Consider the following 57,671-nt stretch of genomic DNA (forward strand, 5'->3'; position numbering starts at 1 on the left):
ACCCTAAGAGCAAACCACCCCTTTTAGGGGTGGTTTTGATTCTCCTGGCCTGCTGCTGCCCCAGCTTCCCACCTAGCTTTCCAGCTTTCCACCTTAGGTGGTAAGTTAAGTGGAAAGCTGGAAAGCTAGGTGGAAAGCTGGAAAGTAAGTGGAAAGTTGACATGTAGGTGCGGGCTGAAGAGGGGTTAATAATTACACAAACCATACCAGCCAAACAAAAAGATACCAATCTGGTTGGTAAAACACCGTCAATGAGCCGCGAGCTAACTAGCTGCGTAAATAAAACCTAAAGAACTGTTGCAAATTAATGGCAAATGCCCAGATGCCGCCGTGCGATTTTCAATTAACTGTTACGCGCAAACAGCAAAATGCTACTATCTAACATGCACGTAAGAAAGCAGATTAACGGTTAAGGCTAAGAAGTGGCAGGTATGTCGGAAGCAACAAGGACTCGCACGCATGCGCCCGAGGTTAGGCAGCGCGCCGTCGAGGTCCTCCAAGAGGGGGTCGGTCATCGCGTCCTCGCCGCGGAGCTCGGCATTCCCCAGGCCACGGCTCGTCAGTGGGCCCGCGCATATGCCGTGGGCGGTGCCGACGCCGTTCTCAACGCCGGTTCGCATCATCACACCTATTCGTACGAAGTTAAGCTCGCCGTGGTCAAGGACCGCTTGGAAAACGGCTTAACGGTTCGCGAGGCCATGATCAAGCACAAGATTCCCAGTGAGTCTTCGGTCAAGGCTTGGTGCCGCCAGTATCGCGAGAGCGGTGAGTCCGCGCTGGTTGATAAGCCGCGCGGTCGCAAGCCGCGCGTTAAAAAGGCGGAATAGCGAACGGGATGGTGCGCCCACAGGGGCGCATTTTTCTTGCCGCGCCAACTTTTTGGACCGTCGTGAGCCTACTGGAACATCCTCCAAAGTGGTTAATAAACCGCGCGCAGTGGCCCGTGCGCCCGCCGCCGCGATAGGGGGAGCGTCGCCTCTCTGCTCCAAAGCGGACAGACTCGTTACCCCGTACGCCTAAAACTCCCCAGTTGACCGAAAACCCGCCGCCGCTACTCCTCAACTGAGCTATAACGTTAAACAATTGCAGCGTTTTTGCATGGGGGAGTGATGGTATGACGCTACTGTATTTCCTTACCCTGTTTCCGCTGGTACCGGCGCTGGGCATGCTGCTCGCGCGCGGTGACCGCGCCCGCGATGCGGTAGGGCTTGTAGGCTCTGGCATCATTATGGCGGTGACGGTTGTAGTCGCCGTCATGTTTTTTGGCACGGGCCCGCAGAGCTTCGAGGTTGCCCCCGGCACCTCGCATGTGCTCTCGATCGTCAGCTCCGTCATCGACGTGATCCTGTGCGCCGTCATCCTGTACAACGCGCGTAAATATAAGAGCACGCTCACCACGGTGCTCGGCGTGGTGCAGCTGGTGGGTTCGGTTGCCTTCGCTGCCATGACGCTGCCCGCGGCCGAGGTTGTCACCGCCACGCCGCTCTACCTGGATTACATGAGTGTGATCATGGTGCTTGCCGTCGGCATTGTCGGCAGCCTTATCTGCGTGTACGCCCTGGGCTACATGAAGGACTTCCAGGCCCACGACGAGCACGAGGCAGCGCTGCGCGGGCAGGCGGCGCCCGACCGACGCCCGCAGTTCCTGGCGCTTATGTTCCTGTTCCTCTCGGCCATGTTCGTCATCGTGACAAGCGACAACCTTGAGTGGCTGTTCTGTGGCTGGGAAATCACCACCGTGTGCTCGTTCCTCATGATTGGCTACACGCGCACGCCCGAGGCCATAAAAAACGCTTTCACCCAGATCATCCTCAACATGCTGGGCGGCATCGCGTTTTTGGCCGGACTCATGTACCTGCACGTTAACGGCATGCCGCTGACCATCTCGGGCATGATCGAGCTTTCCGGCGCCGGAACCGCGCAATCCGCGCTGCTGGTGATGCCGGTCCTGTTGCTGTCGCTTGCCGCGCTCACCAAGGCCGCACAGATGCCGTTCCACACTTGGCTATTGGGTGCCATGGTTGCCCCCACGCCCACGAGTGCCCTGCTGCACTCGTCAACCATGGTCAAAGCCGGCGTGTTCCTGATGGTCAAGCTGAGCCCGCTCTATGCCATCTATCCCGTGACCGGCTTTATGGTCACGAGTGTGGGTGCCATCACGTTTTTGCTCGCTGCCCTCATGGCCATCTCGCAGAGCAACGCCAAACGCGTGCTCGCGTACTCCACCATCTCCAACTTGGGCCTTATCAGCGCCTGCCTGGGCGTCGGCGCGCCCGAGGCCGTGTGGGCCGCGATCTTCCTGATCCTGTTCCACACGGTGGCCAAGTCGCTGCTGTTCCTGTGCGTGGGCACCGCCGAGCATCATATCGGTAGCCGCAATATCGAGGACATGGACGGCATGTTCAGCCGCATGCCGCACCTGACGCGCCTGATGATGCTGGGCATTATGGGCATGTTCGTGGCCCCGTTTGGCATGCTCGTGTCCAAGTGGGGCGCCCTGGTGGCGTTTGCCCAGACCGGCAACGTGCTCATGATCATGGTGCTTGCCTTTGGCTCGGCCGCGACGTTCTTCTTCTGGGGCAAGTGGCTTGCCAAGCTTTCGGGCGTCGACCCCACGGCTCAAAACGTTGAAGTCAATGTCCATAAGACCGAATGGATGGCGCTCAACACCATCGCCGCGCTGCTGATTCTGTGCTGCGTGGCGTTCCCGGTTATCTCGAGCGGTCTGGTATCGCCTTACTTGGCCATGGTGTTTGGTCGCGTGCCGTACGTTATTGGCAAGGACTCCATGTATCTGATGGTGGTTATCGTGGCGTTTATCGCCGTGGTGCTGCTGACTTCATTCCGCGTGAGCAACAAACCGCACGTAAACGTATATCTTTCGGGTGTGGGAACCGACAATTACCGCCATTTCCGCGGCTCGATGGGACGCGAGGTGAAGGCCGAAAAGCGCAATTGGTACTCGGTGGACGCCCTTGGCGAGAAGCGTATTGGCCCCGCGGGTAGCGTCGTGTGCTGCAGCATTATCTTGTTTGCGCTGCTGTGTTGCGCGTGGATTGGGCCCGAGCGGCTTGCCATGAGCGCGCCCTCGGTGTTGCGCGGCAAGTATTTTGAAGGTTCGGGTGTCGTGGGCATATTTATTGGCACCGTGGCGTTTGCCCTGCTGGCGCCGCTTGTGGGCGGTTTGATCGACGGCCTTGACCGCAAGCTTTCGGCCCGCATGCAGGGCCGTGTGGGTCCGCGCCTGCTGCAACCGTTCTACGACGTTGCCAAGCTGCTGCGCAAGGCCCCCGCCAGCGTAAACACCATGGACGATACCTACATGGCGTGCGCGCTCATCTTCACCGTCGTGGGCGGCGGCATCTTTGTGTCGGGCTCCAACACGCTGCTGTGCGCTTTTATGGTTACGCTCGCCGCGATCTTTGTGGTGCTGGCGTCCGCCTCGACGCAAAGCCCGTTTGCCCAGGTCGGTGCCGACCGCGAGTTGCTGCAGGTCATGAGCTACGAGCCCGCCGTTCTGCTGATGAGCGTGGGCCTGTACCTTGCCACCGATAGCTTTGATTCCATCGCCGTGACCGGACAGTCGGCGCCCATCATCGTGTACAGCGCGCCCATTTTCTTGGCGCTGCTTGCGGTGCTCACCATCAAGCTACGCAAGTCGCCGTTCGACCTTTCGTACTCGCATCACGCGCATCAGGAGATTGTCCAGGGCGTCGCCACCGAGATGAGCGGCGGCACACTGGCCAAGATGACCCTTATGCACTGGTGTGAGACCGTGCTGTTTTTGATGTGGGTGGGCATGTTCTTTGTTTGGGACAACCCGGTGAGCTGGGTCGTAGCCCTGGTCGTGATGGCCGCGACGTATTTTGTCGAGGTGCTGATCGACAACACCTTCGCACGCAGCACCTGGCGCAGCTGCTTTAAGCTCGGCTGGGGCGTGGCGCTGGTGTTTGGCCTGCTCAACCTTATGCCCATCCTCGTCGACGTGTTTATTTAGGAGGCGGCATCCATGGATCATAAAATGTCGCGCTCGCCGTGGGTTATTCATTACGACGGCTCGAGCTGCAACGGATGCGATATCGAGGTGCTGGCCTCGCTCACGCCGCTGTTCGATGCGGAGCGCTTTGGCGTGGTCAACACCGGCAACCCCAAGCATGCGGATATCTTTTTGGTGACGGGGTCGGTCAATGCCCAGAACCTGCCCGTCGTGCGTCAGATTTACAACCAGATGCTCGAGCCCAAGTGCGTGGTGGCCTGCGGTATCTGCGCATGCTCGGGCGGCGTATTCCGCGATGCCTATAACGTGATCGGTGGCGTGGACCGCGCGATTCCCGTGGACGTGTACGCGCCCGGATGCGCCATTCGCCCCGAGACCGTGATCGATGCCATCGTGGAGGCGTGCGGCATCCTGGACCAGAAGGAGGCCGTGATGCGTGCCGGCGGCGACCCGCTTACCGTAGGCGGCGCTGCTACCTGGGATGGTGGCGTTGAGCTGGGCGAGGACGGGTTTGTGGCTGCTGCGGGTGCCGGGGCCGGTGTCGACGCAGGCACGGCTGACGGTGCGCCCGCCGCTGCAAAGGAGGCCGAGTAATGCAAAAGGCTATCTATACCACCGTTGGGATCGACGAGCTCCTGTCGCATGTCCAGGCGCTCAAGGGCGTCGGCGCGCGCTTTGTGCAGATGCACGCCGAGCGCAACGTCGACGACGGCACGTATCGTCTGGTCTATACGTTTATCAACGTTCATGCTGCTCAGGAGCATATTGCGCAGGACGGCAGCTATGCGATTGAGAACCTGGTAGTCGAGGGAATCGACCGGTACCAGGAGATTCCGTCCATCAGCTCGTATTATCCGGCGGTATTCCCGTTTGAAAATGAGGTCCACGACCTATTCGGTCTTGCCATCACCGATATGCAGATCGACTTTAAGGGCTTTTTCTACCAGGTCTCGACCGCTGAACCCATGAGCGTTATCACGCCCGAGGTGAAGGCCGCGCGCGAGAAGGCCATGAAGGTCCGCGCGGCCGCCGAGGCCAAGGCGCGCAAGGCCGCGGCCGAAAAGGCCGCCGCTGCTGCGGCTGCTGCAGGGGAGGGTGCTGCGAGCGCTGCTGCCGCCCAGCCCGCAGCGGCTGCCGGCTCCGATGCTCAGCATGACGATGCCGCTGCGAAGGCCGCGCTCAAGGCCGCCGAGATGGAGGCAAAGCTCGCCGCCATGGATCCCGAGAAAGCGGCCAAAGTCCGCGCGGCGCTTGCCGCCAAGGCCGCCCGCGACAAGCAGAAAGAGGAGGCGTAAGGTCCATGGCACATCGCTCCGTTATTCCGTTTGGCCCGCAGCACCCGGTGCTGCCCGAGCCGCTTCATCTGGATCTGGTGATCGAGGACGACCGCGTTATCGAGGCAATTCCGCAGATCGGCTTTGTGCACCGCGGGCTCGAGAAGCTCACCGAAAAGCGCGACATGCATCAGTTTGGCTACATCGCCGAGCGCATCTGCGGCATCTGCGCCGTGGGCCACAGCTGCGGCTATGCCGGCGCCTGCGAGCGCATGCTCGACATCGAGGTGCCCGGCCGCGTGCGGTATATCCGCACCATTTTGCACGAGCTTTCGCGCATCCACTCGCACCTGCTGTGGCTGGGCCTGCTCGCCGATGCCTTTGGCTTCGAGGCGCTGTTCTATCGGTCGTGGACCCTGCGCGAGCAGATTCTCAAGATCTTCGAGAGCACCTGCGGCGGCCGCGTGATCCTTTCGATTAACGAGATCGGCGGCCTTAAGCACGACATCGAGGACTCCGAGCTGGCGGGTATTGTCCAGACGCTCGATGCCATGCGTCCCGACTACGAGGCCCTGGTGCATACGTTTTTGGACGACGACAGCTGCGGCGAGCGCCTGCATGGCGTGGGCGTGATTAGCAAGAAGGACGCGCTGGACCTATCGATGGTCGGTCCGTTCGGCCGCGCCTCGGGCGTGGATTACGACGTGCGCATGCTCGGCGACGGCGCCTATGCGGATCTGGCCGCGTTTGAGCCCATCGTGGCGACCGACGGCGACTGCTATGCCCGCTGCCAGGTGCGTTGTGCCGAGGTCACCCAGGCCATGGACATTATCAAGGAGCTTGTGGGCAAGATTCCGCACGATGGCATCGGTGGACGCACCAAGCTCACGCCGACCGACGGCGCGCGTGGCGAGGTTGTGATTGAGCAGCCGCGCGGCGAGGCGTACTACTATGTACGCGGCAACGGCACTAAGAACCTGGACCGCTTCCGCGTGCGCACGCCGACGTCGCAGAACCTGGCAGGTCTGACGCATGCGCTGCAGGGTGTGCTCCTTGCCAACGTGCCCATGATTATCCTGACCATCGACCCCTGCATTAGCTGCACGGAAAGGTAGGCGCGGCATGAGTTTACTGACATTTGCCAAGACGGCCTTGGGTTCTATGGTCAAGCAGCCGGTAACGGTGTGCTATCCGCAGGAGAAGCTGACGGCGCCCGAGCGCTTGCGCGGGCATATCGTCAACGACATGGACGTGTGCATCTGCTGCGGCATGTGCGCGCGGCGTTGCCCGGCGGGCGCGCTCGCGGTCGATCGCAAGGGCGGTACCTGGTCGATTGACCCGTACGCCTGCGTGGTGTGCGGCGAGTGCATCGAAAGCTGCCCCAAACATTGCCTGAGCATGGACACCGCCCGTACTCCGGTTGCGGCGGACAAGACTCCCACGGTAGAAACTAAGCCGGAGTAGCGCAGGAGTAGAACTGGAATAGGGGCCGGCGGGGCAAAAATGCCCCGCCGGCCCCGCGTGCAAACGCGCGGTTGAGCCGCCGCGAACAAAACTATGCCGTATTACGGGACTGGATAGCGAACCTCCGACCATACAGAAAATCGCAAAAACAAACCCGCAGGTAGATAGCCTGTTGTTTTTCAAAAATAGGGGGTATGGATGAGGGCTCCGACTTTAGCTCCGTAATCCGGCGTAGTTTTGGAATGGCAGCATATCCGTAACAGCCCTTTAACTCCCGTGGACGGAGGAAAACGGACTATTTTGGCCTCGCGAGGGCTATCGCGTGACTCGTCTGCCACGAAATGGGCCCATCTACTACGTTTAGGCGGCAGCCCTCGACCACGGCAAGCAATGCGAAATGAAAACCGCAGGTAGAACGCCTGCGGTTTTTCATGAAACGCGGCTATGGTCAGGGGTATCGGGTCAAACGTAGTAGATGGGCCGATTTCGTGATGGGCGCCGTCAGCCGATCTCCGTGGGCGGAAGAAAACGGATCATTTTGGTCTCGCGAGGTTTGCGGAGGCACTCGTGCAGGGCCGTCGCGAATAAAACTATGTCGGTTTACTACGATGAATTCGGCATTCCCGACCATGACTGCATTTTTCTAAATATTGCAAGCGTTCTACCTGCGGTTTTGGAAGCGCGCAATTTGCCGTGGTCGAAGGTGGTCGATTCATCGTAGTAAACCGACATAGTTTTGAAATGGCATTAAATCGGTGGCAGCCATTTTACTTTGCCGGGGTGGTCGGTTGTTGGGTAATTACCCTCGCAGGTAGGCGATGGCGATTTGCGTACGGTTGCGCAGGCCCATTTTGGCCAGGATCGAGCTGATGTGGTTGCGCACCGTGCCTTCTCCCATATAAGCCGTGGCGGCAATCTCCTTGTTATCGAGGCCGCGGGCGATGAGCTCGGCGACTTCGAACTCGCGGTCGGTCAGACCGGCAAAGGCCGCGGGCCGGCGAGTCGCACCGGCCTCAGCGTTCGCCCCATCAAAATCGACATCTTCGATCGCCTTGCCCTCGAGCACGCGTTTGCCATCCATGACCTGCGCCAACGCTGGCGGAATGGCGGCGACATCGGTCTTGATCAGGTAACCGCGGGCGCCCAGCTTGAGCGCCGACACAATGTACTCGTCATCCGAGAATGTCGTCAGAAACACCACGCGTGCCGCGGGGTCGTGCTCAAGGATCTCGCGCGCCGCCGAAAGGCCGTCGCGCCCCGGCATCTGAATGTCGAGCAGCGCGATATCGGGTGCGAGTTCGGCGTAGAGTGCCACCGCGTCGTTGCCGTCGGCTCCGGTGCCCACTACCTCGATCTGCGTTTGGGCGCCCAGGATAATCTTGAGCGAATCGACCACTAGGCGGTCGTCGTCGACAACGATGAGCCTCATCGGCCCTCATCTCCTTGCTGTTTGGGAACGGTGGCGAACACACGCCAGCCGCCGGCACCGGCGCGCGGACCGGCGGTGAAGGTGCCGCCAAGCGCCTCGACGCGCTCGCGCATGGAGCCGAGCCCCATGCCTTCTGCGACGTTGCTGCTGCTCGCCGGGGTCGCGTCCGCGCCATTATCGGTAACGATGAGCTGGTAAAACGACGGATGCTCCATGCACCGCACGGTAACGGCATTGGCATGGGCGTGGCGCATGGCGTTGGAAAGCGCCTCGCGAAGGACCGCCGCAAAGCAGTTGGCGACATTTGCGGGCGCATGTTCGGTCATAACTTCAAGCTCAATCTGCGGGCCGCCGTCCGAGCGCGCGCCTTCAACAATGCGTTCGAGCTGCACGGAAAGGTCGACAGCGTTGTCGTTGAGCGCATGGACGCTAGTACGCACAAGTTGGAGCGCCTCGTCAACCGTGCGTTTGACGTCGGCGAAATCGGCGGCGACGCCGGGCTCGTCGGCGTGGATCACGCGCAGGGCTTCGGCTTGTAGCGAGGCACGCGTGAGCTGGTGTCCGACGTTATCGTGGATCTCGCGCGCGATGCGGGCGCGTTCGGCGAGCGTCGCGAGCTCGACTTCGTAGTCCTGGCGGTCGGCAAGATCGCGGTTGCGCGCTTCGAGCGCGAGGGCTCGTTCCTGCAGCTCGTCGCGGGTACGGCGCATGCGTTCCTGTTCGCGCTCCAGCTGCGCGGTGCGCAGTGACAGCAACGTGGCGGCGACCGAAAGAATGGCGGTTAGCAGCAGCGTTCGGGTGGTGAGCGCGCCGCAGCGAAGGTCCGTGGCAAGTGCGCAGGCAAACACGGAGCCAATTGCCAGCGCGGGCCAGATGCGTTCACGGCGCACGCGTCGCGCGATGTCATAGAGGGCGAGAGGTGCGAACGGCACAAACGGCGGCACGAAGACAGCCGCGATGACGTAGGCGTAGCTGCCGGCCTCGCTGGCGCGACGGGCGCGTTCTCCCTGCGCGACCTCGGCCAGCGCGGCGATGACAACGCCAAGGCAAAACGCCGCGACCAGGCGAGCATCCACAGCAAGGCCCGTGGCGGCTGCGATGCAGCACGCCAGCACGATCGATTTGTCGAATAGCCTGTTCATACGGGTATTGTACGCGATGCCGCGCACGGGGGAGGCGCCACTCAAAGCAAGCGTGACATTCCTCCCACGCGGCGGGGCGGTCACGTCAGCAGGCTACGCGACCGCCCCGCACTCGTGACAAAGCTCACTGGTGCGCGCCGTCAGCTCCTGCGATGATGCAATCGTACCGGGCCGCAAGCAACAGAAGGGCCGCCTCATGACAGACATCGTCCACGTCGAAAACCTCGTCAAGCGCTACGACGATCTTATTGCGCTCGACCACTTTAACCTGAACATCGCCCCCGGCGAGATTTTTGGCCTGCTGGGCCCCAACGGCTCGGGCAAGACCACGTCCATCAACTGCATCCTGCAGCTGCTCGCCTACGACAAGGGCACCATCGAGCTGTTCGGCGAGCGCATGACGCCCGCCCGCTACGACCTCAAGCGCCGCATCGGTGTGGTGCCGCAGCAGGTGGCGGTGTTCGACGAGCTCACCGTGCGCGAGAACATCGACTATTTCTGCAGTCTCTACGTCAACGACCGCAAGCGCCGCCGCGCGCTGGTGGACGAGGCGATCGACTTTGTCGGCCTGGGCGACTTTACCAAGTTCCGCCCCGGCAAGCTCTCGGGCGGCCTGACGCGTCGTCTCAACATTGCCTGCGGCATCGCGCACAAGCCCGAGCTCATCTTTTTTGACGAACCCACGGTGGCGGTCGACCCGCAAAGCCGCAACGCCATCCTGGAGGGCATCTGCCGCCTGCGCGACGAGGGCGCCACGGTGGTGTATACCAGCCATTACATGGAGGAAGTCGAGCAGATCTGCAGCCGCATTATGATCATGGACGGCGGCCGCGTGCTGGCGCAGGGCACTAACGACGAGCTCAAGCGCATGATTCAGATGGGCGAGAAGATTGTAATCGAGGTCGGCGAGGTTCCGAGTGCGGCGCTCGGTGCCGTCGCAAGCCTGCCGCACGTTCTGGACCTTTCGGCAACGGCGGGACAGCTCACGTTTTCGTGCGAAGCGAGCCCGCACAACCTGACGGACATTCTCGATGCGCTGCGCTCGCATGACGTGCCGCTCGGCCGCATCTATTCCGAACCGCCGACCCTCAACGACGTGTTCCTCGAGATCACCGGCCGCGAGCTGCGCGACTAGGGGGCGGCCATGTTCAACACCATCATCACCACGGTCAAGACGCTGCTGCGCCGGCCGAGCACGTGGGTCTGGGGCGCTCTCTTTCCTATCGCGCTTTCCACGATGTTCATGTTTATGTTTGCGAACCTCAGCTCCGACGGCACGGTCGACCCGGTGCCGGTTGCCGTCGTGGCGGACGAGGCCTGGGATGCCTCGACCTTTAAGGATGTGGCAGCTTCGCTTGCCAAGGCAGGCGACGACCAGCTGCTCGATGTGAGCGAGTACGAAGACTTGGCTGCCGCGCGCAAAGCGCTCAAGGCCGGCGAGGTCGCGGGCATCTATACGGTTGATGCCGCGGGCACGCCCAGGCTCACGCTGCTATCGAGTTACGACAGCTCGCGCGCCTCGTCGGTGCTTACCGACCGCAGCATCCTTGAAACGGTGGCAAGCTCGTATACGCAAAATGCCGAGCTCATGTCCCAGATTGCCCAGGACAACCCGGCGGCGCTCGCCGATCCGGCGGCGGTTGCGCGCGCCCTGTCGCTCGAGGGCGGAACCCGCCGCGTGAGCCTGACTCGTGCCACGCCCGATGGCACGGTCATCTACTATTACGCGCTTTTTGGCCTGGTCGCGATGATGTCTGCCGAGTTTGCCGCCTTGAGCGTCGTCGATTTGCAGCCCAATCTGTCCGGCCTCGGCGCGCGCCGCTGCGTGGGCGGTCTTTCCAAGACGGCGTCGCTGGCCGGCATTTTTGTCGGCTCGTGGCTGGTTTCCTTTGCATCGATGGCGGTTGCGATCGGCTACGTGCGCCTGGTCGTGGGCGTCGACTTTGGCGGGCGAGAGGGGTTGTGCCTGCTGGGCGGGGCTGCATCCGCGCTTGCCGCCACGGGCCTGGGGCTTTTTGTGGGCACGCTTCCCGTTAAGGGCGGCAAGGCATCCAAGTCGGGCATCCTCACGGGCTTTGCCACCACGTGCGCCCTGTTCGCCGGCCTCTACGGCGAGCCGGCGATGGCGCTTGCCGACGACGTCGCCCGCGCTTGTCCGGTCGAGTGCTGGCTCAACCCCGTCAAGCTCATCTGCGACATGTTCAATCGCCTGTATTTCTTTGAGGACCTGGGGCCCTTCGCTGTTCGCGCCGGCGCGCTCGTCCTGATGGCCCTGGTGTTTGTCGCCGCCGCTACGCTGATCTTTGGAAGGAGCCGCTATGAGCACCTTTAAGACCGCGCTTCGCATGGCGCTGGCGCACCCGTTCTACCTGCTCATCTATACGGTGTTCATCTCGCTCATGGGCGTATTCATCGCGGCTTCGGTGAGCTGGAACTCGTCGCAGCTTACCGAGTACAAGCCCTACGACACCAACGTGATCGTGGTCGACCGCGACGATAGCGACCTTTCGCGGGCGCTTACCAAGCACCTGGGCTCACGCTTTGACCTGGTCACGGGCGTCGGCGACGACACATACGACCTTGCTGACGCGCTCTCCAAGAGCAACAGCGCCAAAGGCAGCGCCGACTGCGTGTTCTTTATCCCGGAGGGGTTTGAGGACGATCTTGTTGCAGCCGCCCGCGCGGGGGAGTCCCTGCCCAAGCTCGATGTGACCTACGGTGCCGGCACCATGGCGGCGGCGCTTTCGTCTGCCGAGGCCTCGCGATGGATCTCGCTCGCGGGCGCTGCGGCCGCACTAGAGCCCGCTGCCTCCAACGGCGACGTCGCAAGGGCCGCCGAGCACGCGGCCGCAAAGCGCGCGGAGGTCCAGATCGAGCAGGTCAAGGTCGACTCGACTGCTGCTACCACGCTCGAGTCGTACTTCAACTTTGGCGCGTACGCGATCATCTCGTCGGTCATCGTGTCGGTGGGACTGGTGTTCTCGGGCATGAACGAGCCCGAGCGCGTGCGCCGCATGGATGCCAGCCCGGTCTCTGAGCGCCAGCGTTCGCTCGCTGTGTTCGCGGCCGCCGCCGTGCTCACCGTCTGCATCTGGCTCGTGTCGAGCATGATGGGCGTCGTGGGCTTTGCCAGCGCGGTTGCCGAGGTCGGCGTGGGTCGCGTGTGCCTGGCGCTGGCGGCAACGTTTGCCCTGGCGTGCACGCCGCTGGCCGTTGGCTTTACGCTGTCGAGCCTGGGCGCGCGCGAGGAGCTGCTCAACGGTGTGGGCAACCTGCTCGGCATGCTCATGACGTTTTTGGGCGGCGCCTGGATGCCACTGTCGCTCATGGGCTCGGCCGTGCAGACGGTGGCGCACTTTGTGCCGACGTATTGGGTGAACGACGCGATCGGCAAGGCGCTCGCCGCGGACCTGACGTCCACCGTGCTGGGCGACATCGCCTGCGATCTGGGCGTCACGGTGCTCTTTGCCGCGGCCATCGCCGCCGTAGGCCTAGCCCTCGCGCACAACAAATCCCACGCCTAGCCACCTAGTCATTGGGGACAGTCTTTGCCGATTCGCCGGCAGGGCTGGCAGGGACTGTCCCAATATGTCGGCACTTGGGGACGCTCCTTTCCTGCCGGCACTCATTGGGGACAGACTTAAATGAGCGATTTCACTCATTTAAGTCTGTCCCCAATGAGTAGGTTGGAAAAAAGTCGCGCACGTCGCTTAAAAATAGTTCGCCCAGGTTTACTATTACCCTAGAAAAGTAGCAGAAGGCTAACAACGGGGGATAACATGGCGACAAAGCAAGCCTATGTCCAGGTCAAAGGGCTCAAGAAACACTATGGCGACGGTGATGCGCGCCTGACGGTGCTCGATGGCATCGACACGTCCATCAACCGCGGCGAGATCTGCGTCATGCTGGGACCCTCGGGCTCGGGCAAGTCGACCTTTCTCAACCTCATTGGCGGCCTGGAGGATGCCGACGGCGGCTCCATCATGGTGGACGGCTGCGACCTCACCGCGCTCAAGCCTGCCGATCTGGGCGAGTACCGCCGCCGCGAGCTGGGCTTTGTCTTCCAGTTCTACAACCTGGTGCCCGACCTTACCATCAAGGAAAACATCGAGGTCACGGCGCACCTGTCCAAAAACCCGCTCAATGTCGACGACCTGCTGCGTTCGCTGGGCCTCTACGAGCACCGCAACAAGTTCCCACGCCAGGTCTCGGGCGGCCAGCAGCAGCGCTGCGCCATCGGCCGTGCACTCGTCAAAAACCCAGGCCTGCTGCTGTGCGACGAGCCCACGGGCGCGCTTGACTACAAGACGTCCAAGGAAATCTTGCAGCTCATGGAGGATGTCAACCGCACCTACGACTGCACCATCATCATTGTCACCCACAATGCCGCCATCGCGCGCATGGCAAATCGCGTGCTGCGCCTGCGCGACGGGCGCATCGTCGAGGATGAGCTCAATGAGTCACCCGTCGCGGCCGCCGAGCTCGATTGGTAGGCGGCGCCATGACACCTCTCGCAAAACGTCTCCCGCGCGAGCTGCGTCGCAATATCGGCAAGTACCTGGGCATCTTTTTGCTTATGTGCGGAAGCATCGCCCTTACCTCGGGCTTTTTGCTCGCGGCGCATTCCATCGGCTGCCTCATTGACGACATGCGCGATGCATACACGATCGAGGACGGCCGCGTGACTACCTCCTTCGAGGCTACCAAAGACCAGCTCAAGGCCGCCGAGGATGCAGCCGGCGACGTCGGCGGCGTTACGTTCTACAAGAACTTCTCTATCGACGTCATCATCAAAAAGGCGGCTGGCGACGACGGCACCAAGCGCACCCTGCGCACCTACGCGCATCGCACCAAGGTTGACATTGCGTCCTACTGCGAAGGCAGGCAGCCCAAGACGGACGATGAAGTGGCAATCGACCGTGTCTTCGCCACCAACAACGACCTCGCCGTGGGCGATAAGGTCGAGCTTGAGGGCCGCACCTACACCATCTGCGGCATCATGACCCAGCCCGATAGCCAGGCGTTGTTCCTCGACAATTCGGACTTTACGGTGAACACCATCACGTACGGCGTGGCCGAGGTCACCGACGCCGGCTTTGCCGCGCTTGAGGACGCCGGCGGCGCGCCTGCCTACACCTACTCCTTTACCTTTACCGATCGCGACCTCCCCACCGCGGACCGCATCGATGCGGAGCAGGATATGGTCGAGGCGCTGACCGATGCCGATGCGCGCGTGGACGATCTGATCGATGCCGATTCCAACCAGGGCATTGGCTATGCGCGCGACGACGTGGACGGCGACTCCATGATGTGGATGACGTTGCTCGACATCATCATCGTGATCATGGCGTTTGTCTTTGTGGTGCTCACCGACGCCACCATCGAGGAGGAGAGCGCCATTATCGGCACGCTGCTCGCCAGCGGCTATCGCCGCCGCGAGATCGTGCTGCACTACCTGGCACTTCCCGCCATCGTGGGCGTGGTCGCGGCGCTTTTGGGCACCGCACTCGGCGTTGCGTTCTTTACCGAGCCCATGCGCGGTCTCTACTACGGCTCGTACAGCCTGCCGCCCTTCCAGGTGTACTGGAGCTGGGAGATCTTCGTGAAGTGTGCCGTGGTTCCCGCCGCCGCGCTCATTCTCATCACGCTGGTGGGCCTGCTTCGCAAGATGGGCAAGACGCCGTTGCAGTTCCTTCGTCACGAGGCGAGCGGCAAATCGGGCACCAAGCGCGGTCTGCGGCTGCCGGAGCGCATGGGCTTTGTCTCGCGCTTCCGCCTGCGCGTCTTCCTGCGCAACCTGGGCAACTTCGCCACGCTCTTCGTGGGCATTGCGTTTGCCTCGCTGCTGCTGCTCTTTGGCCTGGCGATTCTGCCCACGATGACGCACTACGCGGACAACCTCGAGACGAGCCTGGTCGCCGAGCACCAGTACACGCTTAAGGCTCCGCTGGAGCTCGAGGGCACTGCCGAGGAGCGCGAGCAGTGGTCGGCACTCGAGCGCTTGCAGTCGGTTGACGGCGCGCTGCTTTCCGCCGCCCAGGATGCCGATGACGAGCTTGACGACGCGGCCGATGCGGCGCAGGCGGCGACCGATGCCGCGACTGCATCTCCGTCTGCCGAGAGCTTGGCCGCGGCGCAGGATGCGCTTGCCAAGGTCCAGGACAAGAAGGATGCGCTCTACGCGCGCCTTGACGATCTTGCCGATGCCCTCGGCTGCAACCGCGACGAGGCTATCGACCTGATCGACAAGGCCTCTAAGATCGACACCGACAACGATGACATTCACCCGGTTAACACGACCGACAACGGTGCGACCAAGATTGCACAGGCCGAGAAATACGCTGTCTACCAGCTGCAGTACGATCGCGGCGACGGAAACGGCGAGGAGACAATTTCTGTCTACGGCATCTCGGCAAGCTCGCGCTACTGGAAGGGTCTCAACATCGGCGACGGACACGTCGTCTTTGGCGGCGGCCTGCTCGATAAGTTTGGCTGGAGCGAGGGCCAGAAGGTCACACTCAGCGATAAGTACGAGGGCGAGCATTATTCCCTTGAGTACGCGGGCAAGGACTATGCCTGGGGCTCCAAGTCGGACATGAATATCTATATGAGTATCGATGACTTTAACGAGCTGTTCGACAACGATGCCGCCTACTTTAACGGCTATGTGAGCGACGAGAAGCTCGACCTCGACGCGCGCTACTTTGCCGGCGACACCACGCCCGACGACATGCGCGCCGTGGGCGACCAGTTCATCGGCATGATGAGCAAAATGATCGGCATGATGGTCGGGCTCGCGGTGTTTATCTTCCTGCTGTTTATGTACCTGCTGACCAAGGCCGTGATCGACCACAGCGCCCGTTCGATCAGCTATATGAAAGTCTTTGGCTATCGAGATAGCGAGATCTCGCATCTGTACATCCGCTCGATCACGCTGTGCGTGGCGGCGTCGCTCGTGCTGAGCCTGCCGGTGATCATCGGCTCGCTCACGGCCATCTTCCGCTCTATGCTGCTCGCCTATAACGGCAATATCGAGATTTACGTGCCGACCTGGTCCATGGCGGCATGCGTCGGCATTGGCTTTGCGACCTACCTGGTCGTGGCGTTGCTACACACGCGCTCTATCAAGCGCGTCAGCCTGGCCGAGGCCCTCAAAGTCCAAGAGTAGTCATCGGGGACGTTCTTAAACGACTAGCCATTGGGGACAGTCTTTGCCGATTCGCCGGCTCGCCGGCCGGGCTGGCAAGGACTGTCCCCAACTGCCGGAAGGGAGGCACTCATTTAAGTCCGTCCCCAATGAGTGGTTTCAGTCATTTAAGTCTGTCCCCAATGAGTGCCTAACGACTCGGTGTTGCGCTTGACTTCGACCCTACTTCAACGGGTACCATCCTCTTATGTCTGTAACGCCATATAGACCGAGGGGATATATCTATGACCGCAACTGCACCCGCAGCACCAGCAAAGGTGTACTTCACCAACCTGCGCACGCATGCTCGCGAGAGCCAGCTCGACAAACTCAAGCGCCTCATCCGTCGCGCCGGTATTGAGCAGATCGACTTTGAGAACAAGTTCGTCGCCATTAAGATTCACTTTGGCGAGCTGGGCAATCTGAGCTTTTTGCGCCCCAACTACGCCCGCGCCGTCGCGGATGTCGTGAAGGAGCTGGGCGGCAAGCCCTTCCTCACCGACTGCAACACGCTCTATGTCGGCAGTCGCAAAAACGCGCTCGAGCACATCGACACCGCCTACCAGAACGGCTTTACCCCGTATGCCACGGGTTGCCAGATCATCATCGCCGACGGCCTCAAGGGTACCGACGAGGCGCTCGTCCCGGTCGAGGGTGGTGAGTATGTGCGCGAGGCAAAGATCGGCCAGGCACTCATGGATGCCGACATTGTGATCAGCCTTACGCACTTTAAGGGCCATGAGCAGGCGGGCTTTGGCGGCGCCATGAAGAACCTGGGCATGGGCGGCGGCAGCCGTGCCGGCAAGATGGAGCAGCATGCCGCCGGCAAGCCGAGCGTCGATACTACCAACTGCGTGGGTTGCCGTGCCTGCGAGAAGATTTGCGCGCACAGCGCCATCACGTTTGACGGTACGCGTGAGCGCGAGCTTGCCAACGGCAGCACCCGCACGGTTCACGTGGCTGCCATCGACCACGATCGCTGCGTGGGCTGCGGACGCTGCATTGCGGCGTGCAACCAGGACTGCATCAAGCCCGACTATGATGCCGCGGCCGACGTACTCAACTACAAGATCGCCGAGTATACGAAGGCCATTGTCCAGGATCGCCCCAGCTTCCATATTTCGCTCGCAATGGACATCAGCCCCAACTGCGACTGCCATCCCGAGAATGACGCGCCTATCGTCAACGATATCGGCATGTTCGCGAGCTTCGACCCGGTCGCCATCGATCAGGCCTGCGCCGACGCTGTCCTGGCGTCCGAGCCGCTGCCTAACACCGAGCTTACCGACAGCGCGGCCAAGATGGAGCATAACCACGAGCATTTGGAGGGCGAGCAGGCGCGCGACCCCTTCTGCATCACGCATCCCGACACCGACTGGCGCGCGTGCATCGCGCATGCCGAGAAGATCGGCCTGGGCACGAGCAAGTACGAGCTCATCGAGGTCAAATAGCGCCTAGCTATTGGACAAAACAAGCGCCTTTGTGGCGCAAGTCGAGCAAAAGCCGCCCGTGAGCACAGCGCCCACGGGCGGCTTTTCGGAAGTATGCGGCAAATTTCGAGACCGCCGAGCACACGACGTTTTTTGGCAACAAAACCCCTGATAAATTGTTGATAAAACTGCGGTCTGGTCGGCAGTTCCAGATTTCGCCGCATACTTCCGAAAATAGGGGGTCAGATAAAGCCCCGGACGTTGCTTTTTGCCTAAAAATTCTTTCCGAGGAAGTCGTCGACCGTGTTCCAGTAGAGCTCGGGGTTAACTTGCGCGCTCTTGGCGTGGGTGGCGCCATGGATGGTGAGCTTTTGCTTGACCTTGCTGGCGCACGCGTCGTAGTTTTGGTCGAGCATGTCGTACGGCACAAAGGTGTCCTGGTCGCCGTGGATAAACAGCATGGGAACCGTCGCGTGTTTGAGTTGCTCCACACTGCTCGCCTTATGAAAGTCGTAGCCCGCGCGCACGTTGCACACCAGGTTGGCCACATCGAGCAAAGGAAAACTGGGCAGCCCAAATACATCCTTGAGCTGCAGAGAAAACTCGTCCCAAACACTCGTATAACCACAGTCCTCGATAATGCATTTCACGTTTGCGGGCAGAGATTCCCCCGCGACGTCCATGGCGGTTGCCGCACCCATCGACTCGCCAAAGACCAGGATGCGCGCCTCGGGGTCAGCCTGAACGATTCGCTCGATCCATGCGACGACATCGAGCCGCTCGGGCCAGCCCATGCCGATATAGTCGCCGCCGGAGCGCTCGTGGGCACGGGCGGCAGGCGCGAGCACGTTCATGCCGCGGTCATGGAATCGTTTGGCGTATCGGGCCATACCGATGGGCTCATCGGTGTATCCGTGTAGGCAGATAGCGTAATTGTGCGTGCTCTCTGGGGCGGCAAAATACCAAGCGGCAAGTTCGGTTCCGTCATCTGCGGTGAGGCTGCTGCTCTCGCGGTTCTCTTTAAACCATGCCCGCGCCTCGGTTCCCTCGGCATCCGGCTGCTCACTTTCTTTGTCGTCCTTGCCGTCCTGCATCATCTTCATGGTGTATGGCGCGCGGGGATTCAGCGCGAAGTCAAACAGAAAGTTGCCGGCAAATCCGAGCAGTGCAATGACAACCACCAGTGCAACGATGCCGGCTATCTTGAGCTTTCGATGGGAATGTGCGTTTTGAGCCATGCGGTATTCTCCTATAACATGTTAATACATCAACATTTAAAACAAGCGCATTATGGATGTTCGCCGTTGACGCGTCAACAGGCAAAGAATGGGTAAACAAAGGGTCACGTATGGTGCAAATTTCGCATGTACCCAGACGCTTTGATATAGTGTTGAGAACTCTTTACATTGGAGGATGTAACCGGCATGTCCGATTCGAGCGACAGTTCTAAGCCGCGACCCAAGACCGCGGCCGTTCCACACTACACGGTGGGCGAGGAGATCATGAACTCCGTCACCCATGGTGTCGGCTGCCTGCTGGGTATCGCGGGCCTGGTGCTCCTGATCGTATTCGCTGCCCTGCGCGGCGGAGGCCCGGCCCACATGGCCGCGGCGATTGTCTATGGTGTCAGTATCATCCTCGAATACCTAGCCTCCACGCTCTACCACGCGATTCAGCCCGCGCGCGCCAAGCGCGTGTTTCGCATCATCGACCACAGCTGCATCTACCTGCTCATAGCCGGCAGCTATACCCCGTTTTGCCTCATCACGCTCGCAAACGACGGCGGCCCTGCGCTGTTCTTTGCCGTGTGGGCCATCGCCATCGTCGGGATCGCCCTCGAGTGCTTTTTGCGCGAACGTCAGCCGCATTGGGTAAGCGGCCTGGTCTATCTGCTGATGGGCTGGCTCGTCGTCTTTAAGCTGCCCGAGCTCGTGGCGCTGCTGAACCCCGTGGCACTCGCCCTGCTCGCCGTCGGCGGCGTGTGCTATACCGTGGGCGTGCCGTTCTATATCGCCAAAAACGTGCGCTATCTGCACAGTGTTTTCCACTTGTGGGTGCTCGCCGGCAGCATCTTCCAGTTCATGGCGGTGATCCTCTTCGTAATCTAGCGACCACGCCCACGGCCCCGCTCGCACGGGCAACCGGCGCAATTGCCCTATCCGTCACCTACGCTTACTACCCAACGTCCCGAATCTTGGAGGTTCGAGAAACTCCCGATGGACATAACCATCTCCCTTATTACCACGCTCGTTTTAACGCTTATCAACGGCTACTTCTCCATGTCCGAGATGGCTCTCACCACGGCTAAGCGCGCCGTGTTGGAACACGATGCCGAGGAGGGCGATAAGCGCGCCGAGCGCGCCGTCCAGCTTGCCGCCGATTCCGACCAGCTGCTCGCCACCATTCAGGTCGCCATCACGCTCGTGGGCTTCGCCTCGTCCGCCGTCGCCTCGACGAGCCTGTCCGACCCGCTCGCCACATGGCTCATGAGCTTTGGCATCGCGCCGCTTTCCGCCATCGCGCGTGGCCTGGCGCCGGTCATCATCACCGTCGCGGTCGCCTTTGTGTCCATCGTGATCGGCGAGCTCGTGCCCAAGCGCATCGGCCTTGCTAACGCCGAGGGCGTATCCAAACAGGTCGTGGGACCGCTCTCCGTGTTCCAAAAGATCGCCCGCCCGCTCGTGTGGCTGACCGGTGCCTGCTCCGACGGCCTGGCCCGCATCCTGCGCATCAAGAGCGCCGATGACCGCCAGAACGTCTCGGAGGAAGAAATCAAGTACATGGTCTCGGAGCAGGACGACCTGCTCGACGAGGAAAAGCGCATGATCCACGAGATCTTTGACCTGGGCGACACCGTTGCCCGCGAGGTCATGGTGCCGCGCGTGGACACCACCATGTGCGAGGACGACGAGACGGTCGCCGACGTGTTGTCCACCATGCGCCAGACCGGCTTCAGCCGCATCCCCGTCTATCACGAGGATCCCGACAACGTCGCGGGCATCGCGCACATCAAGGACCTGATCCAGCCCGCGCTCGACGGCAAGGGCGACCAGCCCATCGCCGGCTTTTTGCGCGACGCCACCTTTGTGCCCGACACCAAGGACATCCTGCCGCTGCTGTCCGAGATGCAGACCTCGCACGACCAGATCGTGGTCGTCGTGGATGAGTACGGCGGCACGGCCGGCATCATCACCATCGAGGACATCGTCGAGGAGATCGTGGGCGAGATCGAGGACGAGTTCGACCCCGACAACAAGTACCTCACGCGCCTTTCGCGCCGCGAGTGGCTCGTTGATGGGCGTTTTTCGTGCGATGACGCGATTGAGCTTGGTTGGCCGCTTGAGGAAAGCGATGATTATGAGACCATCGCCGGCTGGATTTTGGAGCTTTGCGACTCGGTGCCCGACATCGGAGAGGTGTTTGAGGTCGCGGGGTACAAGTTTAAAGTGCAGTCGATGCGTGGCCAGCGCATCTCGCTCATTCGCGTGATCGCTCCGGCCGAAACCGATAAGAAGGATTCCGAGTCTTCGGTAGACGAGCCGACGACGTCGGGTGCGGGTTCCGCGAATCCGCACGACGGCGACGAGTAGGACAAGGAAGAGTAGGGGAGAGTTATGGCAGGCCTGTTCAACATCCTTAAGGTCACCGTCAGCGAGGACAAGATCTGCGCGCACGTGCTGGTGAACCCCGGCATGCCGCTCATGACCTCGGAGGATATCGAGGCCACGGCGCGCGTGTACTACCTGGTGCCGGCGATTGCCAAGCACCTGTGCCTGGGCGATTCCGGCCGCGAGTTCCAGGACTGCATGGGTCAGACCGAGCTCTGCCACCTGCTGGAGCACGTGACGGTCGAGCTCATGAACGAGACCGGTCTTGCCGGTAGCATCTCGTGCGGCCGCACGCGCGTAAGCGAGCATGACGAGCGTGTCTTTGAGGTCGAGCTTTCGTGCCCCGACGACGCACTGGCCATCGGTGCGCTGTCGTCGGCCACCTTTATGATGGACTGGGCGTACCTGCACGCCGACCAGCCTGCCCCCGACGTGGAAGGCACGGTCGCGGGCCTGCGCAACCTGGTGCTGGGCATGCGCGCCGAGGCCGAGGGCAAGGATCCTCACGAGGCCGTCGCCGCTGCGAACGGCGAAGATGCTGCCGAGGACGAGGGCGCTGACGAGGGCGATGTGCCGGTCGACGCCGAGCCCGTTGCCGATGCGACCGCCGAGCCCGTTCCCACCGAGCCCCAGGGCGTCCCCAACTTTGACGACGAGCCCCAGGTGGCGATTGATACCGAGGGCGCGGTTGCCGAGAACCACGAGGCCTCCGCTGCCGTCTTTGGCGGTGCGGCGACGGTTCCGGTAGGACCTGCGCATGAGGGCGGCCTGCCGCTCGTGGACGGCGCCGGCGAGGACCCGGGTGCCACGGTGGCCATGCCGGCTATGCCCCAGGAGTAGGCCTACGCGTTTATCACCATCACGTACCTGCGCCTTTGCCGTACGCAGATGAGCGGAGCGGCAAGCGATGCGCTGCGGGTATAATGGACAGCATTCAAACGGTGGGCACCGACGTGCCCGCAGGAGAGGAATGATCATGGGTAAGACTTTCAGCTTTGTCTCCGGCGCACTTTTTGGTGCCGCTGCCGGCGCTATTGTCGGCGTTGCTCTGGCCCCGCGCTCGGGCGCCGAGACCCGCGCCATGGCTGCCGATATCGCCAATGACGCCTGGGACAATATGCGCGACACCTACGAGCACAGCGCCGAGGAGGCCCGTGCTGCGGTGAATGACTTTGGCCCGATGGTCGACGCCAAGACCGACGACCTGCGCGCCAAGGTCGACCTGGCCCGCGAGCGCATGGACCAGCTGCGCGAGCAACTCAACGACGCCATTTCGGGCGGCAACGTGACGCCTGCCGCCGACGTCGTGGTCGAGAACGCCGTCGAGGCTGATGCCGAGGCTGCGGAGCCCTCGACCGAGGCATAATGCGCGCCGGGGATTTTGTCGGCGCCAAGATCTATCGCAAGCCTACCGAGGACAAGCGCACCAAAAAGGACGGCACGCCGCGCAGCCCTAAAAAGCTCGGAAAGATTCACTTTCCGGTCTTTACCCCGGGCGGTACGCGCGTGGTCGGCTTTATGGTCCGCCAGTCCGATATCGCGGGCATGATCGAGCGTCCCGATCGATTCGTAGCGCTCGACGCCATTGGCGTCTACGAGGGCGCCATTGCGGTCGATGACGTCAAGGACACGTACGATGCCGCCGCCGCCAAGCGCCTCGACATCAACCTGGACGATTGCATCATCTGGGTCGGTATGGACGTGCGCACGGAATCGGGCGACGTCGTGGGCTATTGCTCGGACGTTGAGTTCAAGCCACGTTCGGGCATCGTGCAGTCATTCTATGTGACCGCCGGTGCTGCTTCGAGTGTTTTGGTTGGTGACACGCAGGTGCCGCCGACGATGCTACGCGGCTACGAGAACGGCGCGATGGTCGTCTCGGACGAGGTCAAGTCGCTTGGGTATTCGGGCGGTGCGGCCGCCAAGGCCGCCGAGGCCAGCGTCGTGGTGGGCGACAAGGTCAAAAAGGGCGCCAAGGTGCTCGACGACAAGGGATCGGTCGCCGTGGACAAAGGCAGTCGCGCACTGGGCAAGCAGCTCGGCAAGACGCGCGGCATGTTCAAGGCCTTTAAGGACGAATACCAAAAGGCGAGCGGAGGCTCGTCAAAAGCTACAAAATAGCGACGTACCAAATGATGGGAGGCAAGCCGGAGACCTGTTGCTCCGGCTTGCTGTGTTTATGGGGGAGGGCACATGCGCCAAAACGGATCCAACTTAAACGGGCGTTCGGGTGCGCGTCCGACGGCGCGCCGCGACCTGGGGCAGCTGCCCAGCGGTCAGCGCCGTCGCCGCCGTAAGCCCGGCGCGATGTACCTCAACCATAGCCGCGGGTTTAGCGACCGCAGCGCGCGCATCGGCAACGGGCGCTCGCCGCGCCGACCGTCCCGTCTGCCCTATGCGCTCATTGCCGTGGGCTGTGCGCTCGTGCTGTTTATCGCTGCCGTCGTGGGCTACGTCAACCGCAGCGTGGACGTGGAACTTAACGGGCAAAAGACCGCGGTGCGCGTGGGCTCTACGCTGCAGAATCTCATCGACGACCAGGAGTTGACCGATACCTACGACGCAGGCGACCTGCTGGCCGTCGATGACAGCGTGCTCAAGCGCCATGGCGGCGAAAAGCTGTCGGTTAAGGTGGACGGCAAGCGCATAAAACAGGGCAAATGGGATAGCCGCGAACTTGAGGGCGGCGAGAAGGTGACGGTCAAGGATGGCCGTAACACCTACGAGAAGCACGAGGTTCAGGCTACGGTTATCGAGCCCAAGCTCAAGGTCGAGGGCACGGGCGCTATCGAGTATGTGCAGACATGGGGTGTCCAGGGCCGCTCCGAGGTGTGGGTTGGTGAGCAGTCGGGCAAGACGCAGGACCGCGGCGAGGTTGTGCCCGCCACCGATTGCGTCGTTGCGTGCGCCAGCGTGGCGCCCAAGGGCAACAAAAAGTACGTGGCGCTGACGTTTGACGAGGGTCCGAGCGGCGCCACCAAACAGATCTTGCAGGTGCTCAAGGAAAAGGGCGTTACCGCGACGTTCTTCCTTTCGGGCGATGCGGCCGAGGCCTCGCCTGCCACGGCCAAGGCGATTGTCGATGCCGGGTGCGAGATCGGATCCAACAGCTACAGCGACGATTCGCTCAAGGGTCAGGACCGTGAGACGGTACGCGAACAGATCACGAAAGGCACCGATGCGATTAAGTCGGCGACCGGCGTGAAGACGATGCTGCTGCGTGCTCCCTACGCTGCCTTTGACGAGCAAAACTGGATTGATGCGATGGACCTGGTCTCCGCCGTGGTCTCGTGGAATATTGACTCGGGCGACTGGCTGCTCAACGGTGCCGACGAGCAGGTCTCAACGGTGCTCGATTCGGTGACGCCGGGCAATATCGTGCTGCTCACCGATAGAGACGAATGCGCCGAGCAGACGCTCGAGGCGCTGCCGCAGATTATCGACGGTCTTGTCGCCGACGGATACAAGATCGTGACGCTCAGCGACCTGGTCAAGACGGACACATCGCTCAGCAAAAAGCTCACCTCGCTGACGAAGGTCACCATGCCCAAGGACGCCGTGTTCCCCCAACTTGCCGAGGACGATGACACCACAGAGTAGTCATTGGGTAGTCGTTTAAGAACGTCCCCAAGGGCTATGTCACGGATACGTCAGCGTTTGGTATGCCTGCAATGTGCAGCGCATAAATTCGATGCCGCAGGGCGATGCTGATGCTATAGTTACTGCGGTTAATGAGGGTCAAGAGAAAGGTTACAGGTGAAATCCAAACCTCGACCATACAGTCGATGACCCCATGCAGGTGCTTTTTGCGCATGCACGGGGTGTAAGCGTCGAGCGGCGTGCCGCCCGCGCATGCGTATACATATCCAGAAGCCCCCGGACGCCGCACGCGCGGCCGCGTCCGGAGGAATAATGATGGGGAGCACCATTGAATTATCTGAGTGAGATGCTCAAATTGCCGGTCTTGGACGTCGACGGCGAAAAGCTCGGCGTGGTCAACGATTTTGGCATTGCTACCGGCGAAGTTTTTCCGCACGTGACGTCGCTCGCGTTCCGCGGCCCCGGCAAGACGCCGTTTATGATCAGCTGGCGCAAATGGGTCGACCGTATCGACGAGACGGGCGTGTATCTCAACACGTCTGCCACCAATATTCGCTTCTCGTACCTGCAGCCGACCGAGCTCCTGCTGGCGCGCGACGTGCTCAATAAGCAGATCGTCGACACGCAGGGCATGAAGGTCGTGCGCGTCAACGACATCAAGTTTTCCATGTCGGGCGAAAACCAGCTGCGCCTGTTGGGTGCCGAGGTCGGTGCCCGCGGTCTGCTGCGCGCGATCAGCCCCGCACTCGAGCACGTCGTCGAGGGCTTTATGAAGCACCTGGGCAAGCCGCTCAGCGAGGACATCATCGCTTGGTCCTACATGGACCTGCTCGACCGCTCGACTAAAAACATCCAACTCTCGGTGTCGCACAAGACGCTCGGCGAGCTGCACCCTGCCGACATCGCCGACATTATCGAGCAGCTCGACCCGCGCCTGCGTGCGCAGGTGTTTGCGCAGCTCGATACTGCCCAGGCCGCCGAGGCCATCTCGGAGTTCGATGACGACGAGCTTATGACCGAGATGCTCGAGGGCCTGTCCGACACCGACGCATCGTCGATGCTGGCCATGATGGACCCGGACGACGCTGCCGACCTGATCGACGAGCTTGATTACGAGAAGGCCGAGAAGCTCCTGCGCCTGATGGGCGTCAAGGAGGAGAAGGCGATTCGTAACCTGCTGGGGTATGAGGACAACACCGCCGGCCGCATCATGACCTCGGAGTTTGTCTCCCTGCCCGCAACGGCAACGGTCGGTGATGCCATCGAGGCGATTCGCGAGCTCGACGAGGACTTCGAGAGCGTCTACTACGTCTATACCGAGGATCCGAGCGGCATGCTGACTGGCGTGCTTTCGCTGCGCACGCTGATCGTGGCCGATCGCGACGCCACGCTGGGCCAGCTGGCCTATCGCGATCTGGTTTATGTGTCGCCCGACGATGACCAGGAAGACGTAACGGACGAGATGACCAAGTATGACCTGGTCGCCATCCCCGTCTGCGACGAGAACCGCCACATCCTGGGTATCGTGACCTTCGACGACGCCATGGACGTTATCGCCGAGGAGCATCAGGAGGACCTGCAGATCGCCGGTGTCGGCTCGGGCGACAGCGCGTCCGATGACTCGACGAATGTGCTCAGCTGGTTCGTGCATCGCCAGTACTGGGTTGTTGTATGGGGCATCGCGTCGTGCATTATAGCGACCGTGCTGGGAACGGCGCTCGGCTCCGCGCATCTGGTGGTGTTCCCCATGTGCGCCATGCCGCTCGTGCTGCTGGCGGCCTCGCGCATGGTGTCGTTCGTCAAGAACTACTTCCTGGAGTATGACGGTCACGACGACGAGCCCAAGCCGTATCTGGGGTTTTTCTTCCAGAGCACGGGCATGGGCCTGATTCTGTCACTCGTGACCTACCTGTGCGCCCAGCTGGTGCGCACCGCTGCGTTCCTCGATGCGCCCATGTTTGAGGAGCAACTCTTTACCGGGTGTTTTAATATCGCTGCCATCATTTGCCTGGTTGGCAACATGAGCGCCGTGATTTACCTGATGGTGCTGTTCTGGCGTGACGAGCATGACCTCAACACGTCGGGCACCGCCATGAACGTCATTGCCGTCATGATTTCGTGTGTGGCGTATTGCATCGCCGCGGTGCTGCTCGCCATGTCAGTCATGGGTTAGGTGGTCGCGTGCAAAATACCAAGCAAAAGTCGGGTACCAAGCAAAAGCTGACCATCGCGGCCATCTTTGGCGCTATGGGCCCCGGTCTGCTGGCGGCGCTTTCGGGCAATGACGCCGGCGGCATTGCAACGTATTCCAGTGCGGGCGCCAGCTATGGCTACAAGATGCTCTGGATGCTTCCCGTCATGACTGTGCTGCTCATCGTGACGCAGGAGACCGCGGCGCGTTGCGGCTGCGTGACGGGCAAGGGCCTGGCATCGCTCATTCGCGAGCGCTTTGGCGTGCGCAAGAGTGTACTTGCTATGGCGGCGCTGTTGATCGCCAACACGGCTGTGACCATTTCGGAGTTTGCGGGCATCGCCAGCGGTCTTGCTCTCTTTGGCGTGCCGGCGAGCATCTCGGTGCCGTTGGTGGCGCTGCTGGTATGGATGCTTACCATGTCGGGTAGTTTCCAGCGCATCGAGAAGATTTTGCTGCTGGTAAGCTGCGTGTTCGTGACCTACATCGTCGCCGCGTTTATGGCCGGCCCCAACTGGGGCGAGGTCGCGGTCGACTTGGTCGTCCCCAATATTCAAAACGACCCCAGCTACGTGTCGCTCGTGGTCGCAACGATCGGTACCACCATCGCACCGTGGATGATCTTTTTGGCGCAGAACAACGTGGTCGATAAGAACGCGGGCGAGGACGACATCGTGCTGCAGCGTATTGATACCGTGAGCGGCTCGCTTGCTGCCGATGTCATTGCCGGCTTTATTATCATCACGACCGGTACGGTGTTGTTCCCGGCGGGTATTCAGATTAGCGATGCCGCCGATGCTGCCCGCGCGCTGGAGCCTATTGCGGGTCAGTGGTCCACGGTACTGTTTGCCTCGGGCTTGGTCGCGGCGAGCTTCTTGGCCGCCTGCGTGCTGCCGGGCGTTACGTCGAGCGCTATCTGCGAGGCATTTGGCTGGGAGCGCGGTGCCGACCGCAGCTGGGACGAGGCCCCGGTCTATCGCGGCATCATTACGGCCATCATCGGTATCTCTGCCGTGCTGGTGCTTATGCCCGGCGTCGATCTGTTCCAGATTATGATGACCTCGCAGGTCATCAATGGCGTGCTGCTGCCCGTGGTTCTGGTGTTCCAGGTAGTTATTGCCGCTGACCGTCACATTATGGGCACTAACCGCAACGGCCGCGTGTGGAATGTGCTCACTTGGGCGACTATCGGTGTGATTACGGTGCTGACGGTCGTCATGTTTGTTCTGCAGGCGATGGGTTACAGCGCTTAGCGCCTCTTTTGGACTCCAAACAGGCCGCAGCGATGGACTGCGGCCTGTTTTTTGCCCGCTATAGGGCGTTAGTTATATGGCAGTGGACAAAAAATGCCAAATATGAGTACTGTTGCCTTGCCGATAGCATTTACGACCAAGAAAATAATGAACATAGTTAAGAATCTGTTTATTAAAAGCGGGTCTCCAAGTCCTAAGCCGGCCATTCTGGTCAACTGGAAGGGTCGCGCGCTACCGCAGGGGCGCCATTTTGGGTGGTTTTGCCTGCTACTAAAATGGTAACAGTACTCATATTTGCCACTTTTTGTCCACGACCTCTTGGAGTCGGCTCGAAAAGAGTGATTTTGGGTTGTTTGCTGCGGGTGTGGGCTTGGAAACAACGTTCGGGGTGGCGAGGCGCCCAGAATTCGGTCGCAAGGAGGGCGTTCCTCGGCTGTGTCAGGAGTGTCCCTGGGTGCCGGCATATAAGGAACGTCCCTAACTGCCGGAGGGGGTGCCTGCCGTGGCAGGCACCCCCTCCGGATGTGGGAAGTTTGCGCTGCAGGTTACTTGTCGGTGCCCAGCTTGTGCGGCTTGAGAGCGAGCGCATTGACGAGCGCGTCGGTGGCAGACTTGACGGCCGCCGGCTGCGGATCGTTGACGTGATCCTCGGGATGCACGGGCAGGTCCTTCTTGACTGCATCGTTGATCAAGTTGAGGTACTCAGTCACGCCAGTGGTCGACAGGTGCGTGCCATCGCCATCGAACAGGTCGTTGCGATTGGCACTGTATCCGTACCAGTCGATAACGCGCACGTTCTTGTAGCGCGTAGCAGCGTTGGCGATGGCCTGGTTGGTAGAGCCAACCCACGGCTGCGGGCTGCGTGTGTTCACAAACACCACAATACGCTTATCTCCTGCATCGGCCATGATGGCGTCGATCTGATCGTCGGTTACCAAGCCGTTGGTGCCCAGCGCAAAGACCACGATCTTGCCGGCAAGGTTCTGTTGGAGATAGCCCTCAAATGTCGCGCGGCCCGCATCAAACTGGCGGCCCTTTTCGGCATCGATATGGCTGTGCGGGAACACGCCGTCAAAGGAATCAACGGCGCGCAGCGACACGGAGTCACCGATCATAAGCAAATCGTAGGAGCCATCGGGGAAGCCGTCGTTGTCCTTGTCGGTGTCGTCGGCCGCCTGTTGGTCGGCGGGCGCGGTGTTTTTGGCTTCCTTGTTGAGGACTTCGGCGCCCTCACCGCTCAGTGCGGAGGTCTCCGGCACAAAGATCAGGCCGCCCAGTGCAACGACCAACACGACAGCGCAGGTTGCGCAGACAGGGACGTGCGCGCGTGCCCAGTTGGCGGGCGTGGCGGTGCCGTCGCGGAACTCGGATACGGTGCGCTCAAAGGCGCCCTTTCTAAACGGCGTTTCGATAAAGCGATATGAGCATTCGGCCACGGCGACCACCAACAACACCTGCAAAATGTACTGCCACCACGGCGTATCGTTGATGTTGGCGACCGGGTTCATGAGCAACAGTAGCGGATAGTGCCACAGGTAGATGCTGTACGAGCGCTTGCCAACCCACACGAGCGGCTCGGCGGACAGTGCGCGGGCAACCATTCCCTGGGGCTGCACGCAGGCCGCGATGACCATGAGCGTGAGGATGGAGCATAGCAGCGTGCCGCCGCGATACTGGAACGCGGTGTAGCCGTTGGTGAGCGCGACCATGGCGGCAAGGCCAACCAGACCCACGACGCCCAGCACATCGATGGATGCGGGCGAGGACCAAAAGCGCACGAGGGCGCTCGGCTGTGCCGGGACGGTCTCGGCTGCGTTGTCGGCCTTCTCGCCAGGCTCGCCCTCGGCGTTCTTGCCGTGCTTGGCGGCGCCAGCCAGGCGATTGAGCCCCAAACGATGAGCGAGACGCACCGGCGCCAGGTCGCGATCGGGGATAAAGGCCATCCAGGCGCCCAGCAGCAGCGAGAAGACGCGGGTGTCGGTGCCGTAGTACACGCGGCTGGGGTCGGCGGCAGGGTTGTAGAGCACCATCATGGCAAGGGCGGATACCGTTGCGAGTCCCAGGACCACACGGCGCGTGTTGGGTTTGCTCACATGCATGGACACCATGGCAAACAGCAGCGGTGGCCAAACCAGGTAGAATTGTTCCTCGATGGCGAGCGACCAAAAGTGCGTAAGCGGCGAGGGGTCGCCCAGGGCGTTGAAGTACGAGACGTCCTGCATAATCTGCCACCAGTTGTTAAAGAACAGCAGCGACGGCAGAATGTCGGGACGCATCTTGGTGAGCATCACGTGGTTGAAGACGGTGCACAGCGCACAGGTTACAACCACAACGGTCACCACGGCGGGGACCAGGCGACGGATGCGGCGGATCCAGAAGCTCTTGAGGTCGATGCGGCCGGTCTTAGCGACTTCGTTGAGTAGCAGGCGTGTGATCAGATAGCCCGAAAGCACAAAGAAGATCGTGACGCCAAGCAGGCCGCCCTGAGCCCACGTGAGGTTGAGGTGATAGAGCACCACTGCGACGACGGCAAGCGTGCGCAGGCCGTCAAGGGCAGGGATGTAGCGGGACTTGGGGCGAGCAGGCGTCTGCTCCGCGGCGGGAGTGTTGGCGCGGCCCGCGTTGTTGGCAGAAGCGCGATGGGGGCTCGCGGTGCGTCGCGGCTCGTTGGCACGGCGTTCGCCCTTCACGCGTTCGTGCGGCGCCGGCTCGTTGCCCGTGCGGCGTCGACCGCGCGAGCCCGATTGCGAGAATTGTTCCATAAAACATCATCCAATGACGAGAATAATCAGCACGTATTCATTGTAGCTGCCTGCTCCTGTGAATGCTTGCTGCTGGCGCAACCTCAAGGGTGCGTTCACATCAAAGTGAACTAAAGTTATAGAGGTGCGAGAGCGCACGATCGACGCCGACGGTGGGCGTAAGGCCTGCAGACGAGGAGGTTTCCATGGCAGACAACGGCATTGTTGCGGTGTTCGGCAGCATGAACATGGACCTTTCGGTGGCGTGCGAGCGCATGCCGCGCGCGGGCGAGACCGTCGGTGGCAGCGGTTTTATCACCAATGCCGGTGGTAAGGGCGCTAACCAGGCCGTCGCCGCCGCGCGCATGGGTGCGCGCACGTGCATGATCGGCGCGGTCGGGCGCGATGCGTTTGGCGATGCGCTGGTGGCGGGACTTCGGGATGCCGGCGTGGGCGTTGAGTTCGTGGCGCGGCGCGACGACGTGGAGACGGGCACGGCGACCATCATCCGCTGCGAGAGCGACAACCGTATCGTGCTGTCGCCGGGTGCCAACCATGCGCTTACAGGCGATGATGTGGCCTGTGCGCTGAGGCACCTGGTGGCCGACGGGCTCGACGGAGGCGCCAGAGAGATTGCCCCGGCTGCCGGAAGCGTCTTTATCGCCCAGGGCGAATGTGACCTCGTGGCGACTGCCAAGGCGCTTGTTTGCGCTCACGAGCTGGGGTTCTATACGGTCTTTAACCCCGCGCCGGCCTGCGATCTACCGGCGGGAGTGTGGCCTGCGGTCGACTTGGTTTGCCCCAACGAGACCGAATGCCAGGCGCTGACGGGCATTCTGCCCACAGATGACGCGAGTTGTGTCGAAGCGCTCAACGCTCTGCTCGGCAAAGGCGCTGGCGCCGCGGTCATTACGCTGGGCGGTGCCGGCTCGGTTACGCTCGGTGATGACGGCGAGCTGCTGCGCATGCCGGCGCTTTCGAGGTCGGTGGTCGACACCACGGCGGCCGGCGATACGTTTATCGGCGCGTTGGCGGCGGCTCGTCTAGAGGGTTTGCCGCTCTTTGAGTGCATGGTCGCGGGCGCTCGCGCCTCGGCGGTGACGGTGTCGCGTCTGGGCGCTCAGCAATCGATTCCCACGCGCGCCGAAGTTGAACATTGGTTTGGTTAAACGATAAAGACGGAGAAGCGGAGTAGAACAATGGCAACCAAGAAGCTGATCCTTGATCTGGATATGGGTGTGGACGATGCGATGGCGCTGGCCTATGCCATCGCGAGCCCCGAGGTGGAGCTCGTGGGCATCACCACGTGCTTTGGCAACGTGCGCGTCGAGCAATCGGCGCACAACTGCCTGGCGGTGCTCGACCTGTTGGGTCGTCCCGAGGTGCCGGTGTACCTGGGCGCCGATCGTCCCATTAAGGCGACTGAGCCCTATACACCGCCGGCGTCCACCACGCTCATTCACGGCAAGAACGGCATTGGCGGGGCGAGCGTGCCCGCGTCGCCGTACGAGCCGGTGGGGGCGACGTCGGCCGACGGTAACGCGGCGGTCGATTACCTGATTGATGCTGCGCGCACCTATGGTCCCAATCTGGTCTACGTTGCGACCGGCCCGCTCACCAATCTGGCGCTTGCCCTGGAGCGCGATGCGGCGGCGATGATGTCTATCGGTCGCGTGGTCGTGATGGGCGGTGCGCTCACCGTGCCCGGAAACGTGAGCGCGGGCGCCGAGGCCAACATGGCAAGTGATCCCGAGGCGGCCGATGCCGTGCTGCGTTCGGGCCGCAAGCTCACTATGGTGGGGCTGGATGTGACGCATCGCGTGGTGCTCACGCGTCGCGACATTGCCGGCTGGACGGGCTCGGGCACCATGGCCGGTTGCGCGTTTGCGAGCATGGTGGAGCACTACATTGGCTCGTACGAGATGAACGCCTCCTACCTGGGTGGCTGCGCGCTGCACGATCCGCTTGCCGTCGCCGTGGCGATTGACCCCACGCTCGTGGGCGCGCTCGGCTGTAACTTGCGCATCGACCTGCTTGGCGAGTATCGCGGCCGCACCATCTGCGATGAGCGCCGTGTGGCCGATCCCGACAAGAGCGCACTCGTGGCGCTGACCGTCGACGCCCCGCGCTTTCTGTCCGAGTTCAAGGCGCGTATGGCCCGCGTCCTGGGCTAAATGTTTTTCACGCCCCGCCCCATGTAGTCAATTTGGGACGGGGCTTTTTTAGCTACCGAGTAAATGTGCCCGTTGGGGGAATAGTCGCACCACTTTGCTTGACAACAGGCTAAACTAGCTATTAAACATTTACTATTCTGTTTAGATTGAATTTGCGGTCGTTTAGTTATCGAGTCACGGGGCGGTCAGGCCACGATGCTCGACCGCGACCGTTACTAGGGGGAACAATGGCTAAAGCAAGTGTTCGCGAGATCAGCCGCATCACCGGTTTTTCGCCTGCGACCGTGTCCAACGCGCTCAACCGCAAGCGCAGCGTGAGCGAGGAGACCGCCAAGGTCATCCTGGAGTGCGCACAATCGCTCGGATACCAGCAGTCGACGCAGCTCGAGAGTATCCAGTTCGTGCTTGCGCGCAAGACGGGTGCCATCCTGGACGAGAGCACCTTCCATCCCGCGGTTATTGAGGGCGTGGAGCGTCAGGCGCGTCGCCACGGCATGAGCACGAGCTTTGTCTCGCTCGACTTTAGCGACCTGGACGCCGTGCGCCCGCAGGTCGAGGGCCTGATCGCCGATCCGTCCGCCGCCATTGTGCTAATGGGTACGGAGTTGGGCGAGGAGGACTACGCCCTGTTCGCTAACGCCGCCGCCCACCTGATTGTGCTCGATGGCTGGAGCGATCGCCAGTATTTCGACGCCGTGGTCATTGCCAACACCGATTCGGTGCTGCGCGCCGTGGACTACCTTATCGAGAAAGGCCACAAGCAGATCGGCTATCTGGCGGGCGACCTTCGTATTCGCAACTTTAAGGATCGCGAGCGCGGCTATCGCCAAGCGCTTGAGGACGCGGGCCTCGAGGCCAATCCGGCATGGCGTGTCACGTTGGGCACCACGCTCGAGGGTGCCTATCGCGACATGGGCGTGTGGCTCGACAGCGTCTCGCACGACGACCTGCCGACGGCTTTCTTTGCCGAGAACGACGTGCTCGCCGTGGGTGCCATGCGCGCGCTCAACGAGCACGGCATACGTGTGCCCGACGATGTCTCGATCATCGGCTTTGACGACCTATCTCTGGGTGCCTTCTCCAACCCGCCGCTCACCACGGTGCACGTTCCCAAGCACGAGGTGGGCGAGATCGCGGTGCGCCGCCTGGTGGGCAACATCCGCAATCCCAAGAGCTATACCTGCAAAACGGCCGTATCGACCTATTTTGTCGAGCGCCAGAGCGTGCGCGAAATCTAGGCAGAACGGCGCCAGACCTCAGAGCGGAAAAGTCCGCCAAAGGCAACCATATATGACGCTACCAAGAGAGAGGGTCCTACGGGGCCCTCTTTTTGTTGCCCTTGTATGTTCAGATTGTTTACATACCGTTTAGGCTGATTTCTCTACCGTTTACGGGACTTTCGCGCTAAACTACTAAACAAAAGAGTAAAACATTTAGTAAACAGAACAAAACGAAACATGCGTCTGTTTACTGAACATGTGATTAGGGGAGGACGTACATGGATAAGATCAAGCTCGGTTTCGTGCCCACGCGCCGCAGCATCTTTAGCGCGCCGGACGCGATCAAGTATCGCGGCCTTACGGCTGATCGCCTGCGCGAGATCGGCGTCGACATCGTGGATATCGACGACATCAACGACGAGGGCCTGCTGTTCGACGACAGCCATATCGCGCCTATCATCGAGAAGTTCCGCGCCGAGGGCGTCGACGGCATCATGCTCTGCCACGCCAACTTTGGTACCGAGTACGTCTGCGCCCGCCTTGCCCGCGAGCTCGGTCTGCCCGTGCTGCTGTGGGGCCCGCGCGACGAGCGCCCCGAGCCCGACGGCACCCGCCTGCGCGATAGCCAGTGCGGCCTGTTCGCCACCGGCAAGGTCCTGCGCCGCTTCCAGGTTCCCTTCACCTACATGACTAACTGCCGCCTGACCGATCCCGAGTTCGAGCGCGGCGTCTGGGACTTTTTGGCCGTGTGCAACGTGGTCAAGACCTTCAAGCACACCCGTATTCTGCAGATGGCCACCCGTCCGTTCGACTTCTGGTCGACCATGTGCAACGAGGGCGAGCTGCTCGAGAAGTTCAACATCCAGCTTTCGCCCATCCCCATGACCGAGCTTGTCCAGGCCGTGCGCGACGCCCAGGCCGACGAGCAGGCCATGAACGCCATGCTCGCCCACATCACCGACAGCTTTGAGATCTGCATCCCCGAGGACAAGGTCCCCGCGGTCGCAGGGCTCGCCATCGCCATGAAGCGCCTGGTCGAGAAGTACGGTTGCAACGCCGGCGCCATCCAGTGCTGGAACGCCCTGCAGGACGAGCTGGGCATTATGCCCTGCGCCGCCAACGCCATCCTCAACGAGATGGGTATCCCCGTCGTGTGCGAGACCGATATCCACGGCGCCATCACCGCGCTGATGGTCGAGGCGGCCGACCTGGGCCGTCACCGCGGCATGTTCGCCGACTGGACCGTGCGCCATCCCGATAACGAGAACGGCGAGCTGCTGCAGCACTGCGGCCCCTGGCCCTGCAGCTGTGCGGCCGTCAAGCCTAAGCTCACCTACCCGCTGGCCTTCGATCACCCCGGCGCGCTGACGGCCGAGGCCAAGCACGGCGACCTCACCCTTGCCCGCTTTGACGGCGACAACGGCGAGTACTCGCTGCTGCTGGGCAACGCCCGCGGCATCGACGGCCCGGCCGGCATGGGCACCTACCTGTGGGTCGAGGTCGACAATCTCAAGCGCCTCGAGGCCAAGATCGTCGAGGGCCCCTACATCCACCACTGCGTCGCCATTCACGCCAACGTGGTGCCGGTGCTCTACGAGGCGTGCAAGTACATCGGCATTGCCCCCGACCTGTACGACCCGATTGAAGAAGACGTCAAAGCCTACCTGCGAGGAGAGTAGAAATGGCAACTATCGAAGAGCTTGAGTCCCTGCGTTGGGACCTTCGCCGCGATTGCGTCGATATCATCATGGCTGGCGCCGGCGGCCACATCGGCGGCGACATGTCGGTGATCGACGCCCTCATGACCCTCTACGCCAACCACCTCAACATTTCGCCCGAGACCGTCGACGATCCCGGTCGCGACCGCTTCGTGCTCTCTAAGGGCCACGCCATGGAGGCCTACTACGCGGTGCTCTGCCACGAGGGCTATCTGGACCTCGACGACGTCAAGGCCCGCTTCTCCAAGTTCGGCAGCCCCTACATCGGTCACCCCAACAACAAGCTCAAGGGCATCGAGATGAACTCCGGTTCGCTGGGCCATGGCCTGCCCGTGGCCGTGGGCATGGCGCTTGCCGGCAAGATGGACGGCCGCGACTACCGCGTCTACACCATCATGGGTGACGGCGAGCTTGCCGAGGGCTCGGTCTGGGAGGGCGCCATGAGCGGCGGCAACTACCAGCTCGATAATCTGTGCGCGCTCGTGGACCGCAACCGCCTGCAGATTAGCGGCAGCACCGAGGACGTCATGAAGCAGGACTCGCAGGAGGAGCGCTGGGCCGCCTTCGGCTGGAACGTGCTCTCCATTCCGGGCAACGACGTCCAGGCCATCGACGCCGCGCTGACGCTGGCCGCCGAGACCAAGGGTAAGCCCACGGTCATCATCCTCAACACGGTGAAGGGCTATGGCTCGCCCGTTATGGAGGACAAGGCCTCCTGGCATCATCACCTGCCCAACGATGAGGAATATGCCCAGATCATCGCCGATTTCGCTGCCCATAAGGAGGCCATCAATGGCTAACAAGATCGCCAATCGCAAGGTTATCTGCGACACGCTGCTCGAGGCCGCGAAGACCGATAAGGACATCGTCGTCCTGTGCTCCGACTCCCGCGGCTCCGCGTCGCTCACGCCGTTCTTCGATCGGTATCCCCAGCAGTCCGTCGAGGTCGGCATTGCCGAGCAGGACCTGGTGAGCATCGCCGCCGGCATGGCTTCGTGCGGCAAGAAGGCCTGGGCCGCCTCGCCGGCGTCCTTTGTGACCACGCGCTCGTATGAGCAGTGCAAGGTCGACGTCTCGTACTCCAACACCAATGTTAAGCTCATCGGCATCTCGGGCGGCGTGTCCTACGGCGCCTTAGGTATGAGCCACCACTCTGCGCAGGATATTGCCGCCATGAGCGCGATTCCCAACATGCGCGTGTATCTGCCGAGCGACCGCTTCCAGACCGCCGAACTCGTGCGCGCCCTGGTCAACGATAACAAGCCGGCCTACATCCGCGTGGGGCGCAACCCGGTCGAGGACGTGTATACCGAGGACGAGTGTCCGTTCCAGATGGACCGTGCCACCTGGGTTCGCCGCGGCAACGATGTGACGCTCGTCGCCACCGGTGAGATGGTCCGCCACGCCGTGGATGCCGCCGACCTGCTGGCCGAGCAGGGCATTTCGGCAACGGTGCTCGACATGTACTGCGTCAAGCCGCTCGACGCCGAGGCCGTGATCGAGGCTGCCGGTGCCACGCGCGCCGTCGTGACGGTCGAGGAGCACAGCCCCTTCGGCGGCCTGGGCTCTATGGTCGCGCAGGTGGTGGGCGAGCATTGCCCGCGTCCGGTCAAGTGCCTGAGCCTGCCCGACGCGCCGGTCATCACCGGCACGAGCCCCGAGGTCTTTGCGCACTACGGCCTCACCGGCGAAGGCATTGCCAAGACCGTCGCCGAGTTCCTTCCCGCAGAGTAATTGGTGCATCGGGGACAGGTTTGCACCAATCCTTTTAGGTTGAATTCAGAGCAGGCCGGCTGCGCTCTCATGAGCCGGTCGGCCGCTCGCTCCTTGTCCGTCGGGTTGTAGTTTTTGAATCGACGGGGGAGACAGGAGAGTACATGAGCAAATACATCATCGGAATCGATCAATCCACGCAGGGCACCAAGGCGCTGCTGGTGGACGAGGGCGGCCATTTGATTCATCGTGCCGATCGCTCGCATCGCCAGATTGTCAACGAGGCCGGCTGGGTGAGCCATGACCCGGCCGAGATCGCCGCCAACGTGCTGGCTGTGGCACGCACCGTGGTGGAGGAGACCGGGGTCGATCCGGCCGACGTCGCCGGCGTTGGCATTTCCAACCAGCGCGAGACCACCGTTGCCTGGAGCCGCACGACGGGCGAGCCGCTGTGCGATGCCGTGGTGTGGCAGTGCGCCCGCGCCCGCGAGCTGTGCGACGAGCTGGCTGCGCGCGAAGGCGTGGCCGAGCTGGTGCGTGACACGACGGGTCTGGTGCTCTCGCCCTACTACCCGGCGGGCAAGATGACTTGGATCCTCGCGAACGTTCCCGCGGCTGCCGAGGCCGCGGCGGCAGGCGAACTGTGCCTGGGCACCATCGATGCCTGGGTGGTCTGGACGCTCACGGGCGGCGTGGAGTTCCGCTGCGACTGGTCCAATGCCAGCCGCACGCAGCTTTTTGACCTGCGCCGTGGCTGCTGGAGCGAGCCTGTGTGCGAGGCCTTTGGTGTCAATCCGGCGTGCCTGCCGCAGGTGACCGATTCCGATGGCCTGTTCGGTACAACGGACCTGGGCGGCTTTTTGCCGGCGCCCGTGCCCATTCACGGCGTGCTCGGCGACAGCCATGCCGCCTTGTTTGCCCAGGGCTGCCATAGCCGCGGCATGGCCAAGGCGACCTATGGCACCGGAAGCTCGGTCATGATGAACGTCGGCGACGAGTTCGTCGCCAGCTCGCATGGGCTTTCGAGCTCGCTCGCATGGCGTATGGACGGTGTGACCGAGTATGTTCTCGAGGGCAACGTGAGCTACGCCGGCGCCGTCAAGACGTGGCTGCGCGACGATCTTGAGCTCATCAATAACCCCGAGGAAGTTACCGACCTGTGCTACGCCGCCAATCCGGCGAGTCGCGTCTACTTTGTGCCGGCGTTTACCGGTTTGGGCGCGCCGCACTGGGCGAGTGACGCCGAGGCCTGCGTCTTTGGCATGACGCGCACCACGGGCCGTGCGGAGTTCGTAAAGGCCGCCGACGAGTCGATCGCCTATCAAATCTTTGACGTGATTGATGCGATGGTCGAGGATTCGGGCGCGGCACTGGCCGAGCTTCGTGTTGACGGCGGCCCCACGCGCGACGCGTACCTGATGCAGTTTGAGAGCGACTTGGTTGGCTCGCCCATCCGCATCGCGAGCAACGACGAGATGAGCGGTCTGGGTGCGGCCTGGGCCTGCGGCATTGCGCTGGGCATGTACACGCGCGACGTCGTTGACGTCTACGGCGCTCGCGGCATCGTGGAGCCTGCCATGTCCGCCGACGAACGAGCCAAAAAGATCGCCGGCTGGCGTCACGCCGTCGACGCGACCATTGCCTACACTGCCTAGGCGGCTGCGCGGCGCCCGCAGGCTATTCCCGGGCAGCTCATTTGGGATGGGGCTTTTTTGACTGGTATGATTGGTGCGATCATTCGAACCAGCTAAAAGAGCCCCGTCCCAAATTGACTACCGAGAGGATCTGCCATGGAGCGCATCGCGAGTTTTTCCGTTGACCATCTGCTGCTCGAGCCCGGCGTGTATGTGAGCCGCATCGACCACGATCCGGCGACCGGCGCCGCCGTCACCACCTTTGACCTGCGCCTGACCACGCCCAACAAGGAGCCAGTTATGAACACGGCGGAGTGCCACACCATCGAGCATCTGGGTGCCACGTTCCTCCGCAATCATGCCGAGTGGTCGAGCCGCATTGTCTACTTTGGCCCCATGGGCTGCCGCACGGGCTTTTACCTGGTTGTCTTTGGTGAGCTGACGAGCGAGGAGATCTTGCCGCTCGTGCGCGAGCTGTTCGAGTTTGTCGCGGGCTTTGAGGGCGATATCCCCGGCGCCGCTCCCGAGGAGTGCGGTAACTATCTGGACCAGAACCTCCCCATGGCAAACTGGCTCGCGCGCCGTTATCTCGACCGCGACCTGGCCAATATCGACGAGAAGCACCTGCACTACCAGCAGGCGTAAGGGCTTTATCGCCCAAAGCGCGCGCATTGGGCGCCTTCGCTTATGCGGGGGCGCCTTTTTGTTGAGTGGTCGGGACGAGCGTTCAAAATCGCTCATGTTTGTTCTAGAATGTTCGTATAGTCACATTTACGAACAGGAGCGAACATGCACATCTATTCTGTCAACGATCCCGAGTTCAAATCCTATGGCAACGTTTGGGATGACGTTCCGTCCGAGCTCACGTCGCCCGTGCTCGAGGCGCTCTCTGCCACGCCCATTCCCGAGGGTAGCAAGTACGTAGCAAGCGCGCCGGAGCTCGAGAGCGTCAAGGGTGCCGATAAACTGGGCTTTCTCATGTTTGGCGGCCGCCCCTTCCAGCTCGGCTGGTGCAACGGCCACAACACGCAGCTCAACTGCCTGGAGTATCACCGCGCCAGCGAGTTTAACCTGGGCGCCCGCGACTTTATCCTGCTCGTGGCGCATCGCTGGGAGATTGAGGGCGGCAAGCTCGACACCGCGTGCGTCAAGGCGTTCCGCGTGCCGGCGGGTACGGTCGTCGAAGTCTTCAACACCACGCTCCACTACACGCCCTGCATGGTCGACGACGGCGGCTTCCAGGTGATGGTGGCGCTGCCGGCGGGCACCAATGGCCCGCGCCCCGAGGCCGCAGCCGACATGCCTGCCGCCGGTGACAGCTACTGCTACTGGAAGGCCGACAAGTGGGTTCTCTGCCACGCAGATAGTCCCAAGGCTGCCGAGGGCGGCTACGTGGGCCTCGTCGGCAAGAACCTCGACATCGCCTGTGACTAGCATCTTCCGTCTCGATTTGTAACATCTAGCGGGCTAAATCGTCTCAACCTGTTACAGATTTAGACAAACTGCGGGGGGCTGCCCGAAAATCTCGATCTGTAACACCAAGCCCGGTTTTGGCTGCCTACCTGTTACAGATCGAGACAAACCGTCCCCAACCACCACAAAGGTGCCTGTCCCCTTTGTGGTGGTTTGGGGCGGCGGTATCAGAAAGTGTCAGGCAGGGGCGGCTGCCGGGCCGCCGTGTGCGAAAAGAAGTGTCGGCCTGCGTCGTTGCCGTTGAGTAGCGCGCTGCTTACGGGGATACTGAAACCACGACAAACAGCGTGTGAAAGGATTGATGCATGGCTTTCCGTAAAGACTTCCTGTGGGGCGGCGCGACGGCTGCCAACCAGTGCGAGGGCGCTTACGACGTGGATGGCCGCGGCCTGGCCAACGTGGACGTGGCGCCGCACGGCCCCGAGCGCTATGCGGTGGTCTCCGGCCAGCGCAAGATGCTCGACTTCGAGGACGGCTATTACTACCCCGCGCAGACCGGCATCGATTACTATCACCACTACAAGGAGGACATCGCCCTCTTTGCCGAGATGGGCTTTAAGACCTTCCGCATGAGCCTGGCGTGGACCCGCATCTTCCCCAACGGTGACGAGACCGAGCCCAACGAGGCCGGCCTGGCCTTCTACGAGGACGTGTTCCGCGAGTGCCAGGCGCACGGCATCGAGCCGCTCGTGACCATCACGCACTTCGACTGCCCGATTCACCTCATCAAGGAGTACGGCGGCTGGCGCAACCGCAAGCTCATCGACTTCTACAAGAACCTCGCGACCACGATCTTCACCCGCTACAAGGGCCTGGTAAAGTACTGGCTTACCTTCAACGAGATCAATATGATCTTGCACCTGCCGTTTATGGGTGCCGGTCTGGTCTTTGAGGAGGGCGAGAACAAGGAGGCCGTCGAGTACCTGGCCGCCCACAACGAGCTCGTCGCCAGCGCTTGGGCAACCAAGATCGCTCACGAGATCGACCCTGAGGTCAAGATCGGTTGCATGCTTGCCGCAGGTAGCTACTACCCCTACAGCTGCCGTCCGGGCGATGTGCGCCAGGCGCAGATTGACAACCAGAGCAACTATTTCTTCGTCGACGTTCAGAGCCGCGGCTACTATCCGGCCTATGCCGTCAAGAAGCTCGAGCGTTTGGGCATCGATGTGGGCATGACGGATGAGGACCGCGAGATCCTGGCCGCCAACACCGTCGACTTCATCAGCTTTAGCTATTACAGCACCCGTTGCTCCGCCGGTGCCGATAACCCCGATGTCGAGCGCACCCAGGGCAACGCCTTCGCCGGCGCCAAGAACCCCTACCTGCAGGAGAGCCAGTGGGGCTGGGCCATCGATCCGCTGGGCTTCCGCATCACCCTCAACGACCTGTACGACCGTTATCAGAAGCCGCTGTTTGTGGTCGAGAACGGCCTGGGCGCCAAGGATGTTGTCGAGGAGGATGGCTCCATCAACGACGACTACCGTATCGACTACCTGCGCCAGCATATCGCCGCGATGCGCGATGCGGTGACCGAGGACGGCGTTGACCTGCTGGGCTACACCACCTGGGGCCCAATCGACCTGGTGTCTGCCGGCACGGGCGAGATGTCCAAGCGCTACGGCTTTATCTATGTCGACCGCGATGATGCGGGCAACGGCACCCTCAAGCGTTCCAAAAAGAAGAGCTTCGACTGGTACAAGCATGTCATTGAAACGAATGGTGAGGATCTGTCCTAAGGAAGCCGAGACACTCAACTTCAGAGTTTCCTAACCAAAACGCCCGGCGAGCAGTTAATGCCCGCCGGGCGTTTTGTTAAAAGAAGTGAAAGCACTCATTGGGGACGTACTTAAATGAGTGCCCGCAGAATGAGAGTGGATAATCTCCCGTTTTTGGCTTGTTTGTGGGCTCAAAGTGGGAGATTATCCACTCTCGTCATTTGCACTCGTTGGGGACGCACTTAAATGAGTGGCAGCTGGGGACACCCTTTGCCGTCGGCGGATTTTGGGACATGTGGCCCGCTTTTTGGGCCTGCCTGTCGGTACACTAAAGGCACTATGGGTACCCGCGAGCGACATATCGGCCACGCGACCGCCCGATCCGCACCCGTGGCGGATCCCAGGGGCGGCAGGCTCTTCGCCATGCCGCGATTCCTTGTTGGTATAACACATCAGGTGTACCGTCACCGCGTCTTTGCTATCGCCGGCGCCATCACCGTGCTGTTCCTCATGCTTTTGGCAGTCTTGCCGGCGCTGTTTGCCTCCGACCCCAAGCTTTCCAACGCCGTGCCCGCCTATAGCGAGGTGTCCGAAGAGGTCGTGGATGCGCTCGTCCACTCGAGCTCTCTCCCGTTGCTTGTCGCCGCAATTATATTTTCGATCTGGGGTGTATCGGTCTATCTGCGCTGTTTGGACTATGTGTTGCGCCGCCGCCTTGTTGCCGTCGCCACCATCTGCGCCCTCTGGATGATTGAGGTCATCCTCAAATACAAGTCGTTCACACCGTTCTATGCCACCGTGCTGTGGTACCTGTACTACGTGCCCATGACGCTCATTCCGCTGCTCTACCAGTTGTGTGGTCTGCGCCTTGCGGGTCTGGAGCAACACCGCCTGGGTCGCCGCTACTGCGCTGCGCTTTGGATTGTGGCTATCCTGCTTATCGGATTTGTGCTCACCAACGATTTCCACCGGCAGGTATTCCACTTTGACCGTGCAAGCGACACCTGGAGCAACGATTACACGTACGGCTGGGGCTATTTCGCCGTCTTAGTGTGGACGGCCTTTAACTTCGTGGCCTTTTTTATCCTGGTGGGCCGGTCCTCGTCCTTTCGCATCCAACGTTTCTCGGGCACGGCGGCGCTTGTTTTGTTGGGTGGTGCGTTCTTTGCCATCTCGTATGCTCTGCGCGTGCCCTGGGCATGGAGGCTCAACTTCTCGCTCGTCTATTGCGTCTTGTGCGTGGTGGCGATGGAAATCTGTCTCGATTGCGGTGTCATTCCGTCATATCACGACATTGCTGGCATCTTCGATACCTTGCCGCTCGACCTCAAAGTTCTAACGCGCGACCTGCAGGAAGTCTATGCCACACCGGTGTCAAAGCCAATGCCGGCGGGCGTGTGCGAAGAGCTGCGGGCCCAGGAACACGGGCATGCCCATGCCTTTGCCGTGGCATCCGATCCCGATGTGATGTACCGAGCCTTTCCACTGCTGGGCGGATCGGCCCTGCTTGCCCAAGACGTGTCGGAGCTCAACGAGCTCAATCGCGAGCTGGCGCATCGTCGCATGGAGCTGCAGCGCCAAAACGAGCTGCTCGCCGCCGACTACGACCTTAAGACGCATCTGGCAGACCAAGAGGCCGAGACCTTACTGGTCCAAGACGTGGACCAAGCGCTTGCCCGTGCGCTCGAAGGGATGTACGACCTGTTGAGCTCGCTGCCGCCGTTGACCGATGAGGCATCTTCGCACGAGCGTTACCGCATGCTGCAGCGCGCCAAGATGCTCGTCGCCTATTGCAAACGCAAGGGGTCGCTCACGTTGGCACAGCACGGGGAGAGCGGTTTTGACCGCGACCGCATTCAGCTCATCGCCAACGAGCTCGCAAGTGACCTGCGCACCATCGATGTCGATTGCGCCTCGATTATCGCCATACGGCGCCCGATGCACGCCAGTACGGTAAGCGCCCTGTACGACTGCGTGTATGACTTTGCGTTTTTTGCCTACACCACCGACCATCCGGCGCTTATGTATCACTTGGGCGACCATGACCGGTGCAGTGTCGAGCTGCGCGCCACGCTTTTTTCCAACGATGATGAAGATCTTTCGCAGACGCCCGCTGCGCAAGAGCTCGAAAGCGCTCTGCAAGGGCGCAACGTGGCATACCGCCTTGAGGGCGAGCCCGGCCAGCTGCGCATGATCGTCTTGATGCCGAGGGCGGGTGAGTGACGATGCAGATTTCGTTCATCCTTCCCCAAATCGTTGCGCTCGATGTTATCTTTGCCCTGGCTGCGTGTCTGCAGATGATCCACGTCCCGCTCATCGCATCGCGCCGCTCGTCCTATAACCGTAAGGTGATTTGCGCCTACGAGACGAGCCTTGTGCTTCACCTGATGATTTCGGCGCTCATCTTATTCGCGTCGTCTGGCTCGTATCTGGTGGCGCCGCTTGACGTTTGCGCCAGGGCAATGGGCGGAGTGCTGTGGCTCAATGCCGCGATCTTTGCCTATGGCGTGGTCCTTATGGTGCACTATCGTCGCCCTGTCATGCTGGCCGAGCTGCTGCTTGTTGGCGCCGTGACACCGCCGGTGGTTTTTGCCATGGGCTCGGTGTGGGCCGTTGTCCTTATCGCAGAGGGAGCGTTCTTCCTGTTCCGTTCCGTCGCGGCGCTCTTGATGGACGTCCGTAACCGCCAGGAGGATATCACCGCGTTCTCGACGATCGAAACCATCAACGTGATTCCCGTGGGCATCCTGTATCTGGACTCGAGGGGCCGTCCACTGCTCATGAACCGCTGCATGCGCAAAAACCTGGTGGAGCTTCATATGCCCACCGACCTAGGCGATATGAGCGGTACATGGAACGACCTGCGCAAGCTCAGCATGCAAATGCCCGGAGGCGGTAAGAACAGCGTGCGGATCAACCTGGACCGCTTTGGTGAGGCGCGTGCGGTGGTCGAGGTTTCTCCCGCCGAGATTCGCCTGTTTGTGTGCGATGGCGTTATGGTCTCGGGCCGTTCGTTCGAGCGCATAATCGGTCTGGATGTGACAGAGTATGCGCATGCGCATGACCGCCTGGCGCAGGCCAACCACCTGCTTGAGCTTGCGGGCCAAGAGCTCCAGGCCCAGATCGAAGAAGTCAAAAAGGTTGCCGACAATGCGGCCTACCTGCGCATGCGTTCCCGCGTGCACGATGTGATCGGCCAGCGCCTGTCCATCCTCCATCGCTATTTGGAGGAGGGGCGCTTGGACGACGAGTCGCTCGAGCAGATCGACCCGCTGCTGCGCTCAATCGCTGCCGATCTGCGCAGCGGGGGCGACACCGAACCGGCAGAGCAACTGGGCGATATCGTCCATGCTTTTGGCCTGGTGAGCGTGCAGATCGATGTTGAGGGCGAGCTGCCAAGCGACGTGCGTGTCGCCGCCGCCTTTTTGCAGATTATCCGCGAGGCCTCGACCAACGCCACCAAGCATGCGCAGGCGCATCGGGTCCATGTGCGCTTGTGGCAGGAGAGGACGGATGCTGACGCCGTCGCGCACATGACGATTTCTAACGACGGGTCCTCGGCCCCCGTATCGTATCGCGAGGGAACGGGTATCCCAGGTATGAGGCATGTCGCGCAAGATCTGGGTGGCAGCCTAGAGGTCCACGCCGCCCCGCCCTTTACGCTTACGGTGTCCATTCCGCTTAACGCCAACGACACCTCCCAAAGGAGAAACTCATGATCCGCGTGTTAATTGTCGAAGATCAGGCCATCCTGCGCGAGAGCCTGGCGCGCTCCGTTGGCGACCAGCCCGATATGACCGTTATCGCCGCGATCGCCGACGCCTCGGATGCCTTGGACGTTGTGCTCAAGGAGCGCCCGGACATGATACTGATGGACGTGTGCACCGAACACGATTCAAACGGCATCGTGGCGGCGGCACGCATCAAGGAGCAGCTGCCCGAGTGTCGCATCATTATCATGACAGGCATGCCCGAGATCACCTTTGTCGATCAGGCCCGCGAGGCGGGCGTCGATAGCTTTGTGTACAAGAACGTCGGTATCGACGAGCTGTTCGCCGTGATGCGCTCCACGCTGGCGGGTTACTGCACGTTTCCCAAGCCGCCCGAGAGCATCTTCTCGGGCACGGCGGCCCTCGACGATGTCGAGCTGTCGATCTTGCGCCTTGCCTGCGAGGGTAAAAGCCGCCGCGAGATTGCGGCCGAGCTGTTTATGAGCGAGGGCACCATCAAGCGCCGCATCTCGGAGATCCTCAACAAGACCGGCTACGACAACATCATGCGTCTGGCCGTACATGCGGTGACCGAGGGCAGCATCGTTCCCAACATAGAGCGCTAGCGCTCGTTGCGCATCGGCATAAAAGCGACGGGGCCGCAGGATCATCTCCTGCGGCCCCGTCTGGTGTGCGCGGATGTGTCCGCCAATCCGCGGCTGTCGTGGTCTACCGCTACGCGATGGTTGCGCTGTAGGAGGCGACGTCCTCGTAGGAATCGGTCAGGTAGGCGTCGATGCCGATGGTCGTGTTGACCAGGTCGTCAAGGCTGTCAAGCTCGCCGCTCGAGAACGTGAATTCCTCGGTGGCGTTGGTGCCGGGCATCAGGTGAGCCGAGAACCAGGGTTCCTTCATGGTGCCGTTGACGTTGGTCTTGCCGCTGGGGGCGTAGAAGGTCAGGTCCTTGTCGCTCTTGTTGGTGATGTTGACGACAAAACCGATGTCGCCCCACTCGTCCTTGAACTTCTCGGTGATGGTGATGGTGCACAGGTCGTCATCGGCAACGGTGACGGCGGGGGAGATTTCAATCTTCTGGACGTCGTCGTCTTCGACGGCCTCGTCGATCTCTTCTTCCTTCTCGGCCGCCTCGCGATCCTTCTTCACCGTGCCGGACAGGTCCTTGTCGGACTTGGTAAAGACAAGATTGCCGTCATCCTCTTCGAGGATGAGCTTGCCGTCCTTGAGCTTCATGTCATGCGACTCGTCTTCGGCGGTGATGGTTACGGTGGTGGCGTCCTTTGCCTCCCATTTAAGGTCGACGACTTCAAGGAACAGGTCGAGGGCACCTGTACCGTCCTCATCGAGAATCAGGACGCAGTGCACACCCCAATCCTCGAGCATCTTCATGTACTCATCGGTCAGTTCTTCGCCCTCCAGGGTTCCACCCGAGAGTTCCCAGCTGCCGACGAAGTTGGCCTTGGGGTCTTTGCCGCCGCCGCTGCAGCCCGTCAGGGCAAAGGCGAGCGCAAGGACGCATGTCAGAAATGCGAGTACGGACTTTTTGAACGTTGTCTTCATGGTGTCCTCCTTTATCGAACGAAACCCATAGAAGCAAATGCGGGGGTGGCGGATCCCCCGCCAATTACCAGATAGAGGGGCTAGGGCCTGGGCGTTCCGCAGTTGCTGCAGAACTTGCCGCCGTTTTCGCTGCCGCAGTTGGGGCAGAACCACTTGGCCGGTGCCGGGGCGGGTGCGGGACTGCCACACTCGGAGCAGAACTTGCCGGTGTTGGTGGCGCCGCAGCTGCAGGTCCATGTGCCGGCCGCGGGGGCAGCGGCAGGAGCCGGTGCGGGGGCGGGTGCCGGAGCCGGCTGCGGGGCGGCCTGCTGCTGTGCCTGGCCGGCGGCGAACAGCTGGCTGGCGTTCATGCCGCCCATGCCACCTGCCATGCCCATGCCCATAAAGCCTGCCATCGCGCCGTTGGGATTGGCGGCTGCCGCGCGCATTGCGTCGCTCTGGGCGCTGGCAATGTTGGCTGCCGCCATGGTGGGATCGCGCATGACTGCGGCTTTCTGCAGGTCCTTGATCATCTGCTCGTCCTCTTGCGAAGCGGCGATGGAGTTGACGCCAAAGCTCACGATCTCGACACCGCGCAGGTCACGCCAGTCGGCAGAGAGGACCTCGTTGAGCGCGCGGGCGAGCTCGGTGGTGTGGCCGGGGATGGCGCTGTAGCGGATGCCCATCTCCGAGATCTTGGCGAAGGCGGGCTGCAGGGCGGTGAGCAGCTCGGACTTAAGCTGGCTGTCGATCTTGTCGCGCGTGTAGCTATCGGTCACGTTGCCGCACACATTGGTGTAGAACAGCAGCGGGTTGGTGATGCGGTACGAATACTCGCCGTTGCAGCGCACAGAGATGTCGACGTCCAGACCGATATTGTTGTCGACTACGCGGAAGGGCACGGGAGAGGCGGTGCCGTACTTGTTGCCGATGATCTCCTTGGTGTTGATAAAGTAGACGCGCTGGTCCTTGCCCGCGTCGCCGCCAAAGGTAAAGCGGCTGCCGATATTGGCGAAGGTCTCCTTGATGGAGTCGCCCAGATTGCCGCTAAAGACGCTCGGCTCGCTGCCGGTGTCAAAGACGAACTCGCCGGGCTCCAGCGCCACCTCGATGATCTTGCCGTTTTGCACCACGAGCATGCCCTGGCCGTCGTTGACGGCGATGACGGAGCCGTTTGAGATGACGTTGTCCTCGCCACGCGTGTTGGAGCTGCGGCCGCCGGTGCGCTTGCTGCCCTTGCAGGCCAAGACGTCAGCGGGCATCGATTCGCAGTAGATAAATTCCTTCCACTGGTCGGCCATGACGCCGCCGGCAGCACCCAATCCAGCTTTCAAGAGTCCCATGGTGATCTTCCTTTCTCGTCAAAGGCCGGGTGGTATTGGTCAGAATGGCTAATCGTCCTTGTTGTCTTTCATGACAACGGTGGTCTCGGTGTGGCTGAAAGTGTCGTGCTTCTCGGTCAGGTCGAGCTCGCCACAATACTCATCGGCGTGGGTGGCCTCGTTGGCTGTCTTGAGCTGGCCTACCAGCAGTACGTCCGCGATGATTACGATGATCAGCGGCGCGACGATGTTGATGAGGATGCCCTCGACATCAAAGGTGAGGTAGTCTGGATCGAAGGCGTTCTCACCCATGAAGAGGATCTGGGAGAGGGCAAATCCGATCACAAAGAACAGCACCGAGGCAATGGCGAGCTTGGGCTTGGAACAGGGGAGCTCGCCGACCATGCGACCGGTCTGGCCGTTCATGGCAAACAGATAACCCTTGCCGTTCCACGAGGTAGAGAGCATCCACACGGGGAACAGGGCATAATCGCTTTCTTCCCAGGTGTAGTCGAGCTGCTTGCTTTCGACCGTGGCGTCGTCATATTCGTCGACGACGGTCTCGCGCAGGGCCGAGATCGTGCTCTCCTCCATGCGGCGCTCGGCGCGCGCCTTGCAGGTTTCGCAGTCCTCGTCGTAGCGGTTGGCGATGTAGCCGGGCATATACGCGACCGAAAACGGGCGCAGCGCGCCGTAGTCAAACGGCTCGATGGCGTCCATGTGGCCGTCGGGCATCTTGGACGATCCGTCGACGGGCACGCGCTCAAACGAGATATTGCCCTTGCGATAGGCATCGTAGTGGTCGGTGGTCGTGACGGTGCGATCGGATTCCTCGGTCACGGTCTCGTTGGTCGCGTCAAAATACACTTCGCCGTCAACGCGGGCGCCGTAGAGCCAAAACGGCACGTAGACACCTTGGACCTCGTCGATGTGGTTGCCGGTGACAAAGCTCTTGGGCAGCAAGATCTTGCCCTTGTAGTGTTCCTTGAGTGCGGCCGTGACGTCATCGCGCCCGAGCTTAAACGGAATCACCAGGTCGGGCGAGAAGTCGCCAGAGAGCTGGCCGGGCGCCACGGCGGAGTTGCCGCAGTACGGGCAGGTGGTGACGGCGACGGTGCCGTCGGACACGAGCTCGGCGCCGCACGACGAGCAGATGTAGCCGGCGTTTTGGGCGAGCTCCTGTACCGCGGCGTCGGCCACGGGTTTGGGTGCTGCCGCCGCCGCGTCGGCTTTGGCGTCTGCCTTGTCCTGACGCTCGCGATAGAGGGCCTCGACTTCTTCGACTTCAAAACGCGAATCGCAGTAGTCGCAGACAAGCTTTTGCTCGGCGCTGGCAAAATGCAGGGGGCCACCGCAGGCAGGGCACTGATAGTTAACGCTCTCGAAGGCCATGATCGGTCCTTTCCGTGCCGGAGGCTATGCGCCGATGGCGCCGCCGCAGTATTCGCAGCGCCCACTGGCATCGGGAATGGTGGTGGCTCCGCAGAAGGGACAGGTGACCGCGGTCTTGGGGGCCTTGGCGGCCACGACGCTGTCGCGCGTCTCCTGGCGCAGCTGCACTAGCGCGTCGCGAACTTCGGTTGCCTGTCGCTTGGCCTCGCGGTACTCGATGGACCCGCGCTGATCGATGGTGGAGTCGTTTACGCGCAGGTTGATCTCGGTAAAGTACGGCGTGTTGACGTGGATGGTCAGATTAAAGTCGTAATCCAGGTCGTAGCGCGGCGGGTTGTAGCTCTCGCGCTCGCCGTCCTTAGTCTCGCGATAGATCTCGGTGCGATGCTCGTCGATATCCATATCGCAGCCGAGTACCTGCGAGAACTCGATGATGTCGGGATTGGCGTCGCGCCAGCGGCTCTGCGAGGTGATGATCAGCAGGCCTGCGTCCTCATCGAGCATAATATTGGTGCGTCCGGCAGAAAGCGTGCGCGTGGGATTGAACGACGCCAGGCGCTCGGCGTTGGCCTCGCGGTAGGCGAGCTGCTCGCGGATATCGTCCGCGGTGCTGGAGCGATAGCCGTGAAAGTAGGGGGAGAGCTTGCCGGCGCACTCTTTGCACAGGTAGCCTTCATTGATTTTTGTCTTACCTAGAAGTCCCAGCTCGGTACCGCAAATCGCGCACTCTTTCTTCTCGAACATCTTGTCAAAGAAGCCCATGGCTGCCTCCCATCAACTGGTAGCGTGTGTCACTTTTGATGATGGGGGAGTGCGCAGCCTTTCACGATACCCAGACGGCTCAACGAGTCTCCACAACTGGGACACATGGCCCATTTTTCCTACTCATTGGGGACGTACTTAAATGAGTGAAACTACTCATTTAAGTACGTCCCCAATGAGTGCTCGCAGAACGAGAGTGGATAATCTCCCATTTTTGGCCTGCTTGTGGGCTCAAAGTGGGAGATTGTCCACTCTCGTTGTTTGGGTGTCCAAAAATCCCCGCTCGTTTGGCACTTGGGGACACTCTTTGCCGAATGCGGCGGCTGCCGAATGTGGGCGCCGTTCTTGCTATGCCACGGTCACGGCGATCTGGGCGTAGCGGGTGCAGGGGCGCTCGGCGTGCGTCTGCACGGTGAGGGTAAGCACAAAGCGGTCGCCGGGTCGTGCGTCGGCGGGCACGATGAAAGCGGTGTCCACCGTGCATTCTTGCCACATCGACAGATCCTGGACGCCTGCATAGCTCGATGGGTCTACGGCCACATCCCAATGTGCATCGAAGCCCCTGTCGTCGGGGTCGACGATGGTCGCCGCAAGGTCGATGCGCTCGCCGGCTGCGGCGCTGCGGTCGGCCGTGACCTCGACAACATGCGCCGGATGCGAGCAGATGGCCGGATCATGGGCGCACCATTGCGCGCGGGCGGCAAAGTCTTCCTGATAGGCACGCAGATAGGGATTGAGATTGTCGTCTGGGGGCGTGCCGAGGGCGGCAAAACCGGTGGGCGCGTTCGCATCGGGGTGTCCATCAAGAAACATGCGGCCGAGCAGCGTATCGAAGTCGCGGTCGTCGATACCGCGCAGGCCAAACGGAAGCAGCGGAATATAGGTCATGCTGTCGCCTTCGGCCATAAAGTCGCCGCGCTCAAACTGCATCGCGGGCATGCCTTCCAGGCCCCAATCCAGACGGGCATGCTTGCCAAACTGAAAGCGCTCAGGCTCGTTTTCGTAGACCTTACCATCGCCATAGAGCATATAGCGTGCCATGAGGGGTCCGTTGCCCTGCGTGAGATTCCGCTCAGGCCAAGGAGCCTTAAACAGCGGCAGCGTATCGGGCTGAGCTGTTTTGGCGTCGAAATAGTTGCCATACATATAGGGCGTACGCCAAAAGATGAGCTCGGGAAAGAGCTCGCGCCCATGGTCGAGCCACGAGTTATCCTGCCCCACACCATCGGCAACGCCCATCACGCGCACCTTCTGATAGACCCGCTGCTGTACGGCGGGCCACTCGGGTGTGGCGCGATAACGCTCGGCAATACTCATGAGGGCGCGAACGATCGTATTCATACCACCCCAGCTGAGCAACCATAACGTACGCGGATCATCATCCAGAATCGCCTGCGCAATTACGCGAGACCCCTCAGTTTCCTCAGTCACATCACCCTCAAAGGCAACATTTCCCACAAACGTACGCTCGATCATCTGGGCAGGCGTGGGAAACGGCGGTTCACCGGCGGCGTCCGCATTTGCCTGCAACTGCGGCCAAGCCTGGGCATATTCATTACTCCAGAGACTCTCAATCCAATGCTCGGGAAACGGCCGATACTCACGAAGCTCGCCGGCTAGCGGATCGGGCTCATGAGGCACAACAGCCCACTCATAAGAGCGCCGCCCTTTGGTCCGCCAATGCGAATTCACCTCGCCGAGCGTATGAACCCCATCCCCAAGAAAGTGATACTGCGAAGCCGTATACACCACAGCCTGAACATCAAGCAAGTTGAGATACAGAGCCAAATGAACAAGCGAGTTCATATCGTCGACTTCCATATCGGTAGTAACAATCACCCGAGTCAACTTCTGGGACATAGGAACAGCTCCAATCAAAATCAATTCAGCCAGTTACGCGCAAGGCAAGACGGGACCCATGCCCCCATCGCCACCGACCCGGCGGCCCGCTAGAAGCGGCCGGCCAGGGTCACGGCAACGTCAACGCAGCGGGGACCGGGGTTTAGTCTTGCAAACATTCCGCAGGGGGCATGGGCAGGCGCAGCGCGAAGCGCAAAGCGCCAGCCCATGCATGCCCGAGGACGTTTGCAAGACTAAACCCCGGTCCCCGCGATGGGAGGGCTTAGCGGTCGACCCTGGCCGACCACTCCCAGCAGCCCACCGGCTCGCCGTCGATGAGTACGTTGCCCCCGTCGAAGTCTTGATAACACAGGTCGTTGAATTGGTGGATCCACACGCCGTGGTTGAACGTCTTCTTGGCCGAGCCGTCGGCCTCGCGATACACGCCGGTCAGGTCCTCGACATGGCTAAAGTAGGTGAGATGCACGTTGGCGCCGGCATCGCGCAGGCGCGCGAACAGCGGCAGCACGGTCTGTTGCGGGTGCACGAGCTCGTCGCCCTTGGAGTGCGTAAACCACAGCGGCGTCTTGGCGAGCGCGGCTACGTCCTCGTCCGTGGCGTTGTACCACGGGGCGCAGCAGGGAAGGCCCGCGGCGAAGAAATCGGGGTAGTCGGCGCACAGGCGCAGGGTCATAAAGCCGCCGTTGGAAAGACCGGCGACCACGATGCGGTCGGTGTCGATGCGGTCGGCATGCTCGGCGACAAACTCGTCGATAAGCGCCTTGAGCACGGAGGAGTAGATGCTCTGGTTGGAGCGACCGAGTTGTTCGACGCCGTTGTCCATCCAAAACGTGGGCGACTGCGGCACGAGCACCCAGGCAAAGCCGCCAAAGTAGCGCTGGATCTGCACCTGGCTAATGGCCGTCACGCGGTTGCCGATATAGGCGCGCGTAGCGCCTTCGCCTTGCGTGGCACCCTTGCCCTCGCCGGCGCCGTGCAGATACACCACGAGCGGTGCCCTTTGGGGCACGACCGTCGCCTCGGGCGCAAAGGGGTTGAAGCATGCCGAGTCTTCGGCCTTAAAGGTGGGCTCAAAGAAGCCGTATTCGAGCGCGATGCCGTCGACGGCGGTCTTTTGCGTGGCGTTGCTCCAGCCTTTGAGCGCGGGGCAGATATCGCCACGGCAGGTGTCGAAGACCAGGCCGCAGGTGGGATCGTCGCCGTCGTTGCCGGGAAGAGCTGTGAGCTGCGTGATGCGCAGCTGGTCATCGAGCATGCGCGAGCCCATGACGCCGCCTTCGATGGTCTTGGTCAGGCGCTGCTCGGCGACCTCGAGCGCCACATGGGTGCCCACGGCGAGCTTACGTCCGTTCTCGTCGCACGGATATGCGGCGAGAACGTCGATGTAACCCACGGAGGGCGCGGCATGGTCGGCGCCGCGCTCCTTGCGCATCAGAACCTCGCCCGAGCGCTCGTGACGCTCTACATATATATGGAAGGTGTTCGCGTCGATGTCGTTGGCGCGCACGGTGCAGGGCAGGTCGAGTACGACCTTGCTGATCCAGGGGCCAAAGTCGCCCAAGGTGGTGACGGTTGCGTAGGTACACAATTTGAGCTCCATGAGCTGCCTCCCTTACGCCGCGAATGCCTGGCATCTGCGGCAATACAAACTAAACATGTTTAGTGTAATCTAGAATTGAAGAATAACCAGATGAACTCGGTAAACGGCAAAATTGAACACGTCGTGAGCTACTAAACATATGTTTACTAGCTTCTAGCAGGGATTCTGTTGATGAGTTAACAGATCAGTGAGGTGTTCATCAAAATAAAATCCCACGTAAATGGCTATATATCAATAGAGGGTCAAAGAGACCATTTCCCGCCATTCAAATACGTTCACCCCCGATTACCTACCGTTCACCGGACTGTAGACGGCAAAATTGCCATAAATTCGGCGCTCCGTGTAAACTAAAGCTCGTAAACGTTCAGTAAACACTTTGTTTACGACAGCGTATCCAAGGGTCCGGCAACCGTAAGGGGTTATAGTCGCCGGGCCAAAGGCGTGCCTAAGCCCAAGGGGGCTGGCACACGAAGATATGGGGAGGGGTCCCATGGCAGTAGATAACAAGCAGATTGCCACCGATGTCCTCGAGCTCGTGGGCGGTGCGGAGAATGTCACCGTCGCCACCAACTGCATGACGCGCCTGCGTCTGACGCTCAAGGATAACAACAAGGTTGACGTGGAGAAGATCAAGAAGGTCAAGGGTGTTCTGGGTTGCCAGTTCGCCGGCAGCCAGCTCCAGGTCATCATCGGCCAGAACGTGCCCAAGGTGCTCGCCGAGTTCGTCGCCATCTCCGGCGTCAAGCAGGGTGAGGCCGTCAACGAGAACCTCGATGCTCCCAAGGAGAAGTTCGAGCTCAAGAACCTGCCCAATATCATCCTCGACTATCTGTCGGGCTCCATGACCCAGCTCATCCCGCTGCTCATGGCCGGCGGTCTGTTCCGTACCATCGCGGCCGTCCTCGGCCCCACCATGCTCGGTGTGCTCTCGGCCGACGACCCGACCTATACGTTCCTTTACACCACGCTGTACGAGGCCACGTTCACCTTTATCCCCATCTACCTGGGTTATGCCGCGGCTAAGAAGCTCGGCGCCAGCCCGGTGCTCGGCATGCTGCTCGGTGGCGCCCTCATGGCTCCTTCTGTGGTGAGCGTCGCCACCCAGGAGGGCGGCGGAATCATCTCCGTCTACGGCATCCAGATCGCCGCTGCCAACTATCAGCAGTCCGTCCTGCCGATCATCCTTTCGGTGCCCGTCCTCTACTTCATCGAGAAGTTCTTTAAGAAGGTCATGCCCGACGTGCTCTCCACGGTCTTCACGCCGTTCTGCACCATGATCGTCACCATCCCCATCGCCTTCATCGTCCTCGCCCCGATCGGCAACGAGATCGGTACGCTGATCGCTAACGCCCTCTTCGGCCTTGCTGACCTTGGCGGCATCGGTATCCTGATCGTCATGGCCGTCCTCGGTGCCTTCTGGCAGCTCTTCGTGGTCTGCGGCATGCACATGCCCGTCATCCTGCTCGCTCAGGTTCAGATCATCGCCGCCGGCTACGATCCCTTCGTCTTCGTTTCCACCAACTGCGCTATGGCCGCTGTCTGGGGCTGCGCCTTCGGTGCCTTCCTCAAGATGAAGAACCCCGACGAGAAGTCCCTTGCCATCGGTTACGTCATCTCCGCCATCGCCGGCGGCGTTACCGAGCCTGCGCTCTTCGGTATCCTCATGCGCTTCCGCCGCACCATGCTCGGCATGTTCATCGGCGGTGCCATCGGCGCTGTGTTCTCCGGCCTCATGGGTGTTACCTACTACCTCGCAGGCGGTGCGTCCAACTTCCTGGTCTTCACCAACTACCTGCAGGGTGGCCAGATGAATACCGTCTGGGCTATCGTTGGTATGGCAATCTCCTTTGTCATCGCCGCTGCCGTCGTCTTTGCCTGCGGCTTCTCCAAGGAGGAACTCGCCGAGATGGAGGCCTAAGGCCAAACCGTTCGGTCACATATGACCTCACCTACACGACAGGGCCCCGTCAGGCGTAAGCCCGGCGGGGCCCTTCTTGCAAGGTAGACTGATGGGGCGGACGGGATTCGCCCGCGAGGGTTTGCCAAGCGGCAGGGGCTTTCGCACGGGGTTACCGCGAAAGCCCCCGGCGGTTCGCAAATCCTTTATCAAACGAAAGGACATGCAGATGAGTTTGGGAAAGCTGACCGTCAACGGTCGCCAGGACGGCTTTTTGTGCGAGGGCAAACCGTTCTTCTGGTTTGCCGATACGTGCTGGAGCGCATTTACGAGCATTGCCGAGGATGACTGGGACTACTACCTGACCCGCCGTGCCGAGCAGGGCATGAATGTGCTGCAGATCAACACGCTGCCGCAGTGGGACCGCTGCTGCCCCGACCTGGGCATTTGGCCCTATGCCAGCGAGGACGGCGTGCACTTTGATTGGTCCCGCCCCAACCAGGCATATTGGGACCGCGCCGCCGCCATGTGCCGTGCTGCCGTCGAGCACGGCATCCGTCCGGCGCTCGTGCTTATGTGGTGCAACTACGTGCCCGGTACCTGGGGTGC

At 61.4% G+C, this 57,671-nt stretch carries 45 protein-coding genes (1 of these 45 running past the window's edge); 35 read left to right on the top strand and 10 right to left on the bottom strand.

Features of this window, described 5'->3' with window-relative positions:
- Nucleotides 1-431 precede the first annotated feature (431 nt).
- The 6 genes from DXD16_RS05840 (at nt 432) to DXD16_RS05865 (ending at nt 6,735) form a co-directional block, all read left to right on the top strand.
- On the top strand, nt 432-827 hold the full coding sequence (locus tag DXD16_RS05840; protein ID WP_117655433.1) for a helix-turn-helix domain-containing protein: 396 nt from the start codon (nt 432-434) through the stop codon (nt 825-827).
- Nucleotides 828-1,114: 287 nt separating this feature from the next.
- The gene (locus DXD16_RS05845; RefSeq protein ID WP_117655434.1) at nt 1,115-3,997 is read left to right on the top strand and encodes a proton-conducting transporter membrane subunit; all 2,883 of its coding nucleotides are present in this window, start codon (nt 1,115-1,117) and stop codon (nt 3,995-3,997) included.
- Nucleotides 3,998-4,009: 12 nt separating this feature from the next.
- Entirely contained in the window at nt 4,010-4,591 is a 582-nt protein-coding gene (locus DXD16_RS05850; protein WP_117655435.1) for an NADH-quinone oxidoreductase subunit B family protein, read from the top strand.
- Nucleotides 4,591-5,292, top strand: coding sequence for an NADH-quinone oxidoreductase subunit C (locus tag DXD16_RS05855; RefSeq protein ID WP_117655436.1), 702 nt, complete (start codon nt 4,591-4,593; stop codon nt 5,290-5,292). Before DXD16_RS05850 ends, DXD16_RS05855 begins: the two co-directional genes overlap by 1 nt.
- 5 nt (nt 5,293-5,297) lie before the next feature.
- Entirely contained in the window at nt 5,298-6,386 is a 1,089-nt protein-coding gene (locus DXD16_RS05860) for a nickel-dependent hydrogenase large subunit (protein ID WP_117655437.1), read from the top strand.
- 7 nt (nt 6,387-6,393) lie between these two features.
- Nucleotides 6,394-6,735: a 4Fe-4S dicluster domain-containing protein gene (locus DXD16_RS05865; RefSeq protein WP_117655438.1), complete on the top strand. Its 342-nt coding sequence runs from the start codon at nt 6,394-6,396 to the stop codon at nt 6,733-6,735.
- Nucleotides 6,736-7,534: 799 nt separating this feature from the next.
- Here DXD16_RS05865 and DXD16_RS05870 read toward each other — a convergent pair.
- Both DXD16_RS05870 and DXD16_RS05875 read right to left on the bottom strand, forming a co-directional pair.
- Nucleotides 7,535-8,164: a response regulator transcription factor gene (locus tag DXD16_RS05870; RefSeq protein WP_117655439.1), complete on the bottom strand. Its 630-nt coding sequence runs from the start codon at nt 8,162-8,164 to the stop codon at nt 7,535-7,537.
- Complete coding sequence (locus DXD16_RS05875; protein ID WP_158551607.1) at nt 8,161-9,351, bottom strand: sensor histidine kinase; 1,191 nt, start codon at nt 9,349-9,351, stop codon at nt 8,161-8,163. Before DXD16_RS05875 ends, DXD16_RS05870 begins: the two co-directional genes overlap by 4 nt.
- A gap of 151 nt (nt 9,352-9,502) precedes the next feature.
- On the opposite strand from DXD16_RS05875, the gene DXD16_RS05880 reads away from it, so the two are divergent.
- The 6 genes from DXD16_RS05880 to DXD16_RS05905 all read left to right on the top strand — a co-directional run bounded on the left by DXD16_RS05880 (nt 9,503) and on the right by DXD16_RS05905 (nt 17,943).
- Nucleotides 9,503-10,441 (top strand): ABC transporter ATP-binding protein, encoded by a 939-nt coding sequence (locus DXD16_RS05880; protein ID WP_117583676.1) that lies wholly within the window; start codon nt 9,503-9,505, stop codon nt 10,439-10,441.
- A 9-nt stretch (nt 10,442-10,450) separates the two neighbouring features.
- A complete protein-coding gene (locus DXD16_RS05885) occupies nt 10,451-11,638 on the top strand; it encodes an ABC transporter permease (protein ID WP_117583675.1) in 1,188 nt (395 codons plus the stop codon).
- Nucleotides 11,625-12,830: an ABC transporter permease gene (locus DXD16_RS05890; protein WP_117655441.1), complete on the top strand. Its 1,206-nt coding sequence runs from the start codon at nt 11,625-11,627 to the stop codon at nt 12,828-12,830. Before DXD16_RS05885 ends, DXD16_RS05890 begins: the two co-directional genes overlap by 14 nt.
- Before the next feature lie 255 nt (nt 12,831-13,085).
- A complete protein-coding gene (locus tag DXD16_RS05895) occupies nt 13,086-13,799 on the top strand; it encodes an ABC transporter ATP-binding protein (protein ID WP_117655442.1) in 714 nt (237 codons plus the stop codon).
- A gap of 8 nt (nt 13,800-13,807) precedes the next feature.
- Entirely contained in the window at nt 13,808-16,474 is a 2,667-nt protein-coding gene (locus DXD16_RS05900; protein ID WP_117655443.1) for an ABC transporter permease, read from the top strand.
- 263 nt (nt 16,475-16,737) lie between these two features.
- Nucleotides 16,738-17,943 (top strand): DUF362 domain-containing protein, encoded by a 1,206-nt coding sequence (locus DXD16_RS05905; protein ID WP_117655444.1) that lies wholly within the window; start codon nt 16,738-16,740, stop codon nt 17,941-17,943.
- A gap of 251 nt (nt 17,944-18,194) precedes the next feature.
- On the opposite strand, the gene DXD16_RS05910 is transcribed toward DXD16_RS05905, so the two are convergent.
- Entirely contained in the window at nt 18,195-19,160 is a 966-nt protein-coding gene (locus DXD16_RS05910) for an alpha/beta hydrolase (RefSeq protein ID WP_117655445.1), read from the bottom strand.
- 186 nt (nt 19,161-19,346) lie between these two features.
- Here DXD16_RS05910 and DXD16_RS05915 point away from each other — a divergent pair, with 186 nt between their 5' ends.
- The 8 genes from DXD16_RS05915 (at nt 19,347) to DXD16_RS05950 (ending at nt 28,574) form a co-directional block, all read left to right on the top strand.
- A complete protein-coding gene (locus DXD16_RS05915; protein ID WP_199408127.1) occupies nt 19,347-20,030 on the top strand; it encodes a hemolysin III family protein in 684 nt (227 codons plus the stop codon).
- Nucleotides 20,031-20,138: 108 nt separating this feature from the next.
- Entirely contained in the window at nt 20,139-21,512 is a 1,374-nt protein-coding gene (locus tag DXD16_RS05920; RefSeq protein WP_117655446.1) for a hemolysin family protein, read from the top strand.
- A gap of 24 nt (nt 21,513-21,536) precedes the next feature.
- The gene (locus DXD16_RS10480; protein ID WP_233502634.1) at nt 21,537-22,370 is read left to right on the top strand and encodes a hypothetical protein; all 834 of its coding nucleotides are present in this window, start codon (nt 21,537-21,539) and stop codon (nt 22,368-22,370) included.
- Between the two features lie 136 nt (nt 22,371-22,506).
- Nucleotides 22,507-22,896 carry a YtxH domain-containing protein gene (locus DXD16_RS05930; protein ID WP_117655481.1) on the top strand — a complete coding sequence of 130 codons (390 nt, stop codon included), beginning with the start codon at nt 22,507-22,509 and terminating at the stop codon, nt 22,894-22,896.
- Nucleotides 22,896-23,651, top strand: coding sequence for a PRC-barrel domain containing protein (locus DXD16_RS05935; protein ID WP_117655447.1), 756 nt, complete (start codon nt 22,896-22,898; stop codon nt 23,649-23,651). The genes DXD16_RS05930 and DXD16_RS05935 overlap by 1 nt, the downstream gene beginning before the upstream one ends.
- A gap of 72 nt (nt 23,652-23,723) precedes the next feature.
- On the top strand, nt 23,724-25,130 hold the full coding sequence (locus DXD16_RS05940) for a polysaccharide deacetylase family protein (RefSeq protein ID WP_233502635.1): 1,407 nt from the start codon (nt 23,724-23,726) through the stop codon (nt 25,128-25,130).
- 328 nt (nt 25,131-25,458) lie between these two features.
- The gene (locus tag DXD16_RS05945; protein WP_117655448.1) at nt 25,459-27,303 is read left to right on the top strand and encodes a magnesium transporter; all 1,845 of its coding nucleotides are present in this window, start codon (nt 25,459-25,461) and stop codon (nt 27,301-27,303) included.
- Between the two features lie 74 nt (nt 27,304-27,377).
- Nucleotides 27,378-28,574 (top strand): Nramp family divalent metal transporter, encoded by a 1,197-nt coding sequence (locus tag DXD16_RS05950; protein ID WP_117637211.1) that lies wholly within the window; start codon nt 27,378-27,380, stop codon nt 28,572-28,574.
- Nucleotides 28,575-29,119: 545 nt separating this feature from the next.
- Here the strand turns inward: DXD16_RS05950 and DXD16_RS05955 are convergent.
- Nucleotides 29,120-31,336: an acyltransferase family protein gene (locus DXD16_RS05955; RefSeq protein WP_117655449.1), complete on the bottom strand. Its 2,217-nt coding sequence runs from the start codon at nt 31,334-31,336 to the stop codon at nt 29,120-29,122.
- A gap of 185 nt (nt 31,337-31,521) precedes the next feature.
- Between DXD16_RS05955 and DXD16_RS05960 the strand changes: the two genes are divergently transcribed.
- The 13 genes from DXD16_RS05960 to DXD16_RS06020 all read left to right on the top strand — a co-directional run bounded on the left by DXD16_RS05960 (nt 31,522) and on the right by DXD16_RS06020 (nt 47,298).
- Complete coding sequence (locus DXD16_RS05960) at nt 31,522-32,484, top strand: ribokinase (protein WP_117655450.1); 963 nt, start codon at nt 31,522-31,524, stop codon at nt 32,482-32,484.
- 30 nt (nt 32,485-32,514) lie between these two features.
- Nucleotides 32,515-33,489 carry a nucleoside hydrolase gene (locus DXD16_RS05965; RefSeq protein WP_117655451.1) on the top strand — a complete coding sequence of 325 codons (975 nt, stop codon included), beginning with the start codon at nt 32,515-32,517 and terminating at the stop codon, nt 33,487-33,489.
- Between the two features lie 227 nt (nt 33,490-33,716).
- On the top strand, nt 33,717-34,727 hold the full coding sequence (locus tag DXD16_RS05970) for a LacI family DNA-binding transcriptional regulator (protein WP_117655452.1): 1,011 nt from the start codon (nt 33,717-33,719) through the stop codon (nt 34,725-34,727).
- A 260-nt stretch (nt 34,728-34,987) separates the two neighbouring features.
- Entirely contained in the window at nt 34,988-36,388 is a 1,401-nt protein-coding gene (locus tag DXD16_RS05975) for an L-fucose/L-arabinose isomerase family protein (RefSeq protein ID WP_117655453.1), read from the top strand.
- 2 nt (nt 36,389-36,390) lie between these two features.
- A complete protein-coding gene (locus DXD16_RS05980; protein ID WP_199408129.1) occupies nt 36,391-37,227 on the top strand; it encodes a transketolase in 837 nt (278 codons plus the stop codon).
- Nucleotides 37,220-38,161: a transketolase family protein gene (locus DXD16_RS05985; RefSeq protein ID WP_117655454.1), complete on the top strand. Its 942-nt coding sequence runs from the start codon at nt 37,220-37,222 to the stop codon at nt 38,159-38,161. Before DXD16_RS05980 ends, DXD16_RS05985 begins: the two co-directional genes overlap by 8 nt.
- A gap of 143 nt (nt 38,162-38,304) precedes the next feature.
- A complete protein-coding gene (locus DXD16_RS05990; RefSeq protein WP_117655455.1) occupies nt 38,305-39,795 on the top strand; it encodes a glycerol kinase GlpK in 1,491 nt (496 codons plus the stop codon).
- A 135-nt stretch (nt 39,796-39,930) separates the two neighbouring features.
- A complete protein-coding gene (locus tag DXD16_RS05995; protein WP_117655456.1) occupies nt 39,931-40,419 on the top strand; it encodes an S-ribosylhomocysteine lyase in 489 nt (162 codons plus the stop codon).
- A 144-nt stretch (nt 40,420-40,563) separates the two neighbouring features.
- Nucleotides 40,564-41,208: a DUF4867 family protein gene (locus DXD16_RS06000; protein WP_117655457.1), complete on the top strand. Its 645-nt coding sequence runs from the start codon at nt 40,564-40,566 to the stop codon at nt 41,206-41,208.
- A 344-nt stretch (nt 41,209-41,552) separates the two neighbouring features.
- Entirely contained in the window at nt 41,553-42,983 is a 1,431-nt protein-coding gene (locus tag DXD16_RS06005; protein WP_117655458.1) for a 6-phospho-beta-glucosidase, read from the top strand.
- Nucleotides 42,984-43,385: 402 nt separating this feature from the next.
- Nucleotides 43,386-45,185, top strand: a complete 1,800-nt coding sequence (locus DXD16_RS06010; protein ID WP_158551610.1) for a histidine kinase N-terminal 7TM domain-containing protein — start codon at nt 43,386-43,388, stop codon at nt 45,183-45,185.
- 2 nt (nt 45,186-45,187) lie between these two features.
- Complete coding sequence (locus DXD16_RS06015) at nt 45,188-46,681, top strand: ATP-binding protein (protein ID WP_158551613.1); 1,494 nt, start codon at nt 45,188-45,190, stop codon at nt 46,679-46,681.
- Nucleotides 46,678-47,298, top strand: a complete 621-nt coding sequence (locus tag DXD16_RS06020) for a response regulator transcription factor (RefSeq protein ID WP_117655461.1) — start codon at nt 46,678-46,680, stop codon at nt 47,296-47,298. The genes DXD16_RS06015 and DXD16_RS06020 overlap by 4 nt, the downstream gene beginning before the upstream one ends.
- A gap of 109 nt (nt 47,299-47,407) precedes the next feature.
- On the opposite strand, the gene DXD16_RS06025 is transcribed toward DXD16_RS06020, so the two are convergent.
- From DXD16_RS06025 to DXD16_RS06050, 6 genes are all read right to left on the bottom strand, one after another.
- Nucleotides 47,408-48,250 carry a hypothetical protein gene (locus DXD16_RS06025; RefSeq protein WP_099432494.1) on the bottom strand — a complete coding sequence of 281 codons (843 nt, stop codon included), beginning with the start codon at nt 48,248-48,250 and terminating at the stop codon, nt 47,408-47,410.
- Between the two features lie 80 nt (nt 48,251-48,330).
- Nucleotides 48,331-49,572: an SPFH domain-containing protein gene (locus DXD16_RS06030; protein ID WP_089573532.1), complete on the bottom strand. Its 1,242-nt coding sequence runs from the start codon at nt 49,570-49,572 to the stop codon at nt 48,331-48,333.
- Between the two features lie 48 nt (nt 49,573-49,620).
- Nucleotides 49,621-50,943 (bottom strand): hypothetical protein, encoded by a 1,323-nt coding sequence (locus tag DXD16_RS06035; RefSeq protein ID WP_117655462.1) that lies wholly within the window; start codon nt 50,941-50,943, stop codon nt 49,621-49,623.
- 24 nt (nt 50,944-50,967) lie between these two features.
- Nucleotides 50,968-51,705, bottom strand: a complete 738-nt coding sequence (locus DXD16_RS06040; protein WP_022094560.1) for a DUF4428 domain-containing protein — start codon at nt 51,703-51,705, stop codon at nt 50,968-50,970.
- 348 nt (nt 51,706-52,053) lie between these two features.
- Nucleotides 52,054-53,565 (bottom strand): nucleoside hydrolase-like domain-containing protein, encoded by a 1,512-nt coding sequence (locus tag DXD16_RS06045; RefSeq protein WP_117655463.1) that lies wholly within the window; start codon nt 53,563-53,565, stop codon nt 52,054-52,056.
- A gap of 262 nt (nt 53,566-53,827) precedes the next feature.
- Nucleotides 53,828-55,165: a prolyl oligopeptidase family serine peptidase gene (locus DXD16_RS06050; protein WP_117655464.1), complete on the bottom strand. Its 1,338-nt coding sequence runs from the start codon at nt 55,163-55,165 to the stop codon at nt 53,828-53,830.
- 490 nt (nt 55,166-55,655) lie between these two features.
- On the opposite strand from DXD16_RS06050, the gene DXD16_RS06055 reads away from it, so the two are divergent.
- The gene (locus tag DXD16_RS06055) at nt 55,656-57,083 is read left to right on the top strand and encodes a PTS transporter subunit EIIC (RefSeq protein WP_117655465.1); all 1,428 of its coding nucleotides are present in this window, start codon (nt 55,656-55,658) and stop codon (nt 57,081-57,083) included.
- A 208-nt stretch (nt 57,084-57,291) separates the two neighbouring features.
- Nucleotides 57,292-57,671 carry the beginning of a DUF4038 domain-containing protein gene (locus DXD16_RS06060; protein ID WP_117655483.1) on the top strand. It continues 934 nt past the right edge of the window, so the window shows 380 of its 1,314 coding nt (coding positions 1-380); it begins with the start codon at nt 57,292-57,294; its stop codon lies off the right edge, out of view.

Origin of the sequence: Collinsella sp. TF11-5AC, assembly GCF_003436775.1 — a bacterium.
Taxonomy (GTDB): Bacteria; Actinomycetota; Coriobacteriia; order Coriobacteriales; family Coriobacteriaceae; genus Collinsella.

What these genes read in the sequence shown, in the direction of transcription:
- DXD16_RS05940 (WP_233502635.1), top strand. Translation starts at nt 23,724, where the DNA reads ATGCGCCAAAACGGATCCAACTTAAACGGGCGTTCGGGTGCGCGTCCG.
- DXD16_RS06020 (WP_117655461.1), top strand. Translation starts at nt 46,678, where the DNA reads ATGATCCGCGTGTTAATTGTCGAAGATCAGGCCATCCTGCGCGAGAGC.
- DXD16_RS06055 (WP_117655465.1), top strand. Translation starts at nt 55,656, where the DNA reads ATGGCAGTAGATAACAAGCAGATTGCCACCGATGTCCTCGAGCTCGTG.
- DXD16_RS05935 (WP_117655447.1), top strand. Translation starts at nt 22,896, where the DNA reads ATGCGCGCCGGGGATTTTGTCGGCGCCAAGATCTATCGCAAGCCTACC.
- DXD16_RS05865 (WP_117655438.1), top strand. Translation starts at nt 6,394, where the DNA reads ATGAGTTTACTGACATTTGCCAAGACGGCCTTGGGTTCTATGGTCAAG.
- DXD16_RS05995 (WP_117655456.1), top strand. Translation starts at nt 39,931, where the DNA reads ATGGAGCGCATCGCGAGTTTTTCCGTTGACCATCTGCTGCTCGAGCCC.
- DXD16_RS05965 (WP_117655451.1), top strand. Translation starts at nt 32,515, where the DNA reads ATGGCAACCAAGAAGCTGATCCTTGATCTGGATATGGGTGTGGACGAT.
- DXD16_RS05885 (WP_117583675.1), top strand. Translation starts at nt 10,451, where the DNA reads ATGTTCAACACCATCATCACCACGGTCAAGACGCTGCTGCGCCGGCCG.
- DXD16_RS06035 (WP_117655462.1), bottom strand. Translation starts at nt 50,943, where the DNA reads ATGGCCTTCGAGAGCGTTAACTATCAGTGCCCTGCCTGCGGTGGCCCC.
- DXD16_RS05975 (WP_117655453.1), top strand. Translation starts at nt 34,988, where the DNA reads ATGGATAAGATCAAGCTCGGTTTCGTGCCCACGCGCCGCAGCATCTTT.
- DXD16_RS05950 (WP_117637211.1), top strand. Translation starts at nt 27,378, where the DNA reads ATGGGCCCCGGTCTGCTGGCGGCGCTTTCGGGCAATGACGCCGGCGGC.
- DXD16_RS06010 (WP_158551610.1), top strand. Translation starts at nt 43,386, where the DNA reads ATGCCGCGATTCCTTGTTGGTATAACACATCAGGTGTACCGTCACCGC.
- DXD16_RS06050 (WP_117655464.1), bottom strand. Translation starts at nt 55,165, where the DNA reads ATGGAGCTCAAATTGTGTACCTACGCAACCGTCACCACCTTGGGCGAC.
- DXD16_RS06015 (WP_158551613.1), top strand. Translation starts at nt 45,188, where the DNA reads ATGCAGATTTCGTTCATCCTTCCCCAAATCGTTGCGCTCGATGTTATC.
- DXD16_RS05850 (WP_117655435.1), top strand. Translation starts at nt 4,010, where the DNA reads ATGGATCATAAAATGTCGCGCTCGCCGTGGGTTATTCATTACGACGGC.
- DXD16_RS06030 (WP_089573532.1), bottom strand. Translation starts at nt 49,572, where the DNA reads ATGGGACTCTTGAAAGCTGGATTGGGTGCTGCCGGCGGCGTCATGGCC.
- DXD16_RS05985 (WP_117655454.1), top strand. Translation starts at nt 37,220, where the DNA reads ATGGCTAACAAGATCGCCAATCGCAAGGTTATCTGCGACACGCTGCTC.
- DXD16_RS05970 (WP_117655452.1), top strand. Translation starts at nt 33,717, where the DNA reads ATGGCTAAAGCAAGTGTTCGCGAGATCAGCCGCATCACCGGTTTTTCG.
- DXD16_RS05855 (WP_117655436.1), top strand. Translation starts at nt 4,591, where the DNA reads ATGCAAAAGGCTATCTATACCACCGTTGGGATCGACGAGCTCCTGTCG.
- DXD16_RS05955 (WP_117655449.1), bottom strand. Translation starts at nt 31,336, where the DNA reads ATGGAACAATTCTCGCAATCGGGCTCGCGCGGTCGACGCCGCACGGGC.
- DXD16_RS05920 (WP_117655446.1), top strand. Translation starts at nt 20,139, where the DNA reads ATGGACATAACCATCTCCCTTATTACCACGCTCGTTTTAACGCTTATC.
- DXD16_RS05905 (WP_117655444.1), top strand. Translation starts at nt 16,738, where the DNA reads ATGACCGCAACTGCACCCGCAGCACCAGCAAAGGTGTACTTCACCAAC.
- DXD16_RS06045 (WP_117655463.1), bottom strand. Translation starts at nt 53,565, where the DNA reads ATGTCCCAGAAGTTGACTCGGGTGATTGTTACTACCGATATGGAAGTC.
- DXD16_RS05870 (WP_117655439.1), bottom strand. Translation starts at nt 8,164, where the DNA reads ATGAGGCTCATCGTTGTCGACGACGACCGCCTAGTGGTCGATTCGCTC.
- DXD16_RS05890 (WP_117655441.1), top strand. Translation starts at nt 11,625, where the DNA reads ATGAGCACCTTTAAGACCGCGCTTCGCATGGCGCTGGCGCACCCGTTC.
- DXD16_RS05895 (WP_117655442.1), top strand. Translation starts at nt 13,086, where the DNA reads ATGGCGACAAAGCAAGCCTATGTCCAGGTCAAAGGGCTCAAGAAACAC.
- DXD16_RS06040 (WP_022094560.1), bottom strand. Translation starts at nt 51,705, where the DNA reads ATGGGCTTCTTTGACAAGATGTTCGAGAAGAAAGAGTGCGCGATTTGC.
- DXD16_RS05840 (WP_117655433.1), top strand. Translation starts at nt 432, where the DNA reads ATGTCGGAAGCAACAAGGACTCGCACGCATGCGCCCGAGGTTAGGCAG.
- DXD16_RS05990 (WP_117655455.1), top strand. Translation starts at nt 38,305, where the DNA reads ATGAGCAAATACATCATCGGAATCGATCAATCCACGCAGGGCACCAAG.
- DXD16_RS06000 (WP_117655457.1), top strand. Translation starts at nt 40,564, where the DNA reads ATGCACATCTATTCTGTCAACGATCCCGAGTTCAAATCCTATGGCAAC.
- DXD16_RS05880 (WP_117583676.1), top strand. Translation starts at nt 9,503, where the DNA reads ATGACAGACATCGTCCACGTCGAAAACCTCGTCAAGCGCTACGACGAT.
- DXD16_RS05860 (WP_117655437.1), top strand. Translation starts at nt 5,298, where the DNA reads ATGGCACATCGCTCCGTTATTCCGTTTGGCCCGCAGCACCCGGTGCTG.
- DXD16_RS05845 (WP_117655434.1), top strand. Translation starts at nt 1,115, where the DNA reads ATGACGCTACTGTATTTCCTTACCCTGTTTCCGCTGGTACCGGCGCTG.
- DXD16_RS05930 (WP_117655481.1), top strand. Translation starts at nt 22,507, where the DNA reads ATGGGTAAGACTTTCAGCTTTGTCTCCGGCGCACTTTTTGGTGCCGCT.
- DXD16_RS06025 (WP_099432494.1), bottom strand. Translation starts at nt 48,250, where the DNA reads ATGAAGACAACGTTCAAAAAGTCCGTACTCGCATTTCTGACATGCGTC.
- DXD16_RS10480 (WP_233502634.1), top strand. Translation starts at nt 21,537, where the DNA reads ATGGCAGGCCTGTTCAACATCCTTAAGGTCACCGTCAGCGAGGACAAG.
- DXD16_RS06005 (WP_117655458.1), top strand. Translation starts at nt 41,553, where the DNA reads ATGGCTTTCCGTAAAGACTTCCTGTGGGGCGGCGCGACGGCTGCCAAC.
- DXD16_RS05980 (WP_199408129.1), top strand. Translation starts at nt 36,391, where the DNA reads ATGGCAACTATCGAAGAGCTTGAGTCCCTGCGTTGGGACCTTCGCCGC.
- DXD16_RS05960 (WP_117655450.1), top strand. Translation starts at nt 31,522, where the DNA reads ATGGCAGACAACGGCATTGTTGCGGTGTTCGGCAGCATGAACATGGAC.
- DXD16_RS05915 (WP_199408127.1), top strand. Translation starts at nt 19,347, where the DNA reads ATGTCCGATTCGAGCGACAGTTCTAAGCCGCGACCCAAGACCGCGGCC.
- DXD16_RS05910 (WP_117655445.1), bottom strand. Translation starts at nt 19,160, where the DNA reads ATGGCTCAAAACGCACATTCCCATCGAAAGCTCAAGATAGCCGGCATC.
- DXD16_RS05900 (WP_117655443.1), top strand. Translation starts at nt 13,808, where the DNA reads ATGACACCTCTCGCAAAACGTCTCCCGCGCGAGCTGCGTCGCAATATC.